This is a genomic window from Paenibacillus sp. GYB004, assembly GCF_036577605.1.
Taxonomy (GTDB): domain Bacteria; phylum Bacillota; class Bacilli; order Paenibacillales; family NBRC-103111; genus Paenibacillus_AB; species Paenibacillus_AB oceani.
This window is the reverse complement of record NZ_JARBDB010000017.1, coordinates 115343-173013: the sequence shown is the minus strand read 5'-3', so window position 1 is coordinate 173013 and position 57671 is coordinate 115343. Positions and strand designations below refer to the sequence as shown.

General features: G+C 55.7%; 47 protein-coding genes (1 of these 47 cut by a window edge). 12 read left to right on the top strand and 35 right to left on the bottom strand.

The features are described from left to right. Positions 1–143: 143 nt before the first annotated feature. The 8 genes from PV433_RS10010 to PV433_RS09975 form a co-directional block, all read right to left on the bottom strand. A complete protein-coding gene (locus PV433_RS10010) occupies positions 144–737 on the bottom strand; it encodes a class I SAM-dependent methyltransferase (RefSeq protein WP_332072005.1) in 594 nt (197 codons plus the stop codon). A 29-nt stretch (positions 738–766) separates the two neighbouring features. Further along, on the bottom strand, positions 767–1261 hold the full coding sequence (locus PV433_RS10005) for a hypothetical protein (protein WP_332072004.1): 495 nt from the start codon (positions 1259–1261) through the stop codon (positions 767–769). A gap of 127 nt (positions 1262–1388) precedes the next feature. After that, positions 1389–5936, bottom strand: coding sequence for an S-layer homology domain-containing protein (locus PV433_RS10000; protein ID WP_332072003.1), 4548 nt, complete (start codon positions 5934–5936; stop codon positions 1389–1391). Between the two features lie 845 nt (positions 5937–6781). Then, positions 6782–8776 (bottom strand): peptidoglycan D,D-transpeptidase FtsI family protein, encoded by a 1995-nt coding sequence (locus PV433_RS09995; protein ID WP_332072054.1) that lies wholly within the window; start codon positions 8774–8776, stop codon positions 6782–6784. 202 nt (positions 8777–8978) lie between these two features. Continuing rightward, positions 8979–10994, bottom strand: a complete 2016-nt coding sequence (locus PV433_RS09990; RefSeq protein ID WP_332072002.1) for a peptidoglycan D,D-transpeptidase FtsI family protein — start codon at positions 10992–10994, stop codon at positions 8979–8981. 16 nt (positions 10995–11010) lie between these two features. Further along, positions 11011–11724, bottom strand: a complete 714-nt coding sequence (locus PV433_RS09985) for an HAD-IA family hydrolase (protein ID WP_332072001.1) — start codon at positions 11722–11724, stop codon at positions 11011–11013. Positions 11725–11906: 182 nt separating this feature from the next. Further along, positions 11907–13061 (bottom strand): transglutaminase domain-containing protein, encoded by a 1155-nt coding sequence (locus PV433_RS09980; RefSeq protein WP_332072000.1) that lies wholly within the window; start codon positions 13059–13061, stop codon positions 11907–11909. 44 nt (positions 13062–13105) lie between these two features. Next, on the bottom strand, positions 13106–13537 hold the full coding sequence (locus PV433_RS09975; protein WP_332071999.1) for a hypothetical protein: 432 nt from the start codon (positions 13535–13537) through the stop codon (positions 13106–13108). Positions 13538–13745: 208 nt separating this feature from the next. On the opposite strand from PV433_RS09975, the gene PV433_RS09970 reads away from it, so the two are divergent. The 3 genes from PV433_RS09970 to PV433_RS09960 all read left to right on the top strand — a co-directional run bounded on the left by PV433_RS09970 (position 13746) and on the right by PV433_RS09960 (position 15762). Beyond that, positions 13746–14936, top strand: coding sequence for an MFS transporter (locus PV433_RS09970; protein ID WP_332071998.1), 1191 nt, complete (start codon positions 13746–13748; stop codon positions 14934–14936). Between the two features lie 141 nt (positions 14937–15077). After that, positions 15078–15182, top strand: a complete 105-nt coding sequence (locus PV433_RS09965) for a YjcZ family sporulation protein (RefSeq protein WP_332071997.1) — start codon at positions 15078–15080, stop codon at positions 15180–15182. Positions 15183–15411: 229 nt separating this feature from the next. Then, entirely contained in the window at positions 15412–15762 is a 351-nt protein-coding gene (locus tag PV433_RS09960; RefSeq protein ID WP_332071996.1) for a toprim domain-containing protein, read from the top strand. A 172-nt stretch (positions 15763–15934) separates the two neighbouring features. Here PV433_RS09960 and PV433_RS09955 read toward each other — a convergent pair whose 3' ends face one another. The 3 genes from PV433_RS09955 to cyoE form a co-directional block, all read right to left on the bottom strand. Beyond that, the gene (locus tag PV433_RS09955; RefSeq protein ID WP_332071995.1) at positions 15935–16858 is read right to left on the bottom strand and encodes an AEC family transporter; all 924 of its coding nucleotides are present in this window, start codon (positions 16856–16858) and stop codon (positions 15935–15937) included. A gap of 22 nt (positions 16859–16880) precedes the next feature. After that, positions 16881–17486, bottom strand: coding sequence for an SCO family protein (locus PV433_RS09950; protein ID WP_332071994.1), 606 nt, complete (start codon positions 17484–17486; stop codon positions 16881–16883). A 290-nt stretch (positions 17487–17776) separates the two neighbouring features. Next, positions 17777–18724 carry a heme o synthase gene (cyoE, locus tag PV433_RS09945; RefSeq protein ID WP_332071993.1) on the bottom strand — a complete coding sequence of 316 codons (948 nt, stop codon included), beginning with the start codon at positions 18722–18724 and terminating at the stop codon, positions 17777–17779. Positions 18725–18982: 258 nt separating this feature from the next. Between cyoE and gerQ the strand changes: the two genes are divergently transcribed. Then, entirely contained in the window at positions 18983–19483 is a 501-nt protein-coding gene (gene gerQ / locus PV433_RS09940; protein ID WP_442951497.1) for a spore coat protein GerQ, read from the top strand. Between the two features lie 222 nt (positions 19484–19705). Here the strand turns inward: gerQ and PV433_RS09935 are convergent, their stop codons facing one another. Continuing rightward, positions 19706–20737 carry a zinc-dependent alcohol dehydrogenase gene (locus PV433_RS09935; RefSeq protein WP_332071992.1) on the bottom strand — a complete coding sequence of 344 codons (1032 nt, stop codon included), beginning with the start codon at positions 20735–20737 and terminating at the stop codon, positions 19706–19708. A gap of 170 nt (positions 20738–20907) precedes the next feature. Here PV433_RS09935 and PV433_RS09930 point away from each other — a divergent pair, with 170 nt between their 5' ends. Then, positions 20908–22284 carry an extracellular solute-binding protein gene (locus PV433_RS09930; protein WP_332071991.1) on the top strand — a complete coding sequence of 459 codons (1377 nt, stop codon included), beginning with the start codon at positions 20908–20910 and terminating at the stop codon, positions 22282–22284. An 876-nt stretch (positions 22285–23160) separates the two neighbouring features. On the opposite strand, the gene PV433_RS09925 is transcribed toward PV433_RS09930, so the two are convergent. Further along, positions 23161–24408 carry a DegT/DnrJ/EryC1/StrS family aminotransferase gene (locus PV433_RS09925; RefSeq protein ID WP_332071990.1) on the bottom strand — a complete coding sequence of 416 codons (1248 nt, stop codon included), beginning with the start codon at positions 24406–24408 and terminating at the stop codon, positions 23161–23163. Between the two features lie 216 nt (positions 24409–24624). On the opposite strand from PV433_RS09925, the gene PV433_RS09920 reads away from it, so the two are divergent. After that, complete coding sequence (locus tag PV433_RS09920) at positions 24625–25506, top strand: AraC family transcriptional regulator (RefSeq protein WP_332071989.1); 882 nt, start codon at positions 24625–24627, stop codon at positions 25504–25506. A gap of 179 nt (positions 25507–25685) precedes the next feature. After that, complete coding sequence (locus PV433_RS09915) at positions 25686–26414, top strand: SGNH/GDSL hydrolase family protein (RefSeq protein WP_332071988.1); 729 nt, start codon at positions 25686–25688, stop codon at positions 26412–26414. A 118-nt stretch (positions 26415–26532) separates the two neighbouring features. On the opposite strand, the gene PV433_RS09910 is transcribed toward PV433_RS09915, so the two are convergent. From PV433_RS09910 to PV433_RS09860, 11 genes are all read right to left on the bottom strand, one after another. After that, positions 26533–27018 (bottom strand): YhcH/YjgK/YiaL family protein, encoded by a 486-nt coding sequence (locus tag PV433_RS09910; RefSeq protein ID WP_332071987.1) that lies wholly within the window; start codon positions 27016–27018, stop codon positions 26533–26535. 44 nt (positions 27019–27062) lie between these two features. After that, positions 27063–28124 (bottom strand): Gfo/Idh/MocA family protein, encoded by a 1062-nt coding sequence (locus tag PV433_RS09905; protein ID WP_332071986.1) that lies wholly within the window; start codon positions 28122–28124, stop codon positions 27063–27065. 20 nt (positions 28125–28144) lie between these two features. Beyond that, positions 28145–28897, bottom strand: coding sequence for a ThuA domain-containing protein (locus PV433_RS09900; RefSeq protein ID WP_332071985.1), 753 nt, complete (start codon positions 28895–28897; stop codon positions 28145–28147). 45 nt (positions 28898–28942) lie between these two features. Next, complete coding sequence (locus PV433_RS09895; protein ID WP_332071984.1) at positions 28943–29971, bottom strand: sialidase family protein; 1029 nt, start codon at positions 29969–29971, stop codon at positions 28943–28945. A gap of 18 nt (positions 29972–29989) precedes the next feature. After that, entirely contained in the window at positions 29990–32398 is a 2409-nt protein-coding gene (locus PV433_RS09890) for an alpha-glucuronidase family glycosyl hydrolase (RefSeq protein WP_332071983.1), read from the bottom strand. Positions 32399–32421: 23 nt separating this feature from the next. Beyond that, a complete protein-coding gene (locus PV433_RS09885; RefSeq protein WP_332071982.1) occupies positions 32422–33240 on the bottom strand; it encodes an HAD family hydrolase in 819 nt (272 codons plus the stop codon). A gap of 36 nt (positions 33241–33276) precedes the next feature. Beyond that, positions 33277–35358 (bottom strand): hypothetical protein, encoded by a 2082-nt coding sequence (locus PV433_RS09880; RefSeq protein WP_332071981.1) that lies wholly within the window; start codon positions 35356–35358, stop codon positions 33277–33279. Positions 35359–35408: 50 nt separating this feature from the next. After that, a complete protein-coding gene (locus PV433_RS09875; protein ID WP_332071980.1) occupies positions 35409–36404 on the bottom strand; it encodes a hypothetical protein in 996 nt (331 codons plus the stop codon). Between the two features lie 272 nt (positions 36405–36676). Next, a complete protein-coding gene (locus PV433_RS09870) occupies positions 36677–37816 on the bottom strand; it encodes an ROK family protein (RefSeq protein WP_332071979.1) in 1140 nt (379 codons plus the stop codon). Positions 37817–38818: 1002 nt separating this feature from the next. Then, positions 38819–39682, bottom strand: a complete 864-nt coding sequence (locus PV433_RS09865; RefSeq protein ID WP_332072052.1) for a sugar phosphate isomerase/epimerase family protein — start codon at positions 39680–39682, stop codon at positions 38819–38821. 294 nt (positions 39683–39976) lie between these two features. Next, on the bottom strand, positions 39977–40189 hold the full coding sequence (locus PV433_RS09860) for a hypothetical protein (protein ID WP_332071978.1): 213 nt from the start codon (positions 40187–40189) through the stop codon (positions 39977–39979). 391 nt (positions 40190–40580) lie between these two features. Here PV433_RS09860 and PV433_RS09855 point away from each other — a divergent pair, with 391 nt between their 5' ends. Next, positions 40581–41378: an AraC family transcriptional regulator gene (locus PV433_RS09855; RefSeq protein ID WP_332071977.1), complete on the top strand. Its 798-nt coding sequence runs from the start codon at positions 40581–40583 to the stop codon at positions 41376–41378. A 341-nt stretch (positions 41379–41719) separates the two neighbouring features. On the opposite strand, the gene PV433_RS09850 is transcribed toward PV433_RS09855, so the two are convergent. From PV433_RS09850 to PV433_RS09835, 4 genes are all read right to left on the bottom strand, one after another. Then, complete coding sequence (locus PV433_RS09850; RefSeq protein ID WP_190925567.1) at positions 41720–42166, bottom strand: NucA/NucB deoxyribonuclease domain-containing protein; 447 nt, start codon at positions 42164–42166, stop codon at positions 41720–41722. A 954-nt stretch (positions 42167–43120) separates the two neighbouring features. Then, a complete protein-coding gene (locus PV433_RS09845) occupies positions 43121–43750 on the bottom strand; it encodes a D-sedoheptulose-7-phosphate isomerase (protein ID WP_190925569.1) in 630 nt (209 codons plus the stop codon). Beyond that, the gene (nadD, locus tag PV433_RS09840; RefSeq protein WP_332071976.1) at positions 43747–44391 is read right to left on the bottom strand and encodes a nicotinate-nucleotide adenylyltransferase; all 645 of its coding nucleotides are present in this window, start codon (positions 44389–44391) and stop codon (positions 43747–43749) included. Before nadD ends, PV433_RS09845 begins: the two co-directional genes overlap by 4 nt. 235 nt (positions 44392–44626) lie before the next feature. Next, positions 44627–45820 carry a glucose 1-dehydrogenase gene (locus PV433_RS09835; protein ID WP_332071975.1) on the bottom strand — a complete coding sequence of 398 codons (1194 nt, stop codon included), beginning with the start codon at positions 45818–45820 and terminating at the stop codon, positions 44627–44629. Positions 45821–46202: 382 nt separating this feature from the next. On the opposite strand from PV433_RS09835, the gene PV433_RS09830 reads away from it, so the two are divergent. The 4 genes from PV433_RS09830 to PV433_RS09815 all read left to right on the top strand — a co-directional run bounded on the left by PV433_RS09830 (position 46203) and on the right by PV433_RS09815 (position 51197). After that, positions 46203–48833 carry a CehA/McbA family metallohydrolase gene (locus PV433_RS09830; RefSeq protein ID WP_332071974.1) on the top strand — a complete coding sequence of 877 codons (2631 nt, stop codon included), beginning with the start codon at positions 46203–46205 and terminating at the stop codon, positions 48831–48833. A 207-nt stretch (positions 48834–49040) separates the two neighbouring features. Further along, on the top strand, positions 49041–49460 hold the full coding sequence (locus PV433_RS09825; RefSeq protein ID WP_332071973.1) for a hypothetical protein: 420 nt from the start codon (positions 49041–49043) through the stop codon (positions 49458–49460). A gap of 61 nt (positions 49461–49521) precedes the next feature. Then, positions 49522–50433: a sigma-70 family RNA polymerase sigma factor gene (locus tag PV433_RS09820; RefSeq protein ID WP_332071972.1), complete on the top strand. Its 912-nt coding sequence runs from the start codon at positions 49522–49524 to the stop codon at positions 50431–50433. A 98-nt stretch (positions 50434–50531) separates the two neighbouring features. Then, the gene (locus PV433_RS09815; protein WP_332071971.1) at positions 50532–51197 is read left to right on the top strand and encodes a VOC family protein; all 666 of its coding nucleotides are present in this window, start codon (positions 50532–50534) and stop codon (positions 51195–51197) included. Between the two features lie 1168 nt (positions 51198–52365). Here PV433_RS09815 and PV433_RS09810 read toward each other — a convergent pair. From PV433_RS09810 to PV433_RS09780, 7 genes are all read right to left on the bottom strand, one after another. Further along, a complete protein-coding gene (locus PV433_RS09810) occupies positions 52366–52986 on the bottom strand; it encodes a histidine phosphatase family protein (RefSeq protein WP_332071970.1) in 621 nt (206 codons plus the stop codon). Between the two features lie 79 nt (positions 52987–53065). Continuing rightward, complete coding sequence (locus PV433_RS09805; RefSeq protein ID WP_332071969.1) at positions 53066–54430, bottom strand: hypothetical protein; 1365 nt, start codon at positions 54428–54430, stop codon at positions 53066–53068. 14 nt (positions 54431–54444) lie between these two features. Continuing rightward, on the bottom strand, positions 54445–54630 hold the full coding sequence (locus PV433_RS09800; protein ID WP_332071968.1) for a hypothetical protein: 186 nt from the start codon (positions 54628–54630) through the stop codon (positions 54445–54447). Between the two features lie 13 nt (positions 54631–54643). Further along, complete coding sequence (locus tag PV433_RS09795; protein ID WP_332071967.1) at positions 54644–55513, bottom strand: sugar phosphate isomerase/epimerase family protein; 870 nt, start codon at positions 55511–55513, stop codon at positions 54644–54646. Continuing rightward, entirely contained in the window at positions 55510–56352 is an 843-nt protein-coding gene (locus PV433_RS09790; RefSeq protein WP_332071966.1) for an endonuclease/exonuclease/phosphatase family protein, read from the bottom strand. Before PV433_RS09790 ends, PV433_RS09795 begins: the two co-directional genes overlap by 4 nt. Before the next feature lie 6 nt (positions 56353–56358). Next, positions 56359–57258, bottom strand: a complete 900-nt coding sequence (locus PV433_RS09785; RefSeq protein WP_332071965.1) for a polysaccharide deacetylase family protein — start codon at positions 57256–57258, stop codon at positions 56359–56361. A gap of 88 nt (positions 57259–57346) precedes the next feature. Further along, positions 57347–57671 carry the 3' end of a metallophosphoesterase family protein gene (locus PV433_RS09780; RefSeq protein ID WP_332071964.1) on the bottom strand. Its footprint extends 707 nt past the window's final position, so only the last 325 of its 1032 coding nucleotides appear in the window; its start codon lies off the right edge, out of view; it ends in the stop codon at positions 57347–57349.

The following is a 57671-nucleotide window of genomic DNA, read 5'->3' as shown; positions in this document are numbered from 1 at the left end:
CGGTTGCACCATCGATGACAAGACAAAATTTAATCGTTCGGCGGGAGGCGTAGGTCCCAGGACAGGCGAGGCTTGGCGAATATGCGTTCTTTATTACGGTATGCGAACTATTGCACCGAACTTTCGGCCCGCAACAGCCGCGGTTATTTCTCGTTCCGGGCTTCGGCAACTAAAAAAAGCTTCTTGTACTTCCACTCCAGGTGCGTGATTTGAAAACCCGCCTGTTGAACAAAAGCGAGCGAGTTGCGATTCAGGTGGCAGCCTCCGCACAGCTTTTTCCACATCGGCGTTAGTCCGCGCTGGGCCGCGCTCCATATCGGATGCTCAAGCAGTACGTGCTCGAACAGCAGCAGGGTACCTCCCGGCTTGCAAACTCTGCGGATTTCTGCGAGCGCCCCCTGCGGATCGGGGATTGTGCACAGCACCAGCGTACATACGACCGAATCGAACCGATTCGATTCAAATGGCAGTTGCTCGGCTCCGGCTTGTACGACCTCGATCGGCACGGCCGCATGCTCGGCGCGTTGCAGCGACCGGGTCAGCATCGCCGAATCCGGCTCGATCGCGACGACTTTGTCGGGGCTCCGGTAGAGGGGGAAGTTGACGCCCGTGCCGGAACCGATCTCCAGCACCGTTCCCCGGGCTTGGGCAAGCAACGCTTCACGTATGGGGCGGAAGCTTTTCGTTTCCAGCGGCTTCATGATGGTGTCGTAGTACCGGTTGAATAGTGGGTTCATGGGATCACGGCTTTCTGGTGGTTTAATGCTTATTGTTTATCTCCAATTGTTTTGGAAAATCCTATCAGCTTCAACCATTGCGCAATATATTCCTGGCGCTCCACTTTTAATGCAGTATGGAATACTCTTGTAAAGGATGGGGCCGATCCAACTAATATATAAATGTAATTTTCCTTTGTGAAGGACACAAACTGCCAACTTTCTTCAAAATCAATATAAAGATTCTCTAAAGTCCCCAAAGGAATATTTTCCTCGTTATATTGCCGAATGTTTTTGTCCGCATGGTCCCACCACGGAAAATCAACTAATATTCCAAATTTTCGGCTGTAATATTTAAGGTGAATTCCCATCTCTTCAAATTCACTATCAACTACTAAAATCTCATTAATTGGTAAAAAATGATCTAAATGCTGGTTAGAAAAATCATACACTTCATCCCCTAAGTATACAAAAGCTTCGTTAGGATTAGTAAACCAATGTAATGCGTATTCTTTTTCCTCTTTAGTACCGTATACTATTTTCATTTTAAACACCCTGAATCCCGAGGGAATTAGCCTTCAACAAAGTTATCTTAATATTAATTGAAGTGCAGGTATGAAAAAAGCTGCCCTCCTATCCAAACGGACGGAAGAGACAGCTCCTTACTTCAACCTACTTATTCATAAATCCGACATACTGCAGCATCCGTTTGACAATGACCGCCACCTGAGCCCGCGATGCAGAATCGGCCGGTGCGAATGTATCTTCGCCTACTCCGTTCATGAGACCCGCACGAAGCACGTCGGTGACAGCCGCTTGTGCCCATATGGATACCGCCTCGCGGTCCGCAAAGGCCGATAACGGATCGGTGTTAGCGCTGACGCCTTCCGGTTGTCCCGTCATCTTCAAGGCACGGGAGATCATGAGGGCCATCTGTTCGCGCGTAACCGGCTCGTTGGGGGCGAATCGGTTATTTTCTACCCCCGTCACCAGTCCTTTATCAACGGCTGCCGTTACGGCTCCCGAGAACCAATCACTCCGCTGAACGTCCTCGAATGTCGTCTCCCCGCGTAACGGTTGTGCGATTCCCAGCGAACGTACGAGCAGAGCTGCGAATTCCGCACGTGTAATCTGCTGATCCGGTATATACTGGTCCGCTGCCGCACCTTTGACGATCAGCTTGGAAGCGAGCAACTCGATATCCGCTTGAGCCCAGTGTCCTTCCAGATCGGCAAACGTCATCTTAGGCGTTTGTACGACGGAGTACAGGCTGTTGCCCTGCCGCATCATCCGCACCTCGGTTTGCCCGTTGGCCACTGTAAATACCGCCGGAACAAAGTGAAGCTCATTCGTCACCGGATCGATCCGAACCGCGGTCGCTTCAGAACCGTTCACCGGCTGCCCTAATGTGAAGGTCCGCGACACGAATGTACTGCCAAAATCGTCGATAGTCTGCTGTTTGCTGCCGTCTTTCGTTGAGATGGCAATGGAGAACTCCACGGGAGGCGTAAGGAGCGTTAGCCCCGCTTGCTTCGCTTTTGTCTCCAGATCTGTAGCCAAAGGTTCACCCACATTCTCGACGGTAATCGTCAAGCGGACGTCTTTCGGGTCGACGCCCAACTGCTTGGCTAGAGCTTGTACGTCAAACAATTGAACCGGCAAATCATAGCTCACATTTTTGTAGGCAATCGATAAAACGGCGTTTTCCGAGCCGTTTGCGGCGTTCGCCAGTGCTTCGACAGGTACAATTACCTTCGCATCGGCAGACTCTTTCAAGTCGATAACCGCCTTGTTCGAATTGCTGCTTTGGGCTTGCTTGAACACCTCCGCAAGCTTCGCTCCGTCCAACTCGGCGACCGTATACGCTTTACCGCCAAAGGTTTCGGTTTTCGTTTGCGGCGTGTAGCTTCCTTTATCTACTTTACTATTGTCAGCAGATGACGGACTGCCCATCGGACCGCCGGGGCCACCGCCTCCAGGACCGCTGCCGCTTTGCTCGGCCGCGTATGCTTTCTCGGTGCGCAGGCTTTCGAGGTGCCCCGCTCTTGTGACCGTAACGAATACGCTGCCGGTACCGGTTCCGAGCTGAGTAATGCTTAACTCGGCGGATGTCCCCACTGCTGACTGGGAAACTAGCGGTTCGGAGATAGTTGCGTCTCGGTACACCTTCACTACATCTCCGTATACAACCTGGGTCACTGTTACTTTGTCATCCGTACCCACCCGGTTGTTGACCACCGAGATTTGATCGGCCGTCAGGGCCGGAGTTCTGATCGGGTTAACCGGCTCGGCGGCGTACGTTTTCTCCAATCGGTCGCTTTCGACATACAACTGGTTACTCACCGTAAAGAAAATAGACCCTTCAGTGACTCCGAGCTGTTTTACAGGAATCGTTACTGCATTCTGGAAAGCTATGACCGAAGCTATCGGATAGGGAACGGTTCTGTCGCGATATACTTTAATCTCGTTGCCTGGAACAAGTCCTGTAATCGTTATCGTATCCTCGGTTCCTTGCGGATTGTTGATTACCGTTATTTGTGAATCGGTCAGCATGGCTGAGTAAGTTCGATCCGTACCCGTTATAGGCATTGTGTATGGCTCGCTTTCATGAGTACCGTCCCATGTATAAACCCCAATATACTTTGCATTTGCGGGAATTCGGGTATTCATCGGTATATGGGCGACCGGCATATAATACTGTCCAAACGACTTTGCGGTCACTATACTCTGTATCTTATTGTAGCTCTCATCTAAAAAGTAAGCATTATGCGAATTATTATTTGTTCCCGGACTAACGTATAGACGTCCTCCGATTTCTCCAAGATCGCCGTCTAAATCAAGAAAGGTAACATATGGTGTAGTTATATTACGGTTGGTGTCGTTGCTCCGTATCGAATCAGCTGAATTATTATCCGAAATAGGAGCCATAAAATTACCGTTCATGTCGATCCATGATTGCTCTTCAAATAAATTTACAGATACTATAGTCATATATCTTGTTGACGGCGGAATGTCCCCATACGGGATTGCCATCTCATAGAAGTACTTATTTTCTTTGCTTTTATAGAACTTCTTAGTGGATTCGATCTTCTCCATATTCATATCGAGAAACAACACTTCATAACCGGCTATGGACGTTTCATCGTAACTCGGGACCCAAGAAAGCTTTGGAGATATAAGCCCCCCTGTCGGATTCGTATCGGTAAACCAGATTCGATCTGCTTTTGCGAAAGGAGAATCCCACAACGGCTTGACTTCCCCGGTCGCGCTTTCCCCTTGATCGTTTTTAGCAAATATCCCCAACTTAATGGCTCCATCAGGCACCGGTGTATCGTAGTTGATGCTGGCTGTGAAGTCAGTAAGTCCTCCCGGATATATTCGATTTACTTCGAGAATCGGTTTGATACGTTCATCATTTCCATTAACAAAGTACACGACATATTTGGAGGCGTTACTATTTACCCAAAGTTCAAACCATTGAAGCCTTCCCCCGATTTCGGACGAATCCAAATCTTCATCCACAAAAGTAATTGGTCCATTGAGGGGGATACGCTCTGGTGTTCCACTTCCTCCAATCTGATCAGACACATTCTCTGATAGGATGTTATCAGCGACAAGAAGGTATCTCGGCTTGCCCCAAGACACATCTTCGTCATATGTGCCGTTCTTCCTCTTATATTTAATTTGAAGAAGCGCGGCACCTTCTGGCAGTTCACCTAATGAATATTTTTGCACTTCCATCGACTTATTGAGCGGTACATCTGCAATTTTGTTGCCAATTACAATTCCGTGTATATCTGCGGGATAAAGCTCCATAACCGAGTGTGCAGGGTTCGGTTCATTCTCATGCCAAGACAATACAAAGTCTGTTTTCCCTCTCATTGGATTTGTGTCAGTGAGTGATATACCCATAATATAAAGTTGACTGGAAAGCGCACTATCGTTAATCGGTACACTCGCCGCAACTGCGCTTTCACCTAATGCATTTTTAGTATATACCGCGATTCTCGTAGCTCCATCGGGAATAACAGTACGATTGATAATATTATACATCGCCGTGTACTTGTCTAGTTCAGCCAGCGCCTTGCCGATTTTTACACCTTGATCATCCGTATAATAAATGACGTAATTAGTTACATAATAAATATCTTCAGGAAATACCCAGCTTACCGACCCCGAGATAAATCCTTCCCGGCTGTCAACATCGTAAAATTTCAAGTTCGGTACTGGATGTTGCGGAACTTGGTCGGCTACTACTTCCTGCAATAGAAGATCAACAGATGTGTATTTTATCAATTTTTGCTCATCCGTGTAATAAATGAATACGCTCCCTTGAATGATGCAAACTTGTCCCGCTCTTGAAGGTAATACCGCTGCTATCTTTCCGCTAAAGGTGTTATAGATTAGGTTGTTAGTAAATACATGTTCCGAATTCGCGTGAATAACGTTACTATCAAAACCGCCATACAGAAGAAGATCGGATTCGGCAAATTTAAGTTGTCCGAAATAAACCAAAAGATCATCAATAATCAGTTTCGAATTTGAACTACCGAGGTTCCAAGTCCCAGTAGCAGTAGTTTCACTTCTTTCTAAGTCCACCTTCGTTATATCACGCGACGTCCCAAGGTAAAGCGTCTTACCGGTCTTATCTAAAGCCAGGTCAACAGCAGGCCCCGTCCATCCACTGATCGCAAATGCCTCGTCATGAGCGGTTACCATGTCGACAACTCGCAGCTCCGGCGTGTCCGGACTCGCATAATAGATTTTGCCGTTCACGGTTTCTAATGCAGCCGGAGAGTGGGACAGATTATATTCGTATACCGCTCCGGTAACCGTTCCGGCGTTCGTATCGACAGCTGCGATTTTGTTCGAGCCCTCCAGAGCCACGTATACTTTTCCATTATCGTAACTTATATCGCTCGGCGCCAAGCCGATATCAAATGAGTACACTACGGATAAAACAGTCGTGTCGATGGAGTAGAACTGGTTATTCGGCTTGGAGATCGCATATATATATTTCCCGTCCTCGCTGGGAAGCCAGCCCGTAATTTCATCCTGAAAATCAAGGCTTGCTCCATTTGACGATCCGCCCGTGGAACCGTCGGCATATACAGCCGTGCTCCACAGTGGGACTGTAAAAACAGACAATAGATAGCAAATAACAAGCAGCACAGAGCATTTTCGCTTAACGGATCGTTCAAAGTACGAATGTGTTCTCATGTTATCCTCCAAACTTTCTCAGGTAATGGCATAAAGTGTATTTAAATTGATAGCACTTACACTATGTCCTCCTATCTTTATTTATGGATATATTTACCTCAATTAGTATAACTCATGCTTTTCGCAAATAATGTCGAATTTAGTAGATTAATATCTGTTCCTAAGAAAAAAGTATCAAATATTGGATAAAAACCGACCAACATCGTTCCCTTGACCTACCTACGGCTTCTACATCCCGCAGTTCCTTCCGTCCCTTCTTTCCATCCGGAAGTCCCACTTCCTCTAATCCAGCCGCACCCGTTCCCAGAGCAAGATACCGGAAGCATTATTTCCGCTATTGCCGGAAAATCCTCCGCCAAAGTCTCATTTTACGTGAATAACGGCAGTAAAACTTCCGGTAACCACCGTTTCATCGCTCCGTTAGACGAATAGCGGAACTGTTTCTTCCGTTAACAACCAGCGCCAAACTCGCCGTCCCTCCCTCACCCGGTCAGACCAGACCGCCGACTCGAACACTCCAGCCCCCCCCAAAGCAAAGGGGCGCTCTCAAAAGTTATCTTGCTACTATTTTTGGGCCCATTGAGGAACCGGTTTTCCGCAATCAACAAAAAGAACCTCAGCCTCCACTCTACGGTGGAATTTGAGGTCCTTCATATAAAAATAGGAAGTTCTCACCCCTGTCATGCGAACACTCTGGCGACTTCCACCGATGGTTATATCTAGCTTAGCTAGCCGCGCAGCGCGCAGCACACCAAAAAAACGCCTGCTATAACAGGCGTTTCCGACTTACAAACTATCCGCGCTCCGCATTGCATACGCCGCGCCAGTACTGCAAAGCAGCTCCCCTACCGTCCCGCCGCCGCTTCGTTCGGCTCGCCTACCGGCACGCCGGTCAAGCCGATGGCGCTGTCGTAGGCGTCGAACATTTTGCGCGCGATCGGGGCGGCGCCGCGTCCGCCGAAGCGGCCTTCGGGGACGACGACAGCGACGGCCAGCTTCGGCTTGTCGGCTGGCGCGTAAGCGATAAAGACCGCATTGTCTACGGTGTCGCCGCCGACCGATTGGGTCGACGTCCCGGTTTTGATCGCCACCCGGTACGGGAAGTCGCTGAAGCCTTCGGCTTTGACGAGTTCCATCCCCCGCTGGATGACATCCCAATGCTCCTTCGCGAACGTTTCCTGGTTCAGTACTTCTTTCTGAAACTCCTGAACGGTCTGATCGTCAAAGGTTGTGATCTTCTCGACAAACTGCGGCTTCAACCGGGTCCCCCGGTTGGCCAGCATTGAGGTGAACTGCGCCAGCTGCAAGGTCGTATATTTCCCGAGCTGCCCCCAGGTGGCGCGGACGAGCGCCGCTTGCGGGCTATACTTTTTGGCGGTGTCCAGGTAGTCCTTCAACCCGACCGACTCGCCCGGCAACCCGCTGCCGGTGGAGACACCCAGCCCGAACTTCTCCATATACGTATCCCACACCTTGACCGCATCGGTATTCGGGCGGAAGTAGAGACGGTTCCCGATCATCGCCATGTACGTATTGGAGGAATGCTGAATCGCCTGGTACGCGGTGATCGGTCCGAACCGCTTGGAGTCGGAGTTGGTCAGCCGTTCTTTATTGTCTTTCCCGAAATAAAACACGCCGGTATCCTCGTAAATTTCATTCGCTGTCACGAGTCCTTCATTCAGCCCCATCAATACGGTAAGCGGCTTAATCGTCGAACCCAGATACACGAGCGAGGTCGGATGCTTGTTCAGCTCTTTCTGGTCCGCGTAAGGCGGGCGCACTTCGCTGATCGTGCCGTTCCGTACAAAAAAATGGTTCGCTTCATAGTAGTCCGGCTTCATGCCCCCATACCACTGGTTCGGATCATAATCCGGGTAACTCGCCATCGCGACGACCTTGCCCGTATCGACCTCCATCGCCACCGCATACCCGGTAATCGCATTGGGCGCATAGGTCCACGAATCCCGCGCGGGACTGCGAATGTATTTCAAATGATCCTGGATCGCTTGCTGCGTAGCGAGCTGGACCTCACTGTCGATCGTCAAAAACAGGTTATGCCCCTTATCCGGCTTCGTCAGCGATACCGGTCCGACGATTTTGCCCATCGCGTCGACCGGATAGCTTTTCACCCCGTTTTTGCCGCGCAGCTCCTCCTGGTACATCAGCTCGATCCCGTCGAACCCGACATACTCGTTATCCAAATACTTTTCCGTCGGATCGGTCGACTTCGCCTTTTCCCGGTAAAAACTCAACCCGTTCGTCGGATTGCGCGCCGCGGAAAACTTCTTCAAATACCCGACCAATTGGACCGCAATCCGCTTATCGTTATATTGCCGGATGCTCTCCTCCTGAATGTCGATGCCCTTGAAGTTGTCCCGGTTCCAGGAGAAGTAGGCGATCTCCTCCTCCGTCAGCCCGTCTTTGATTTTCCGCGGGACGGAGTAATAACTCGGGTCCTTCGTTTTGTTCAGGTTAAGGTCGTATCCGACATCCATCATCGTGATGATTTCTTCGGCGGTCGGCTGCACGACCGTTTTGGAGCCGTACAGCTGGAACGCTTCGGCCAGCTGCCTGGCCAGCGCCACAACTTCTTCGCGGTTTTTATTACCGGGCTCGACCGTATAATACAGCGATTGCGTCGATATCGATATGGCGAGCGGATAATTGTTCCGGTCAAAAATATTGCCGCGGATCGGCGGGATCGCATGAGGCGTATTCGTGTGACGCTCCTTCTCCTCCGCGTATTTCTCGCCCTCCACAACCTGCAGCAGCGCTAAGCGGAAAATTAAGACGGAAAACAATAGAAAGATGCAAAAGAAAAAAAAGTTAGTGCGAAACATAAAGTGGCGGCGTATCGTCAAATGCTTCTTATCCAGATCTTCGCTATTCACGGTAGTTGCAGAGCTCCTTGACAGATTTCTTGTATATGAATTGGACGGATGACAGGCCGCTTCGGTTCGATCGGCGGCCCCAACCAAAAAAAAAGCAATCCCCGCACATCGGCATCGGGAATTGCGATTACGGATTACGGTTATTTTCGGCCTACTGGCCGGCATTCGGGTTAGGCGTTCCCGTCAGTCCGATGGAACGGTCGTAGGCATCGAATATTTTCCTTGCGATCGGCGCCGCTCCATAGGAACCGAAGCCGCCTTCCGGCACGACGACCGCAATCGCCAGCTTGGGCTTCTCGGCTGGAGCATAAGCGATAAACACCGCGTTATCGACGTCCTTGCCGGCGACGCTTTGGGTGGACGTTCCGGTTTTGGTGGCCACCGTGTGCGGAAACCCGTCGAAGCCCTGCTTATTGACCTGCTCCATTCCGCGCTGAATCGTATCCCAGTATTCTTTCGGAAACTGAACCTCATTCAGCACTTCGGGTTCCGTCTTTCGGACCGGCTGCCCGTCAAACGTTTCGAACTTTTCGACAAATTGCGGTTTCATCCGCTTCCCCCGGTTGGCGAGCATCGCTGTGAATTGGGCCAGCTGCAGCGTCGTGTACTTGCCCATCTGTCCCCAAGCGGCACGCGCAAGTGCGGATTGGGAACTCGCCTTCTGGGCTTCGTTTTTGTACTCGGCCACGCCGGCCGTCTCCCCGAGCAGCCCGCTTCCAGTCAAGACGCCGAGACCGAACTGCTTCATATAGCTGTCCCAGACGTCCAATCCGCCAGGGCGAGAGTACAAACGAAGGCCAATCATATCGATCATGTACGTATTCGACGAACGGGCGATGGCGGACACGGCATTCAGCGGCCCCCAGGCTCTTCCGTCCGAGTTGCTAATTGTGGTTTTGTCTTTACCGAACGAGGTTGATCCTCTGTCGTTGTATATCTCGCCCGCGGTGATCAGCTTCTCCTGTAAGCCCAGCAGCACGGTTAAAGGTTTGATCGTGGAGCCCAGATATACGAGCGAGGAAGGATGCTTCGCGCGGTCCTTCGGATTCGGCCAGTCGGCCGGCACGTCGGAGATCGTCCCGTTGCGGTAGTACAGCAAAATGCTGTTCCATTCTTCATCCGTCAACCCGCCGTACCAGACGCTCGGATCGTAATCGGGCATGCTGGCCATCGCGACGACGTTGCCGGTATCGACCTCCATCGCCACCGCGTAACCGGTCGTGGCATAAGGGGCGTAGGTGTAGCGGTCCCTGCCCGGAGTTTTGATATAGTTAATATGGGAGACGATCGCGTCTTGGGCGGTCAACTGAACGTCCTTGTCGATCGTCAAATACAAGGTTTGCCCTTTTTCCGGCCGAGTCAGCTTGACCGGTCCGACGATTTTCCCTTCGGCGTTCACCGGATAAGTCTTCACCCCGTTTTTGCCGCGCAGCTCCTCCTGATACATATATTCGATGCCGTCAAAGCCGACATATTCGTTGTCGAGATATTTCTCGGTCGGATCGGTCGACTTCGCTTTCTCCTGATAAAACTTCAGCCCGTTCGTATTGCGCGCCCCCGAAAACTGCTTCAAATACCCGGTTAACTGGACAGCAATCCGTATTTTATCATTATACTGGCGAATGCTTTCCTCCTGGATGTCAATCCCTTTAAAATCGTCGCGATGCCAAGAGAAAAACGCAACCTCTTCCTGTGACAGATCGCCTTTAATTTTTCTGGGGATGGAGTAAAAGCTTGCATCTTTCGTTTTGTTTTTGTTCAAATCGTAGCCGACATCCATCAGCTTAATTATCTCTTCGGCCTTCAGCGTCGTGTCCCCGTTTAACGCGAACGCCTGCTCCAGCTGCCTGGCGAGCTCGATAACCGCATCTTTATTGCGGTTGCTGGAATCGACCGTGTAATACAGCGATTGCGTCGATACCGATATGGCGATCGGGTAATTGTCCCTTGTAAAAATATTGCCGCGAATCGGCGGAATCGCATGAGACGTTATCGTACGGTTCGTCTCTTCCTCGGAATACCGCTTCCCCTCCACAAATTGAAGCAGCGCCAGCCGAACGATCAAGATCGAGAACAACAAAAACGTACAAAAAAACAATAAATTCAGCCGGAGCGAAAAGTGCCGGCGCTTGATCAGCTCTTTTTTGGCGGGATCTTCCATATCCATGGAGGTCGTTCACTCCTTACACGAGTTCGCGCAGCGAGAGGATTCCGTCTCCGGTCATGTAGCCGTAACGTTTGATCTTGACCGCGCGGATGCCGACTTGATTCGGCGCCCATATATCGTTTTTGTCGTGGTCCCCGACGTACAGTACGTCCTCGGGCAGGAGGCCGGACTGCTCCAGAGCCAGACGGAAAATAGCCGGATTCGGCTTCTCCAGCCCAACCTCGGTGGACACGATAACCGGATCGAAATAGTGCAAAATCCCTTTATGACGCAGGATGGAAGTAAGCGTGGGAGCGAAATTCGAGATAATGCCCAGCCGGAAACCCGAGGCGCGAAGACGTTCCATCGTCTCCGTCACATCGTCGAACAGCTCGTATTGCTCGGGGGAAGTAAACAGATCGTACAGCTCGTGGCTCCAGCCGTGAATGATCTCCTCCTCGCCCGGCTCGCTTGTTGCTCCAAGCCGGTTCAATATATGCGTATAGATGCCGACCCAGAACGCCCGGTCCGATTCCGGGGAGCACACCTCCGTGCCGTCCGATACTTTCCCGTAATAAAATGTCCGGAACGCTTCGTCAAACAGTTCTCCGATCTGTTCCTTCTCCCGGTGAAAGTCTCTCTCGGCCAAATAGCGGTGCATCGTTTCCTGCGCGCCGGGAATCGTGATAAGCGTGTCGCCTACATCAAAAAAAACAGCCTTGAAGCCGTTTAGGGTAAGAGTTGTCGTCATGCTGGTCTCCTTGCCGAATAAGGTGAAATAGTGGCTTGATCTCCTCCATAGTGTACCATAATCCGGAGCTTCAATGCCAAAGAGTTACAGCCTCGAACGGGATAAATTTCTGTCAAATCCTTTCGGATAAAAACCCGAGTCGCCAAACAAAAAACCGGCACCCTCAGGCACCGGCTTCTGCATCAAGCGTCGCGTATATGCGTTTTATCGAACCCCTGCGGATTGAACCAGTTGCCACCGCTCGACACCCACGTCGAATCCAGCGGAACCCATTCATTGTTCTCGGTAAGAAACACTTCGTTCCAGGCATGCGGACCGTAGCCGCCCCGCCCGTCGGAGCCGAGCCCGGTCACCACCTTGACGTCCAGTCCGACCGCCCGGGCCATGACCGCATACAGCCGCGAATAATCGATACATACGCCCAGCTTCGTTGCGAACGTATCCTCCGGCGTCTGCTCCTTCCAGATCCGCTTCTGCTCGTACTGCTCAACCTTGTCGTAGTCGTACTGGACCCGGGTGCCCACCCACTGGTAGAGCGCTCTCGCCTTCGCTTCGTCGGTATCCTTGCCCGCGGTAATCTGCTTGGCCGCTTCGGCGATGTCACTTGGAATCCGGGCGTCGATGACCTCGTATTTGCGCTGCAAAATTTGGCTGAATTCCTGCTCGACCGCCTTGGCGAATACCGGAAGCCGCTGCTCCAGCAACTCCCCGCCCGCCGGCTCGACTACCCGGGCCGCTCCTTCGGCGTATAACGTCGAGGCTTGTACGTAACGGGTAAAGGGCGACTCCGGAAACAGCGCCGTATAGACGAACAGGCACGCGATAACCAGCAGCGCCCGCCCGCAGCCGATTAACGTGCCGATCGCTCCGCCTACTCCGCTGCTCATCCATGACCGGCCGCCCCCGCCCGCGGGAGATTTGCCCATCAGCCCCGCACCGTAGGCGATGAACAGCCAGAGCCGGAGCAGGATCGCTTTGCACGCCGTATAGGCAAGCACGAACACCGTGCCGACCCGCAGCAGCGGGAAATCGCGAATTCCCGTGACGAACGTGTAGTACATCTGGCGGAACAGGCCGAGCTCTTCATTCGGATAAACGATCTGCCTCGACCTGAGCCACTCTTCTACAACCGGCGACAACACGGCTGCAAGCTTCCATGCCACGATCACGCTGACGACCGTAGCCGCTCCTTCGGCCGCGAATTGCATAAACCGCTGAGCGGAACCGGTGGCTCCGCGTGTCGCTCCTTGCAGAACCGATACAAGTACAATAATGATAAGGACAACCGTAACCAGGTTAACGGGAAACGTTGGCTGAAGCCATTCGATACCGCTCATTTGCGATCCCCCCTCCGTTCCAGCATGAACGGAAACGGAACCGTTTAACCGTTCTTCTTCGCTGTTTCAATTACTTTTTTCAACGTTTCGTCGAGCGAAACTTCGGCGGACACTCCGGCTACCGTGATTTTCACTTTGTCCGCTCCCGTCTTGCCTTCAAGCTTGATGCTGCCTGATGTAATCGTATACGTGCCGTCTCCGTTATCCTTGTAAGTGGCGTCCTTGCCGGCCAGCCCCTGGACAGCCTTCTCCTTTAATTCCCCGACCGCCTCTTTGGCGGCCGTCGCGACGTTTTGCCCCAGATCTTTCAGCTCGTCCGTATAGGTGACGCCGTAGTAAAACAGACCGGCTACGATCGCCGCCACGATGACCCATTTGATCAGCGTTTTAACAATTTTAATCACGACGAACAGTACGACCAGGGCAATAACGACAACGAGCCACCGATCCTGCAAAAACGCAATAAGCTGCTCCATCCTAAGTTCATCCTTTCGAAAACGGGATAATCTGATCCGTATATACGATATTTAGATTATCACACAACAAGCTTGAATCAAACTGCAACATAACGCGAAATTCAAGCCCGGACAGGCCGATTTCGCCTAATCTTCCCCCTTTAGTCATAACCGGCGGCCCTAAGACGTACAAGTTATGGATAAGAGACAAGCGAAGAGGAGGATTGAGATGAAAACCGCTTTATGGCTGTACCTGTTCATGTTCGTCGCTTTTTTTGATCTCCATGCCCAGTATCCGATCCTGACACCGTTCGCCATATCGCTCGGAGCCGCTCCGACTTTCATCGGCTGGATGATGGGCATGTATTCACTAACCCACCTCCCCGGCAACCTGCTCGCCGGTTACTGGGTGGACCGGTACGGCAGCAAATGGTTTATCGCCATCAGCCTGGTCTGTGCCGGAATGCTGCTGCTCGTGCAGTCTTATGTCGCCGATCCGTGGCAGTTGCTGGCGATCCGTTCGGTCAGCGGGTTCGTCCTCGCCTTTCTGTCCCCGGCCTGTCTAGCGATGCTCGCCAAGCTGGGGCGCTCCAGAACGCACCAAGGGAAGCTGATGGCGGGCAACGGTCTGGTGCACACGCTGGCCTCGGTCGTCTCGCCCGCCGCCGGCGCCTTTCTTGTCGCAGAGGTCGGCTTTACGACGGCATTTTCCGTGCTCGGCTGGGCGTTAATCGCTGTCGGCGGCGTAGCGGCGTTTTTTATTCGCGAACCGAAGTCGGCTGCCGTGCTCTCGGACGGCTCCGCTGTGCATCATCACCATGGCGCGCTCCCGGCGCCGGAAGCCTCCCTGCCGCCCGTGCCCGATTCGGCCAAACGGATTCCCTGGCTGTTCTACGGAGTGCCGCTCGCGCTGGCTTGCTCCCAAGGCATCCTGTTTTTCGAGCTGCCGCTGCTGCAATCTTCCCAGCAATCGCTGTTAACGTCCGGACTGCTGTTTTCAATGGTCAGCCTGGGCGCTTTATTGACGCTCAGCCTGATGTTCCTTCACCGGTATTCACCCTTCGTCCGGGCGGCGGCGGGCTCGTTCGCGCTGGCTTTAACGTTTTTCGGACTTGCCGTCGAATGGCCGCTGCCGCTGACGGTGTCGCTTTTTATGATCGGCATGGCGAAAGGCGTCATCTTCCCGGCGACGGCCGCGCTGCTGGCCAGTTTGTCGAGCGCCAGCCGTTACGGCCGGGTGTTCTCCCTGTTGTCGATCTCCTCATCGATCGGCGCCTTTATCGGCCCGATCACAGCGGGACAGTTCCGGCACGCCGTATCCCCCTATTTTATCGCCTTTATCGGCCTTATGCTCGCTCTGGTCCTTCTCGCTCCGGGGAAATTCCGCTCTACGCCGGATGCGCCTCCCGTAGCGGATTGAACCGCAAACTTTCGATAACCATCCAAGGCCGATGCCCATTTTATCCGGGCTGGGTGTTTGCACAGGCGATTCGCCCGACGTGGTAATACGATGTATTGTCAAATGACAAATCATTAGTTACCGAGAAGGAGTGAATGATAGATGTCTAATTGCGGCCCTGGTGTTGGCGGCGTGTTTACCTCTACGGGAATCATTCTGGTACTGTATATTTTGCTGGTAATCATCCTTTGTTCCAGCTGGATCTGACCGCTGCGAACCCTGAAGCCGTCGCGATATCGCGGCGGCTTTCATTTATTCAGGCGAACCGCAGCACCGGGCGATAACCTTTAACACCATTAACCAATATCACCTCCTACCGGTATCCCTCGACATTTCCCGGGAAATCCGCTCCTGCTCCGACTTGTTTGTCGGATCACGGATTGGCTATACTGGTGGAAACGACATCTTTTCCTAACGTCGAAACCGGAGGTGACTAATGACCGTCGCGATCATCGTAGAAGGTAAAAACGACAAAAGCCGCTTGCGCAAACTGCTTTCCGACGAAATCCGGATCGTATGCACCAATGGCACGCTAAGCAGCGACAAACTCGAGCGGATCAAAAAAACGATCGGAACGCGCGACGTATACCTGTTTACAGACAACGACTCCTCAGGCAAACGAATACGCGGCTTATTGCGCGACGCCTTCCCCGATGCCGAGCAGATCTATACTCGCAGAGGGTATGCCGGCGTCGAGGGCACGCCTGACGAGTACATTATCCAGCAGCTCGAGAAAGCCGGGTTGGACGAATATATCCGCTATCCGGATCCCCCAGCAGCGCCATAAGAAAAAAACTTTCCGGTAAAACGTCCGGACAGTGCTTTGATTTGCAAAACCGCACTTATCCGGTTCTCCCCTCCCCGCTTTTGAACCATTCTGTACTATTCAAAACAGACCCTCTCCGCCCTGACGGACGAATGGGTCTGTTACAGATCAAATCGGCTTGTGTAGCCTTGGGTCAACCTACAAACTGCAGCAAATAAATGACGAACGTCACGGTGAAAATACTGAAGACGGTTGAAGAAAATACGGCTTGGGACGAAAACTCCGGCTCGTTGTCGAACTCCACCGCAAGCAGTACGCTGCTGAGCGAGGTCGGAACTGCGCACGACAAGATCAGCGCTTTTGCCATATCGCCCTCGAATCCGAACGCCCAGACGATCAGGAAACCGAGCAGCGGCCCGGCGCAGAGCCGCAGGAAATTCGAGATCGCCACATCCTTCAGCTTCAACTGCCACTTCATGCTGCCCAGCTGCACCCCCAGCGTCGTGAGGGCGGTAGCGATAAATCCTTTGGCAATATAATCAATCGAGATATACAGCGGCTGCGGCACCGGAATGTGAAAACCGCGCATAATCAGCGCGATCGGAATCACATAAATAACCGGCATCGACAAAATCGTCTTCAGCGTATCCTTCAGCTTCTGCCTATGGGCGTTGACCGCATACACTCCGTACGTATTCGGAATCAGGCTCTGCATCATCATAATGATGATCTGGATGGACAGCGTGAACGGATCGCCTACGAATACGAGCTGATTAAGCGGGATCGCATAATTCGCGCTGTTATAGAAAATAACGCTGTTGCGCATCGCGCTGCGCATGCCGCCCTTGTAGCCGCGAATCCGCATGACAATCTCCACCAGGCCGAATGACGCGAAGAAAAACACGAAAAAGAACAGCAGCACCTGTGACATCACTTTAAAGGAAAGCTGCGATTCGTACAGCATCTGGAACATGATTGCCGGAGAAAACAAATAAAAGTTAAGCTTGGACAACGTCTTGATGTCGAGCTTAAACGATTTCTGCAAAATAACCCCGAGTGCGATGAGCAAGCTCAGCGGCACTACGTTGTTCAGCAGAATATATACGAAGTATGACACGGCCTTCGGTACCTTCTCTCCGCTATTCTTTGGCCAGCTTCTTCACTTCTTCGGTTACAAGCCGATAGCTCAAATCACCGTTTGTCGCTACGAAATATTTACGGATATTGCCAGCCCGGTCGACCAGGGCGACTGAGTTCGTATGCGCGAACGTTCCGTCCTTGCCGGCCAATACGCTGACTCCGTATTGTTTGGCCAGGTCGGTGATCTTCTTCGTATCTCCCCGCAAAAACTTCCAGCCGTTCGGGTCCGCCTCGAATCGGGCCGAATACGTTTTCAACTGCTCAACCGTATCTTTGTCCGGATCGAAGCTGATCGAATAGATGACCGCATCCGATCCGAGCAGGCTGCTCTTCTGCAGCTCCTGCTGTACCTTCGACAGCTCATAGGTGGTCGGCTGGCAGACGTCCGGACACGAAGACCAGAAAAAGTAAACAAGCCGCACTTTGCCGTCATCGTCCTTTAAACCGGTCATTTGCCCGCTCGTATGTTCCAGTTGAAAGTCGGCCGCCTGCTTAATAACCGGCAGCTTGTCCCCTTTTTGGGAATTGTACGCCCAACCCGCCCCCGCTGCCGCAATCACTGCGATTACGAGCAGCTTAAACCAATGTTTTTGTACAAATGCCATGAATAAGGCCCTCCTTTGTCCTGCCAAACAGGAATCGTTGAAATATGCTTTGCTTTGCCGTTTGCTTGGTAACTGATGCGAAATTACCGCCCTGCTTGGAGTTCACTTGTCAGCGCCGGCAAGCTTATGCCGCCAAAAAGCGGGTACGTGATTCCGCTACAGCCGCTCAGCCGGTTCCAGACCGTTTCATTCCTAAAAAAAGAACAAGCCATGAAGACTTGTTCCGGTTATCCGCCCCGTATGCCGTAATAGCGGATCGTATCTGCAATTCGACCGGGCCGGGCTTGGGCTTAGGCGTGGATCGTATCGATGATCATCACGATGAACAAAATCGGCAAGTAGTTGATCGAGAATACAAACATCTTCTTCGCCCAATTGTCGTCTTCATTCGTCTTGAATCCGGCCAGGCCGATAAACGTCCAGGCAAGACCGAGCACGATCGCCGCGACCAAATAAATCTCACCGACGTATCCGTATGCGTACAAGAGCAAAGATACGGGTACGAGCATAACGAGAAAACGAAGCATATGCATCTTGGTCAGCTCGTTGCCGTGCACGACCGGCAGCAGCGGGAATCCCGCGGCCCGGTATTCTTCCTTGCGGCGAATGCCCAGCGCCCAGAAGTGCGGCGGCTGCCAGAAAAACAAAATGCCGAACAAAATCCATGCACCCATATCCATAACACCCGTAATCGCACAATACCCGATAACGGGAGGCATCGATCCGGAGATCGCGCCGATCGTCGTGCTAAGCGTCGATGTCCGCTTCAGCCACATCGTATAAATAAAGACGTATACGATCAGGCCGACCGCTCCAAGCAGCGCTGTAAGCGGATTGGTGCCGAAATACAGCACCGCCAGTCCGGCTGCTCCGAGAAGTATGCCATACCCTAATACGATATTCGGGGAAATGATGCCCGTCGGCAGCGCACGCTTGCGTGTACGGGTCATCTTCTGATCCAGATCCCGATCCCAGTAGTTATTAAGCACACAGCCGGAAGCCATAACGAGCAGTGCTCCGAGTACCGCATAGAGAAGCAGCGACAGACGGAAAGATTCTCCCGAGCTGCCCAATGCGACCCAATATCCGCCGAATACCGTAATCGTATTCGAGAACAGGATGCCGGGCTTGGTGAGCTCGACGAAAATTTTCCAAGTCGGAATCCGGGCTGCCGACTGCTCTTCTTCAGTATCTGCGGCTACTGCTGTGGCCGAATCTATACGGCTTTGTTTGTCCACAATGTAAGCCTCCTGAACGATTCCTTCAGCGCCCTCGGCGCCGTACTCACCTTATCATAGCAACACGTGCCGGATTTGACAACAAACGCAGTTTGGTTTTCATAATTTTGTCGATTCTGATGTCACCTTTCTGGCATCCGCCCATACACTATAGAGTAGGTTTTAGCCCATACCCGATTCGTTACATTATTCCCCAAATCGCGATTCAAGCATTACAAAAAAATTGAACGAATTCGTTCAAGGAGGAATGTGATCATGATGAACATGAATCCTTACCAAACGGGCGCAGGCGCGCCGAAAATGTCTTTCCCGTCCATGCCGCAATCCGGCTCCGGCATGCCTTCGTACGGAAGCGGAATGATGCCGCAATCCGGCTCCGGCATGCCTTCATACGGAAGCGGAATGATGCCGCAACCCGGCACGGGCTTCCCGTCCTATGGACCGAGTCCGATGCCGCCGGTTACGACAGGAGGCACGATCCCCGGAATGCCAGGTCCGACTCCGATGCTGCCGGCCGAGGAATCGTTCGTTGAGAATATTCTCCGGCTCAATCTGGGCAAAACAGGCACGTTTTACATGACGTATGAGAACAACAGCGAGTGGAACGCCAAAATATTCCGCGGCGTCATCGAAGCGGCCGGACGCGATCATATCATCATTAGCGATCCGAAAACAGGCATGCGTTTCTTGCTGTTGATGGTCAACCTGGACTATGTAACGTTTAACGAAGAGCTCAACTACACATATCCGTTCCGGTAAACACGTCCAGACGGAAGCATGCCTTCGGATGTACAGATCCACTTAGCGGCTTTTTCGCTGTAACCGGAGGGCCCCCCGTTCTATGCGGGCATGGGCCGCTCCACATTTCCTATACCAAAAAGCGATACGCTCCTTGAGGCCTTCCGAACGAATCGGGGGAAACCGGCCTCGGACCGTATCGCTTTTCTTCCTTAATATAGGACGACTGATTGGACCTTGCAGTCAGACGGCCGACGATGCCGGCACTTTATCGTAGCTGAATACGACGCCGAGCTGGCTGCCGGGATCGAGCATCAACTGTTCGTACACGCCGGCCGCATCGTCTACGGACACGCACGACGTAATCAACGAACCGACGGCAACGCGCCCTTCCGACAGCATCCGGATATATTCGCCCATGTTGCGTCCTTCCGTCCACCGTACATAACCGATCGGGTAATCGACTCCGCCCCGCTCGTAGACGGCATCGTAGCGGCCCGGACCGCCCGCCCGGGAGATGACCACCTGGGCTTCCTTGCTGAACAGCTTATTGCGGCTGAACTCAGTTTTGACGTCGCCCACGATGACGATCTTCCCCCGATCCCGCAGCCACTCGAGCGCCTGATCGATCAAGCCCCCCGCCTTGCCGCCCGCACAGATGAACACGGCGTCCGCTCCGGCTCCATCCGAACGGTCGCGGATCGCTTCCGCCAGTTCCGTCCCGTTCACGCATGCGGTGCCGGCTCCGCCGGCTCGCAGCTGCTCGCACCTTTCCTCCATCAGATCGAACCCGATAACGCGGAAGCCGGCCGCGCTCGCGAGCTGGCACAGCAGTTGTCCGAGGATGCCGAGTCCGACGACGACGGCCGTCTCGCCGAACCGCAGATCGGATTGGCGTAAAGCGTGAATCGCAATCGCTCCGTGCGCCACGAACGAAGCGTCCCGCAAGTCAACATGGTCCGGCACCGGTACGACCAGATTTCTCGGAACGACGATTTGCTCGGCATGCCTGACGTAAGGACCGCCGTAGCAAGCAACCCGCTCTCCGGGGCGCACATGCTCTACGCCCGCCCCGACTTCTCTCACGATCCCTGCCGCGCTGTAGCCGAGCACGATCGAATCTTCCACTTCCCTGCTCCGGTTAATCGCGCTAATTTCCGTTCCCGGACTGATCGCCGAGTAGACGGTATCTACAACAACGTGACCGTCCGCGCACAAAGGAGCCTGCGCCGTTTGCGTCCGAATGACGCCCTTATGGGTCGTTATAATTCTCATGATTGCTGTCCTCGATTCCGCTGATCTTTGGTTCATATCTTGTTCTTATTGTATATTATAAAGAGCGTTAACCATTACCGTCAACTTCTCAACACCCACATTTGCCGTTATAATGAGTACAACCGATCAAGCCACGTACGTTTGGCCGGACTATCTTCGGAGGTTTCTGCATGTCCGCAAAACCGAAACGCACTACATTTCGCATCCGCCTGGAAGAAATGCTTGTCTCGCTGCGCAACGATATCGGCATGGGCCGGTACGCGCCGGGCGACTTTTTGCCTTCTGAACATCAATTGATCGAGCAGTTTTCCTTAAGCAAAAACTCCGTCCGCAAAGGACTGGAGCAGCTTGTGGAGCAAGGGCTCGTGGAGAAGGTGCCGCGGATCGGCACACGGGTCGTCCAGAACGCAGCCGCAGCGGCGGTTACGATCAGGCTCGGGTATTTCTCCACATTGCTCGAGCATGTCAACCTGATGACGCTGCTGAACCGGTTTCACCGGACGTATCCGGGCATTGTCGTACAACCGGTACCGCTTCCGTCTACGCGGTTCGCTTCCGAGCTCGCCGATTTTCTTAATGCGGAGCCGATCGATGTCGTCACCGTAAACAACGAGATGTTCGAGACCCTGCTCGAGAACGGTCCCGCTTTGAGTCAACTGGAGCCCCTGGCGCCTTCCGGTTCGCTGTACCCGTTTCTGAACAGGCCGTTTACCGAAGCGGGGGCGCTGTATGTACAGCCGTTCGTTTTTTCCCCGTTTGTGCTGGCCTACAACAAAGTTCATTTCCGCGAAACGGGGCTGACCGCGCCGGACGACAGCTGGACGTGGGACGATGTGGCAGCAGCGTCGAAGCGGCTGTCCTCCAGCCGCGGACATCTCGGTTTTTATATGCATTATTTATCGATCAACCGGTGGCCGCTGTTTCTGCTGCAAAGCGGAATTCGTTTCGGCCGGAGCCCGGAAGGCCGGCTGGCGTTCGACCGGGACTTGCTCCGCACGGCGGCCGCAACCGGCTCCTCCCTGCTCGCTGCGCAAAACGTCGCTTCCGCTTATTTATCCGAGCGGGATGCCGATGCGGAGGCGTTATTCGCCCAGCAGAAAGTATCGATGATCGTCACGAGTTATTTCAGTATAAATTCGCTGCGCGAAACCGACCTCGATTACGATATTGCGCCGCTTCCCCACTCGGGGGAGCCTGCTACGCTGATGCTGGCGATCGGACTGGCCGTCAACAAGCAGAGCGGCAAAAAACAGGCGGCCAAAACGTTCGTCGATTATTGCACGGGGGAAGAAGCCCAGCTGTTCATCCGGAAGACGACGCTGAGTCTGCCTTCCCGCAAGGAAGCCGCCGAATGGAGCGGTCCGGACGGCTTGAACCGTCCCTCCCGCCATGAGGTGTACCGGGATCTTGCGCCGACTTACCGGCTGTATGCCGACATGAACATCCGCTATGCGGAGCTGGTGCGGATCTGTGCCGAGCTGAAGCTCTATTGGGCCGGGCTCGACGATATGGACACCGTCAGCCGGAGAATCGAGGAGACGGTGTAGGCCCGGGGAATTTTCAACAAAGAGGTTGAGCGCTGCAAACTGCCGCTCAACCTTTTTGCATGAAGAGGCTAGGGTACTGTTAAACAAACATGGAGACTGTACGATAGCTCCGAAACCAAGAATAAAGCGCGAAACGACTCCCGTTTGCGGTCGGGGCAACCGCGATCAGGCCCGCAGGGGCACGGGTACTGGCGCCGGCACAGGGCTGGGTTTAAGCACAGGTACGGGCACTGGCACTGGCACTGGTACTGGCACTGGCACTGGTACTGGCACTGGCACTGGTACTGGTACTGGTACTGGTACTGGTACTGGTACTGGTCCTGGTACTGCTACTGCTACTGCTACTGCTACTGCTACTGCTACTGCTACTGCTACTGCTACTGCTACTGCTACTGCTACTGCTACTGCTACTGCTACTGCTACTGCTACTGCTACTGCTACTGCTACTGCTACTGGCACTGACAACTGACACTGTTACGAGCACGGGTACCAGCACGGGTAACGAACCCCACACTCCTTATTCGGCCAAAATGTTGCGATTGAAAGCTGTTGCGAACCCCAGGCACGTTACTTCCTCCACAAGATCGTATCTCCAACTATTCTTCGCCTAATAAGGTCGATGACGTTCGTTAGATCTCAGGAAAACGTACTTTTCGAGTATAAGCGCCGTACAGTTCGTTACACGATTTAAGTTTGCTTTTTACGCGATGTAAGTTTGCTTATTTTCACGATGCAAGTTTGCTTCGCCCGAAGGCCTGACGGAGGCGGAGAAAGAAGACGACGAAAGAAGACGGCGAAAGGCCGCCCTCCAAGTCTGATCAGACTTGGAGAAACGGCCCCGCCTCGTTTTCAATCTATACGCTGTATTCGCTTCGCTTATACCGCCGGAACTTTCGCGAAATGATTCGCGACCTTGCGGATCGCCCGGACCATATCGTCGATGTCCTGCTCGGAGAAAAACTCGTTCACGCTCAGGCGGACCGCCGTCTGCAAAATCCGTTCCGCTTCCGGACAGTCGCCTTCCTTATACGTGATTCCCGTAATATCAAACGGGAAGTGGCTGCCGAGATACGCCTGGCGTTTCTGGAACAACGGCTGCATGTACATAACGGATGCGATATAACCCGCCGTATTCGGGATGCCTTCCGCCGCCAGCGCCTCGCTGAACTCCTTGCGCGTGCAGGTCAGCTTGGACTCGTCGATGCGCAGCATGTAGAACCAGTACGTCCCCTCGTTGCCTTCCTCCACCTTATGCGGCTCGATGCCCGGCAAACCGCTGATTCCGGCTGTAATCCGGTCGCCGAATTTGTGACGGCGCTCGCAAATCCAAGGCAGCTTCTTGAGCTGCGCGATCCCTACCGCGCCTTGAAGCTCGGTCATCCGGTAGTTCGGCGCCACGTAATGAAGATCTTTTTGCACCGTATCGCCGAAACGTTTGAAGTTTTTGTCCGCGAACGCATGCGTCGTCAGGAAATCCTGCTCGTCTCCGGAGTTTACCGTCACGATCCCGCCGTCGCCTGTCGAGATATGCTTGAAGTCATTGGTGCTGAAGCAGCCGTAATCGCCGATCGTGCCGGCCAGACGGCCTTTGTATTTGGTCAAGTAGCTTTGCGCGCAGTCTTCGATGACTTTGACGTTATGCTTGCGGGCGATCGCCATAATCGCGTCCATATCGGCCGGGTTGCCCGCCAGATGGACGACGAGAATCGCTTTCGTACGCGGCGTAATGCACGCTTCGATCGATTTCGGGTCCATGTTGTACGTATTCGGATCAAGATCGGCGAATACCGGAATCGCATTTTGATACAAAATGCCGATAAGCGTCCCCTGGTCGGTGATCGGGCTCGTGATAACTTCGTCGCCCACCGTTACACCGGCCGCACCGAGCGCTACGTGAATCGACGCCGTCCCCGAGGTTGTCGCGACGCTGTACTTCACGCCGTACATCTCGTTAAAATCGCTCAGAAATTGTTTTACCTTTTTGCCGAAATGGTAAAACAGTGTATTTTGCTCAAGCGCCTCCAGAAGCTCCTTCGCTTCGTCCAGGCCGAATCGCTTCCCGGTGCCGAACGGAGTCGTTTTCGTTTTCGGACCGCCGTGGATGGCTAACGTTTCTTGACTCATGGCTCTATCCCCTTATCCCTTGTATTGTCCGGCTCCGCACAGGCGAAGCGGCTGCCTGCTCGCCTGATCGGGCCCCGGACGTAACTGTTGCTCTCAGTTGCTATTATAAAAGTCCGGGCAAACGCTTACGCGCCAATTTGTGTAGGAAAGTAAGCCAATAATTGATACAATAAATCCATATGAACGATATCCCATCGTGACAGGCGAGGAAAACGGATGACGACTTTTCCTATTTTTCAGGACAGCCTCCGTCTCAACACGTTCAAAAAGGGCGAGCTGCCGCTGTTCATCAATCATTACACCGTTAATAACGGGTACCCGAATCACCATCACGAGTTCGTCGAAATATCGCTTGTTACCGGCGGCGAGGGAACGGAGGTCGTCAACGGCGCGGAGCACCGGCTAGGGCCGGGCAGCATCTGCCTGCTGCTTCCTTACCATCTGCATGCGCTGAAGCTGCACGGGGACCGGAAGCTCGTCAAATTTTGCTGCATGTTCGATATTAACCTGCTGTTCCAGCCCGACTTCGCCGAGGTCGGGCGATGGCTGGTCCGGCTATCGGACGAGATGACGCCTTTTTACGATCTCCCTCCTCAGCCGTTCGAAGCGTTGCAATCGGTTCTCTTCGCATTGGAGAACGAATACAGGACCGTGCCGGAGACGCTTGGCAAACAGGGCTTTATGCGGATTAAGCTGCTGGAGGCGATCTATTTGTTTTTCCGCCACCATCCCGGCTTCGCCTCACTCGAGCAGCCGTCCTCCGCCCAGCCCGAGGAATGGGATTTCGTCAAATACGTTAACACGCATTTTCTGGAGGAAAATATTTCTCTTGAGGAAGTGGCGGGCAAGTTCGGGGTGAGCGTATTTGTCGTACGCAACGCCTTCAAGCGGCTGCTCGGCAAAAACTTTCTCGAATATTTGCACCAGCTGCGGATTCGCCGGGCATCGGGGCTGCTCAGCGCAACGGACATGTCGGTTTCGGAGATCGCCTACGACGTCGGCTTCTCTTCCCTGCGCTCGTTTACCCGCGTCTTTAAGGAAGCGACCGGCATGAGTGCAACCGATTACAGAAAAAAACATTCGCGGGTGGACCCGTAAAGCCGGCTCCGATCGTTTTTGCGAAGGGGCAACTTCCCTTCTATCCGCTTCCCGTGTACGCTCCGCCCGCCTTTTACGATTAAAGGTTCGTAACGCACAAAAATCAATTTTGTACAAAGACGGCGTTCCCGCCGATTTGCTATGATGGGTTCATCACTTGCTCAGGAGGTTTACGGTTCATGGACGACTTTACAAGACTGCAAGCCAGACTGCAGGAGAAGGCAACAAATCCTGCGGCGAGGCCTGCTATATATGTCGCGATAGGCGACAGCGTAACGCAAGGGTGCATGGAGGAAGGCGTGGTCGAGCATGAGCGCGTCTATCATCAATTGCTTCGCAAACGGGTAGCCAAGCGTTATCCGATCAGCATCCTGAACGTAATCAACTCCGGCGTATCGGGAGACACGGCTCACCGGTCCAGGGAACGCTGGCAGCATGACGTGCTCGTCTACAAGCCGGATCTGGTTACGATCTGCTTCGGACTGAATGACGCCCATGCCGGAGACGCCGGTCTGGACAACTATATCGGAGCGATTCGCGATCTCATCCGTCAAGTGAAGGAACAGACGGAAGCGGAAGTGTTGCTGTTCACCCCTCCGATGATGATGAAGCACGACAACCCGCGAATCGCCGACGTTCACCGCCATCATGTGGCAAACTTTACACGCGTGTACGAGAACGGGAACCTCTACAGGTACGTGCAAGCTCTTCGTGCGATGGCGCAAGAGGAAGACGTAGCGCTCCTGGATATCTATGCGATATGGGAAGAGATGGAGAAGCAAGGCCTCGATATTCACGAGAAGCTGTCGAACGGCATCAATCATCCGGACGGCGACTTCCACGAGCGGATGGCGGAAGCGCTCGAGCAGAGGCTGTTTGCGGACGCCCCGGTGCCGGCGCAATCCTAGATACCGATATCGCTGCCTCGCCCGGAACCGGAGCAGGCAAATGAACTTATGCCCGATCCTAACGAAACCCCCGACGACCCGGGAAGCTTAACCGCTCTTTCGGACCATCGGGGGTGTTTTATTTCTCTTCGCCAACCAGCAGCCGTCTATCGATCTTGATCACCATCCGGCGTACCGGCCCTTCCCGGTCCACGCTGCAGCAAGGGCGGTGAACATCTGCCGGGAAAAAGACGGCGTACATCCCCGGCTTCTGGTGCAGCCAGAGCTCCTGCTCCACCTTGTCGTAGAAAGCGACGTCCCTCGTGTCCAGATCATCCCTGGCGATTTGCAGCGAAGAGCTCCACGGTACGACTCCGATTTTCTCCTCGCCGCTGATTACGTATTGAATATCGATATAAGTACGGTGCGATTCCGCCTTTTGATCCGCCGCGGCTCTAGTCGTTGTCGTCTTGATTGAAGTGTGCATCCGTCTGCCGTTCAGCTCGTATTTTCCGTCCGGTACTTGATCGAAGTCCAGCGAGCGGATGTGCTCCATCGCTTGTTGCAGAGCAGCCGGCCACATGGCTTTCTCGGCTTCCCAATTGTCGATATGCCCCCAGATCAATTAGATCCAACCTCCCGCCGGCCAAGCCTGAATTGGAACTGTCCTCAGTCGAGCCGGATTTCGCGGCCAAGCCGCGCCGATTCGTAGATCGCACTTAAAATCTTGATCATATCGACGCCCTGTTCCGGCGTGAAAATCGGCTTCTCCCGGCCTTGCACCACCTCTACAAAATGGTGGATGTTGGAGCCATGCCCATGCCCGTTTTTGACGATTTGCGGCTCCACGTTGCACAGGGTCCCTTCGATCTCCGTAAACAGCTTCAAATCGTCGTTTCGCAGGCTGAAGCCCGCCTTCGTCCCGCGCAGCTCGACGAACCGGGTTTCCTGCTCGATATTGGACGCCCAGCTGAATTCGATTTGCAGCGTCGCCCCGTTCTCGAACCGGATGAAGCCGGAGACCAGATCCTCAACGTCGAATACGCCGCCGCTTTTCTTCTCCCCGAACGCGCTGTGCTCCGAATCGGCGAGATCCGTCTCGGCAAACTTCGTATATGCCGAGCCGCTAACCGCAACCGGCTTCGGATTGCCCATAATCCAGACAGCCAGGTCGATCATATGGACGCCCAGATCGATGAGCGGACCACCTCCCGACAACTCTTTGGTCGTAAACCAGCCGCCTTTGCCGGGTATGCCTCTTCGCCTGATCCATCCGCACCGGCCCGTGTAGCAGTCGCCCATATGCCCTTTGACCGCATACGTTTTCAGAAACTGCGCCACGGAACGGAACCGGTTGTTGCGCATGACCATCAGCACCTTGCCGCTCTCCTTCGCCGCTTCCGCCATCTTGACCGCTTCCTCGGGGCTGACGGCGTCCGGCTTTTCGCAGAACACATGCTTGCCCGCCTTCAGCGCGGCGATCGACACTTCGGAATGATACAGGTTCGGCGTGCAGACGTTAATAATATCGATATCGTCTCTCGCGATCAGCTCGCGGTAATCCTCGTACACGTCCTCGATGCCGTGCTCGTCGGCGATTTTCTGAGCCGCCTCCTTATTCGCATCGCACAAGGCGACGAGCTCGGTGTCCGGATTGGCCAGCCAGGCGGCCAGATGCGCGCCTTTGAACATCCCGCCCGTTCCTACTGCCCCTACTTTTAAAGTTGCCATTCGATCTTCTCTCCTCGCTTTTAGTTGGATGATTTGACCGGCTTCTCGCTGGGCACCGGCTCGAGCGCGGGATGCGGACTAGGCGGCACGCTGCGCGGAGCCTGCTCCGGCTCGGGTGCCGCCCAGCGGACTCCGTTCGAGATAACCTTCAGCACCGATTCGTTATGGAACGTCGGATACGTCTCGTGGCCCGGGCGGAAATAAAAGATTTTCCCTCTGCCCCGCCGGAACGTGCAGCCGCTGCGGAACACTTCCCCGCCCTGGAACCAGCTCAGAAACACAAGCTCATCCGGCTCGGGAATGTCGAAAAACTCGCCGTACATTTCCTCCTGCTCCAGCTCGAAATAACGGTCGATGCCCTGCGTAATCGGATGACCGGGATTGACGACCCACAGCCGTTCCTTCTCGTCCGCCACTCTCCAGATGAGCGAGCAGGTCGTGCCCATCAGCTTGCGGAATACTTTCGAGTAATGCGACGAATGAAGCGCGATAAACCCCATCCCGTTCAAGACGCGGGCATGCACTTTGTCCACAACCGCGTCGTCTACTTCCTCATGGGCGCGGTGTCCCCACCAGATCAGCACATCGGTAGTTTGCAGCACATCGTCCGTCAGTCCGTGCTCCGGCTCAGCCAGCGTCGCGGTGCGGATCGTAAAATCGCTTGATGCGATCCCTTCGGCGATCGCCCCGTGGATGCCTCTCGGGTAAATCGCCGCCACCTTTTCCTTACGCAGCTCGTGAGAATACTCGTTCCAGATCGTAACGCGAATCATCGTCCGCCATCCTCCTTCTCCCTATCGCACAAATGTACCGTATCCTTACCCGTTTCCGGATACCGTCAGCTTCCAATACGCGATCCGTTCCCGGTTCCAGGTGTACGTAATATGAAGCGTTTCGCCGCCCGCCACGATAGCGGGATACGAATATTCGCCTGGCTCTTTCTCGAGCACGAACTCGCCGCCCCAGCTCATTCCGTTGTCGGAGGAGAAGCGGACGACCAGAGGCGTTCTCGGCCCCCATCTCCCGCTTACCGGGTTATAAACAAGCGCGAGCGTTCCGTCGTTCATCTGCGCCAGATCGATGCCGCTGTTGTTATTCGGCAAGCCGATCGAATAGGCCTGGCACCACGAACGTCCCCCGTCTGCGGAATCGCTGCGGAAGATCGTGTCTTCGGTCGTGCGCAGCAGCATGTGCACACGGCCCGGCTCCGATTCCCACAGCGTAGGCTGGATAACGCCTTTGTTCATCACCCCGTCGGCCTCCTCGGCGGGCCGGATGTCCGTCGCCGCTTCTCCTTCCTGTTTCGGGACGCGCCGGAGCGGAACGAACCCGGTCCTGTTCCAGGAAGCGCCGCCGTCCGCCGACAAGTCGACGAAAGCGTCCCAGCGCTCCTTCGTCTCTAGCGATGCGGGGGCGGCCATCGTGCCGTCGCGCAGCCGGATCAGCTTGTTTTTGACCGGACCGCGTCCCCCTTCGTCGCCCTCGATCAGCTCGCGGGGAGCCGACCAGGTCGTGCCGTCGTCGGAGGAGGTCGTCACCATCGTCCGCCACGAAGGGATTTTAACGCCGGATTTGTAATATAACGTGAGGATGCCCCTCTCGTCCCGGTCGAGCACCGGGTTCCACAGAGGAACGTCGGCTCCTGCCAAACGCGCCGGCTCGCTCCAGCCGTCCTCCGTTCGAAGCGCACCCCAGATGTCGACATCGTGCGCCCCTTCCTTCGTCCCGCCGAACCAGGCGGTCAGCAGCCGTCCGCGATCCAGCGCTATGATCGTAGAAGCATGACAGGACTGAAAAGGCCGTTCGTCCTCGAAAATATACTCCTTACTGGCGGATTCCACCCGCATTCCCCATCATCCCCCGCTTCAAATTTCGGAACGGTTCCGTTCCGGCAGCAGCCATACCTCCGCGACATTTAACCGTTTGAAACCGCGCGTACGCCGGAACGTCAGGCTCAGCCGGCCGTCCTGCACCGCCTCCGGCGGAACCGCGCATTCCCGGATTGTCACGCCTCCTGCCGCGATATGCACCTCTTCGTCCAGCACGAAGCTGTCGCCTGCGGTCAGACTCGCCCAGCAGTCCCTTGGCGTCCGGCCGCTCGTCTCGCCTACGAACACCGCCTTCACCTTATACTTCGTCTGCGGATCGAGTGAATCGTACCGGACGACGATCGGCGTATCCAGCATCGCGTTCGCATGGGCGACCCAGGAAAGCGGTATGCCTCCGAGCTCCTTTTGGCGCTCTGGCGACATCGACAGCATATGCATCGCATAAGCGATTCTCGGGGTCGCCAAATACCCGGGGTCCGCCTGCCAGCCTGCGCCCGGATCGACGCGGCGGAAGCCCCGGCAAGACCCCAAGTTGTCGTAAAAACCTCCCGGCCCCGGGTCCGTCCGGTTCAGAGCCCGTTCGATCAGCGCAAGCCGCTCGCCTTCGTCCTCCGCCTCGCGAATCAGCTCGCACTGCGTGCGCAGCCAGCGGATGTCGTTCAGCGGAGCGTCGATCGCGTCCATGAAGGCGCCTCTGCCTTGCGATCTGGCGAAATGGCGCGTTACCGTCAGCTGGTAGCCGATGTTCGCGAACAGCTCGTCGGCGAGCTGCTCGCAGCGCTCCTTGTAAGGAGCCGCTACCGGCTCCGTCCTCGCCTGCCCGAGAATATGCCCGGCCCGCTCCAGCGCAGCCAGACTTCCGCTGACAGGCGCCATTTGCAGCGCTTCCCTGGCCTTATACTCCAGCTCCGTCTCGTAAGCGAGCCGCCGCTTCGTGTACGCATCGAAATAGGCGCGCAGCAGATGCATCTGGAACCGGTAGCTGCCGCGCATCCGGGGCGGCGCATCCGCCTCCATCCGTTTCCACTGCTGCAGCGTCACTTCGACTCCGTCGTTCACGGCCAGCGGCCCTTCCCAGTTGCGCTCCAGAGCGAGCAGTCCCTGAGCGACCGCTTCCGCACGCTTGTCGTCGATAAACAATCCGGCGTACTCTCTCAGCGTCTGCACGACCGGCGTCGCCGGGTCCCACTCCTGATCGGACCAGACGAATTTGTTCACATCGTCGTTGATCCCTTCCGAGTAGGCAATCGTGCCGTCTGCGTAAGGCGCAAGCACGTTATGAATATGCTTCTGGGCGACGGGACGCGGATTGCAGCTTTCCCGGCCGAGCGTAAGCGCATAAGCCATATCCCAATCCGCGACCGGGTACTGGCAATGATAGTTGTGCGTAATATCCTCGTAGCGCCGAATCGGGTACCGGGCCGGAATCCGCCGCCTCAGTTCGGGCAGCGGAACGTCGACATGCGGACCAAAGACGATGCCGCCGAGCCAATCCGGTTCCCGGTCGACCTGCCGGTAAAACGCTTCCATCCAAGCCGCCGAATCATGCCTCATAATTTGCGGAGACAGCCAGATCGTCGCCTCCGGATGGTATTGCTTGAGCAGCCGGGCTACCCGCTCCGTCCATACGAACAGCGGATCGGGCTCCATCTTGCCCGGATCGCTGCCCGGGACGAACAACGCCCGTATGCGCGGAAGCTTGCGGAAAATGTCTTCGCGCTCGGCCAGCTCGGCCGCGATCGTAACCGGATCGTCATAATCGTCGCCCATATTCGGATACCAGATCCACGTATCGAGCCCGTAGCTGTCAATCGATTCCGCAATTCGCACCATCATCTCCAGCGGCTCGACCTTCATCAGCGGGCCGGTCGGGTGATCGTCAGTGCGCGGCGGCAAAATCTCGACGCTGTTCGCCCCGAACAGCGCAAGCTCGCGGATGTACCGGTCGAACTGCTCCGGACTCCAGGCGTCCAGCGCATTGTTTTTCGGCCGGTAGCCGAGCTGGTGGCCGCGTATCGGCGAATGCGGGGCGGTTATCGTATGAAGCGGTTGCTCCAGCCGGCACGAGCCCGCTCCCCAGCGCAGCAATCGCAGCAGCTTGCCGGCGCCGTATAGGACGCCTCTCGCGTCCGCTCCGACGATCCATACGACCGGCGCTGCGCCTTCACATTCCTCCGTTCGCAGCATATACCCTTCCGGCTTCAGCTCCGCGAGTCCCCCGGTCACCGCCTCCGGCCATTCCAGCCCGGAGATGCGGCGCAGCGACTCAGCCGTTCCGGCAACGATAACAGGTACCGGCCGCCGGGCATAGACCTGCGTCCTTTCCAGGACGACGCCGGTCCGATCGGCTATCTCCTCGATGAGTACGTCGACGGCTTTCGTCTCGGGTCCGCAAACCTCAGGCGCGCTTAGTACCAGCGCCCCTGTGAAGTCGATCCCTTTCATGATTGGTCCCGCCTCCCGTTCGTTTATTTGGAATCCAGTCCGAGCCATTCCAGCCACTCCGCCGTATTCGTAAAATCTCCGGCGATCCGGTTCGCTCCCGCCGTCTTCAGCCGCTCCAGCTTGACCGGATTGATGCCTTCCCGCTCGTTCTCATCGCTCGCCAGTCCCAGCGCCAGCGCTCCGTTCTCGCGGGCGATCCGGATTTCGACCTTGCCGTCGCCGATAATCGCCAGCTCGTCGCTGCGAAATCCTTTTTGCTCCAGCAGATCGCGCATCACTTTTTCTTTCGAACAGTCGGCACGGCCTACCGGCGCTCCCGCAATTTCCTTAAAATACGCATAGACGCCAAGCACCTTCGCTTCATTCACGACGTCCGGATGATCGGTGCCGCTCGCGACGAACATCTCGATCCCTCTGGCGTGCAGCAGCTCGAGAAACGCCTCGGACCCTTTCATTAAATAATCGGACGCCCGGAGCTTCCCTTCCTCCAGATCAGCGATCCGTCTCTGCACCGTCTCGAGCAGCCGGCGGTTGTATTCCGCCTTGTACTCCCACTCCCCGAGCACCTGCTCATTCCATCCTTTTTTCGCCACTTGATCGGCCAGCCATCTCATCTGAAAAATCGTCTGGATTCCGGTCGACTGATCGATATAATCCGAGATTTCCCGGTCCAGCGCCTCGGCTTCCTCCTGTGTCAGCTGCCGGCTTCCCGCGATCGCTTCTTTCATCATCGGGGCCATCGTCTCTTCCCAGCCCGCCCGAAGCGTCGACAGCGTGCCGTCGAAATCGAATAAAACCGCCTTGACCGGCTTCTTCAGTGTAGTTCCGCTGCTAGATTCCATGTGCTTTATGCCTCCCCCATATCGTACATCCGTTCTTTACGTTGCTTGCCCCGCTTCGACCAGAGCTTCCCAGATCGCGGGAATCGTTTCCTCATGGAGCCCTTCAAAATGAAACCCTTTGCCGCCGAGGCTGGTCGGGCGGTGAACGATATTTTTTCGCGGCCGGTAGTAGTAGTCCCAATCTTCGTAGCCGACCTTCTTGTGGTAGTCGCCCAGCCGGACGATGTCGAAGTTCGCGGTAGTGATATGATGAACGGGATAGTGCAGGTTGCGCGCGATCGACAGCGCCTTCAGGAACACTTCGGGACCGGTGACAGTAGAGCCGAAATTAAGGAACAGGCCGCCCTCCAGATGAGCTACGGTATGGCAGTACATTTGAAAATCGATGCCGCTCGCCTTTCCCTGGGCCGCGAAGTCAGACATCGGGTGCAGTTGGATATCGTCCGTGCCGATCGTAATATGGCACGTATAGGGGATGCCGTACCGGGCGCAAGCTCCGAGCAGGCTGTCCTCGATATGCGGGAAAAGAGCGGGATGATTGCGGGCGTACCGGATGATGCTCTCCCCGTAACCGCGTCCAGTTTCGGTTTCGGTTTCGGTCTCGTTTGCGTTGCCTTCGAGAAGGGCCCCGTGCACGATATCCCCGGTTTCCTTCCACATCGCCAGCTTCCCTTCCTTCAGCGTCCCCTCCTCCACCGCTTCCGTATGGCCGAAGGCGGCCAACTCGATATCCTGGAAGCAGGCGGCTCCGGTCAGCGCCAGATGCGTCACATAGCCTCGGCGGATCAGATCGATCAAGTAAGGCTGGACTCCGCTGCCGGCCACGTTGCTGCCCAGCGAGACGAGGACGCGGCAGCCGCGTTCCTTCGCTTCCTGCAGCCGGGCGATCAGATCGCCTAACTGCGGATCGGTCCACGTTCCCGGCCTCGGCTCGGATGCGCCGTCGCCGGCGGGACCTCCGGCGTGTGCCGCTTCTATCCGGTGGTGCGGCGCGCCTGCCGGACCAGCCGCAGCGTCAACGCCCGGCGGCGTGTCCTGGTCGAGACGAAATTTGCTGCGCCTGGCGCCGACCGGGTACAGCTTCAAGCTTTGCGCCGCTTCGGCGCCCGCATCCTTAGGCGGTGCGAATGGGGCGTCCAGCTTCTCCTTGCGGCGCATCAGACCGTGGAACAGCGCGGGGATCGTCTGCTGGTGCAGCCCGTGGAACAAGTAACCTTCCCCGCCGATCTCGCCGAGTCTGTCGATCAGTACCCGGCGGGGCCGGTAATGGTAGTCGGGGTCCGTTTCCGGAGGCCGCGAATCGGCGGTCACGGGAACGATATCGAAATTCGCGGCGACAATACCTTGCATCGGCAGCCCCCGATTGCGCGCAAGCGATAAGCCGCGCAAGAAAATTTCCGGCCCGGAGATCGCAGAGCCGAAGTTGAGGAAGACCCCTCCATCCTTCATGGCCGCTACGGACCGGCACATCTGCCGGAAATCTTCCCCGGACGTTTGGCCCAGCGCTTCATAATCGACAATCGGATGCTGATGAATAATATCGGTACCGATCGAGATGTGGCACGTATACGGAACGCCGAAACGCTGGCACTGAACGAAGACGCAGTCATCATAATGCGGGAACTTCTTGGGGTGAGCCGACAAATACTGATACAGGCTCGCCCCGTAGCCCAAGCCTTGCGCCGCTCCCTCTCGGACCGCCTCGTTCATGTACCGGCCGGTTTCCTCCCACATCCCGAACGAACCGTCCTCGATCGAACGGGCCACATCCTCCGACGTTTCCCCGAGAAAGGCGAGCTCGAAGTCGTGGATGCTCGTCGCGCCGTTTCCCGATACATGCGTAAGAAAGCCGTTACGCACCATCTCGATCACGTAGCGGGACTGCCCGTTTTTGATTACATGCGCTCCCATCGACCAGACGACCGGTTTCCCCTCAAGCCTTCTCGCTATAATCGTATCGAGCAGACGGCTGAACTCCGGCGTCTCCGCTCCCCTCCAAGGCTCCGCCTCATCGTCGTAAGGGCGGGCCATATTGCGGATCGTGACGAGATTGGTCCGGTCGTACACCGAATTGGTGCGTATCGCTGCAAATGACAATCGTTTCCCGGCAGCAGTCATAGATTAGCTCCTCCCTCTGTCAAGCGTTGGATTAAATGAAGTCTACTCCGTTATTCCCCTCCGGGAATCGCTTCGAATTCCAGCCATGACGACAGGCGCCCCGACGGCGGCACGGCCAGCGCCAGCTTGCGCTCGACCGCTTCGCCCAGCGTCAGCTTCGGCGGCACGTTGAACATTTCCAGACCGATGTTGTAGTCGCATCCGAAGAACGGCGCGGCGAAATCGGATTGGAAGTTTTGCCAATACCACAAATACGGCCATACGCTGCCGTCCCAGCGCACCTCGAGCGATACGCCCCGGCGCGGGCTGTGCAGCCGGTACTTGCTGTCCGGCGCAGAGATGTAGAGCAGATCGCGTTTTGTCCCCGGTGCCGGCATGATCGACAGATCGGTATCGCTTCCGCCGCCGCTCATCAAAGGCCATGCCCAGCTTTCCCCGGTTACCGGGTGATGAACGGTCGCCCCTTCGTCAAGCGTAATAAACGAATCCGGACCCAGAAAAGGCCGGCCGTACGCCAGATGATGACCCCAGTTCGCTTCGAGCGGGGTCGCCGGAGACAGATTGATGATCGTCTCCTCGATCCGGACCGTCTCGCTTCCCGCCGTCAACACGATCTGCTTCTCCGTCCGCAGCGGCAGCGAGCGGATCTGGTTGATCAGCAGCACCCGGATTTCATCCGGATCGTCACGGATAATCCGGTAATCCCACGGCGTTACGGCCGACTCGCCGCGATGCACCGTTGCGCCGCGGTAGGTCGATGTATAGCTAACCTCCGGGAACATCTCCTGCCATCCGCCGATATAGCTAATTTCATATTCGGAATATAACGGATGGCTCGGGCCCAGCCCTTTGCCGGCTATCCAGATAAAGTCCGTGTCAGTCGGCTTGTGCAGCCAGCGGATCGGCTCGCCGCCTTTATCGAGCAGCAGATGAATGAGCACCTTTTCGTTTTCCAGCAGAAGCGACCGGTACCCTTTGAACGTAAGGCCATCGGTTATTCTGCAGCCGGCGTTGCGCAGCGGACGATACCATTCTCCCTCTCCCATATGGTTCTTCCTCCCGATTTTAATTTACTTAATCTTTAAGTTTATGTGACAAAAAAAAGATGTAGTGCTATGTAGTGCGAGTGCGCGATGCTTGGCCTGCGGCTCTGCCAGAAACCGTCCGTCCGGGCCGGCGGGATCATCCCGTCTAACCCGGAGGCGGACGATTCGTGCAGAATGCCGTGAAGGCGGCTGAAGCTCTGCAAAGTGAAACGCGATTGCAGTCAAACACGGGGCAGCCCGATTCAGGCAAGCTTAACGGACTACACGGGCTCTTATCCGCCTTCGGCCAGCGCCAGCAGCCGCACCGGCTCGGACAGCAAAAATCCGAACAACAGCGCCGCAGCACCTACGGCGCTCTGAGAAGTACCGAAGGTGGAAGGTTCAATCCGCAGCCGGTCCTTGGCAAAGGCGTACAGCCTCGAACGCAGATGGTTCCGGACCGGAAGCAGGTAATCCGCCAAATAAGGATATAATCTCCCTCCCAGCACGACTAATTCCGGATCGTACAAGTTGTACACATTGATAAGCGCCGTTTCGAGATAACCGAGCGTATCTTCCAGGCAGCGCAGCGCCTCCGCGTCTCCTTGCCGGATCGCTTCGCGCAGCTGCTCCATCGAGCCGCCGCCGGACCACCGTCCCAGTATGCCCGGGATCGAGCCTACCGTTTCCCAGCAGCCGCGGTTGCCGCAGTCGCATATTTTGCCGTCGATGACGATCGTCATATGGCCCACTTGCCCGCACAGCCCGTTCGTCCCCCGGACGATCTTGCCTCCGGATACGACGCCGCCGCCGATGCCGATGCCCATCGTAATGAAGACGAGATCCTGCACGTTGCGGCCCAGGCCGTACCAGCGCTCCGCCATCGCGGACGTACGCGCGTCATCCTCGATCAGGGTGACCATGCCGAACCGTTCCTCCAGCGTCCGCTGCAGCGGAAACCCGCTCCAGCCCGGGAAGTTCGGCGGATTCAGCAGTTCTCCCGTGCTGTAGTCCATCGGTCCCGGTACGCTTGTTCCCAGGCCGAGCACCGTGTATCCGGCGTCCTCGATCTCCCGTTTCGTCTCGGTAAGCAGCGGTCCGATTACGTCAAAATACTCGTCGGGACCTCTCCGCTCGCTCATGTCGCGTTCGATCGATTTGATGATTTTACCGTTCAGGTCGACGACTACAACCTCCAGCGTGGCCCGGCCGATATCCAGCCCGATAATCCGGTACAGGCTCGAGTCGAGGCCGAGCATCACCCTCCTGCGGCCGACGTTCCCCGATACGGCTTCGAATTCGCGAATGATCTTCAACCCGATCAGCTCGTGCGTCAAATTCGTAATCGTTCCCGAGGTCAACCCCGTATGCTCAACAAGTTCCACCCGCGAAATCTGCTGGAATTGCCAGATCCGCTCGAGAACTTCGGACATGTTACTTTGCTTCACCTGTTTCAAATAGGCGATTTTATTTTGCTGTATTGCAGGTCTCCTCCTATTTTCTTAATTATTTAATTAATTCATATTATAATCAACGGCATCTGCAGTTGTAAATGACATTCTTTGATTAGGACCTCCTTGGGACGGGAAAAATGGACGGAATTCGGGTGTGGGGGTAGGAGCGAGAGTCGGAGTGGGTGCTGGTAATGGGTGCTGGGAGTGAGTGCGGGTTCGGAAATGGTGCTGGGTTAGTGTCGGGTGAGTGCGTGAATGGAGCGAGAATCGGAGTGGCTGAACGGGAGCCGGAGGCGGAAGTCGGAGCGGGAGTGGTTACCGGAGCCCACGCATGGCTACCGGAGCCCACGCATGCCTACGCGCCGCGTATCTACCCATACGCATACCATACGCCTACCCATGCGACTCACGCACCTGCAACATCCCAACAACTTGCCGCTGTTTCGAAGGTGGGCGGTAATTAGTAGTTTTCGTCGCTCGCAAGTTCATGTGGCGGTCCGATCGGCGCGGTGGCTCATTTGGCTGAGTAATATTAAGGTTCAACTGCGAACTTTACCTGGGCCCCGCCTGCGAATTGCATTGGAGTCAAATAGCACACCACCGCGTATTGCAATCAATCAAGCGAATAGAAGTCTTTACCAGCTCTTATTTTTGGTCATTTAAGGATGAATATGGAAATAATAGCTTTTAGCACTCCTTATTTTTATCAAAATCAAAGATTGCAGCTTAACGCACCATAATAAGAGGCCCTGTTATCACTTATTTTGGAGGCAGAGCCTGTTTCCGTCGATATAGCAGCTTCTAAAGACTCTTATTGGGCAAGTAGCCAACCATCCAAAGCCGCACACCCGCACATCAACATTCAAAACAAGCCCCATCCCAGAGAAACTTACTGGAACGGAGCTTGCGCAACTATGCTTTTAGCCCTATCAGCTCTTCCAGCCTTTCCAGCCCTTCCAGCACCTTTAGCTCTACGATTCCCTACACTTCATCCCAAAGGCGCCGCACATTCTCCATGCCGACCTTCGAACCGTACGTGCAGGATTCTTTGCCTTCGAACTCGATCGAGAGATAACCGTCGTAACCGGAATCTTTGATCGCCTTCAGTACGGTCCGGATATCGATGTCGCCCTGACCGACTATAGCGCCTCTCAAGTAATTGCCGCCCGCCGTGCGGAACCAGCCTTCGCCCGGGTTCTGGTGAAACGGCCGCAAATAAAAATCTTTTATATGAACCATCGAGGCGATCGGCAAATTTTTCCTCGTGGCAACGACCGAATCCTCATCCGCGCACATAAAGTTTCCGATATCCAGCGTCGTGCGGTAATTGTCGCGGCCGACCGCATGAACGAGCGCTTGTACGCGGTCGCTGTGCTGAATATAGTAGCCGTGATTTTCTACGCTTGTCGTGATCCCGTACTGGGCTGCGTAATCGGCGATCCGTCTGCACGCCTCGGCCAGCTTGGGCAGGTCCGCGATAAAATTGACAAGCGTCGCGTCCGGGATCGGGCGGGACGCCACATCATGACGCATCAGTTTCACTCCCAGTGCATGAGCGACGTCCACATGCTTCATCACCCTGGCGATTTCCGCCTCGTACGACGCTTCGTCCGGCTGCACGAATTGGGCGCCGATCGCATAGTCGGACACATCGATTCCGCTAACATCCGCTTGCTTGCGGATCGCTTCCACGAGCGCAGGCTCCTCGGTCAAATTGATTTTGCCCGAAGAAATTTCCACGTGCTCCCCGCCGTTGTCTGCAATCCATTTTACCGTATCCAGGAAAGTCATTTCCCCGTCCGCTACCGCCCGGGACAAACTGTACGTGCTCAGTCCTACTTTCATCATCGATCGCCTCCGATTGCTTAAACTTAATCCCATCAGCCCTCATCTTACAATACATTGCACCCGGGTATGCGACAAAATCGAAAAAACAGGTGTCAAAAAATAACCGGAGCAAGCGGCAGAGTTGCATGTCTAGCCGACGATTCATGAGCACAATTGCCGGCACAGTGTTTCGACACGGTGTTTCCGCACGGTGTTAGCGCGACTTCCAACGGCCCAGACGGCTACGATTTGGCGGCCATTTTACGGAACTCAGCCCTCCCGCACAACCCCGCGCCTATTTTGCTGAGACAGCTACTGATTCGCTTTCTCCTCGATCGTCCGGATCACCGTGTTCGCGTCATGACCTTCGGTGATCAGCCGTCTTCCCACCTCCGCTTCAGCGCTTACCAGATAGTCGTATTTGGTAATCGTGTGCGGAGTTCCCGGCGTCGTCTTGAACAGCGCCTGTACGTTCTTCCCCTTTATATTGGTCCAGCTTGGAGCCGTATACCTTGCGGATCTCATCGCTCTTCAGTATGCTCGGGGTGCCGTATTCGCCCATCAGCTTCTGCACTTCGTCGGAGGTAATCACCTTCAGCACCTCCATCGCCGCATCTTTGTTTTAATCGAGGGGGATTTCCTTTTTCCTGCACCGCAGGGGAAGGCTTAGACCGATCCCCTTGGATGATTCTACTTTCCGAGAGGCATACGATTTCAGGGAAACCGCCCCTTTTCTACCCGCAACAAGCAACCTCTTCGCACATGGACATTCGTTGTGGTATAGCTTCGCTCGCAAGCTTTTCTTTAACATGGACTCCAGACTCTGCACCTTCTATGTATACTTATTTATTTCAGGTTGTACTATAATGATTTCATCTTCATAATCCTACATGCATTCCGGATAGGGGGCGAAGTTTTGCTCGCATTGCATTCGATTTATTTCGACGATGTCGATACGACCTGGCGCAAACCGTTATCGTCTACCGAATACTGCATGCTCATTCTGGTCGTCCGGGGCAGGCTCCTCTACCGGCTGAACGGCGAAGACATCCCGCTGCAAAAAGGCGACCTGCTCTACATCGCTGCACATACGATGAGGGAAGGACTGCCGATAAACGGTGAGACGCATCAGAAATATTCCGTACATTTTACGCCCGACGAGGAAACACTGCGCTTGTTCCCTCCGCTCCGCACGGACAGCTGGTTCAAGGCCGAGTCCCAGACGCTCGAATACGGAAAGCAGCGGTTTCATATTCTGGCGCAGCAGTGGCTCGGCAAGCTGGCCTATTACGAGCCGGTATGCTGCGGGATCGCCCAGGAATTAATCGCCTTGGCGTGCCGGGATTATGAAGCGACGCGCTATCCGCACAAAAAACACGCTCAGGTGCAGACGATGCTGCAGTACATACTGGAGCATTACCGCGAACCGATCCGGATCGAACAGCTCGCCGCTATCGTCGACCGCACGCCGAACTACGTAACCGGCATTTTCAAGGAGATCACCGGTCAGCCGCCGATCGACTACCTCCACCAGGTGCGGATCAACGCAGCGAAAGACCTGCTGCTGAACAGTACGATGACCATCGCCGAGATTGCCGATTTTCTGGGCTACTGCGACCCGTCCTACTTTAACCGGATGTACAAAAGGTGGACCGGCTCCGTCCCCTCTTCCTTCCTCAAACTGCGCCTAGCCGGGACCCGCATGAAGACGTAAACGGAAAACGGCCGGCCGACAGCGGCGGCGGGAAGCCCCGCATCGAAAAAAGGACGGACGGTTGCCGTCAAGGCATCCATCCGTCCTTCCGCGCAGCCGCCCGCCACACTTGACGCTGCGAGTCTGACATTTACTTTGTTGGATATAAGCGAGAGTAGGGCGAGGCCGAGTATAGAGGGGCAGCAAACGGATGGAAGCTTGGCTTTGCCGGGAGGACCCGGGTCGCCCGTTCCCGTCGGCGGATTCGCTTATTAGGGGGAGATGGCGCGCTTCGTCCCGGAGTTCTTTCAAAAACATACAGCATCCCTTTACCTGACAACGATGCAGACCTTCGACTCTCTTTACTTCACAACGATGCGGACCTTCGTCCCGTCTGCATACTTCTCCAGCTGATTGCTGACCCAAGATCCGGCGCCGCGGTTGTCCGAGGGGCTTATGTGCATAATATCCGCGCCCGCCCCGCCTTCGGCACACATCGCCATAGGCCACTCATCACGATCCAGGTTCGGCTTGGTCGGTACGCCTTTTAACGACTCCTTCCGGTTCTCGTCGGCGCCTTTACGGTCAATCGTGCAGATGGAAGACTTGCCGCGTTCCACCGCGATCCGGATATGCTCCGCCGTTTCGGGGAACCGGTCGGAAGGAAAATAGATCGTGTACGCCGCTTCTTCATCATGGCTTGGAGCGGTTTCGGATGTTAGAAAAGACAGCAGCTCCGGCTTGTAGAAAAACAACAGAGCCAGTAATCCGAACAGTACGACAGTAAGTGTTTTCGGTTTCTTTTTCATGATGCCTGCCTTTACAAATATTTGGGCCCTGATGGTCCAATAAAGTTCTTGCTATCCTTATCCGCACGCTCGACAGATCGAAGGAAAAATCCGGATGAAGCTTCCGTCATTTGCTACCGGCTTCACAATTCCATACCTGCTCAACCATCATAGCAAAAATAACCGGCGAGCCAAGGAGCTTAGTTCCCATTTTACAGTCCTTTCCTGGCAAAAGCACCCTCCATCTGAGTTTTTATTGGCGTTTCGTTCGTAGCCTTCCAGCGCTTGAACCAAGGCGGATAAAGGTGGTTTGAGAGGCTGTCGATTCAATGTGTAGAAGTGATAGCAGGCCGTTCCAAGTGAAAAGTTACCTTCTTCTGCTCAAACAGGTTGTCCGGAATCCCTTGATTGAATAAGGATTGTAAGGTAGGGGATTCCAGACAAAACTCGCCAGAAGGTAATCTTTTCCCTTTCCACTTGGTTGTCCTCAATGAATCGACAGCCTCGTTTGAGACTCTTATTTACCGTATACCGTATAGGAATAGGCAAATAGGAGACGTTTGCGCCTCTTATTCGGGGGCTACTCCCTGTTCAACGGTGATTTTCCTCAAAATAGCAGCTGCACAAACATCCCTTATTTATCCAAAACACCGTGCGTATGGAAAAATAAGAGCTCCAAAAGACTCCTAACCCCACGCCAAAAAGGGCCAGCCCTAAGCTGTCCCTCCTCTTCGGATGCGGTCAATCGTCCGCCGTCACACCGTATAACGCCGCAGACGGCAGCAGCCCTTAACCTGCCCTGCCCCGCCCCCCCGCCTTGCCTTCCATCGCCTAACCTAACCTAACCTAACCTAACCTAACCTAACCTAACCTAGCCTTGCCTTGCCTGGCTTACCTCGCCTCGCATGGCCTCACCATTGCCTAACCTACACTAACTTTATCCCATCCCTCCGCCGCTTCAACACCTGCCTTCGTTCAAAAAAACTCTTCCTCCAGCATGATGCAGAGGGTATGATAAATCGGCAGGTGCCGTTCCTGAATGTCAGGCGTCACATCGGAAGGGACGCGGATAATGACGTCGCACAACTCCTTCATCCGTCCGCCGCTCCGGCCGGTCAGCCCAATCGTGCGCATGTCAAGCGCACGCGCCACCTGAAGGGCGCGCACGACGTTGGCCGAATTGCCCGACGTGCTGAGGCCGATCAGCACATCGCCCGGCCGGCCGTAGCCGTACACCTGTTGGGCGAACACCATGTCGGCCGCCACGTCGTTCGCATACGCGGTCGCCAGCGCCGTATGGCTGACGAGCGAGATCGCCGGCAGCGCGCCCTGCAGCCGGTCGGCGATATAGCCGCCGTCCTCGTCCCCGAACCGACGCAGCCGGTCTCGCATCGTCTGCGGAACCGGACGCTTCGACATAAATCCTTTCATCAGCTCGCCGACGATATGCTCGCAGTCAGACGCGCTGCCCCCGTTGCCGGCAAGCAGCACTTTGCCGCCCCCGCGATAGCTGTCCCGGATCGTCTCGAACGCACTTACGATATCGCCGGAGCATTCCGACAGCTCCGGATATTTCGCTACACATTGATTCAATACATCCCTCATGAATCGGTGCCTCCTGTAATAGAAATAGAAACATTTCGGACTTCTGCATGTTCGTCCGGCCGGTACAGTCCGCTGCTTTCGATGATGCGAAGGACTTGCTCCGGCACCAGATAACGAATAGAGAGTCCCGCAGCCCGCCTCGCGCGAACGTCAGCCGACGATAGGCCGACCGGTGTCATTCCCGCGCTTCGTATTCTGTCTGCGATAAACTCGGGGAGCGCCCGCCCCGTGTCCGGACATCCTTGACGCTTCAGTTCAATAAATCCGACGCATGCGGCAATCTCTCCGATTCCCCGCCAGCCGGGCAAGGATGCCAGCGCATCGGAGCCGATCATATAATAAAAATCATGCTGCGGATACGTCCGGCACAGCTCCCGCACCGAATCTACCGTGTAGGTAATGCCGCCCCGTCTCAGCTCGGCTTCCTCGACACGAAACCGCGGCTGATCCCGGATCGCCTCTTTCAACATTGCAAGTCTCAATCCGGGCGGCGTGACGGTGCGCTTCCGTTTGTGCGGCGGGAGATAGGCCGGCAAAAACCAGACTTCGTCCAGCGAGTGAGCCTCAAGCGCCTGTTCCGCAGCGAGCAGGTGTCCAAGGTGTACCGGATCGAAGGTTCCTCCCATTATGCCTATTTTCACTGCAATCCCCCCTGCACCTCGCATTGTTCGGGACATCCAGCGAACCGGCCCGCTTCTGATCCGTGCCTAACATCCCCTCTCGGCCCGAACCGGCTATAACGGCATCGGCATATCCCCTTGCCCCGCGCAGCCCGGCTCGCGCACCAAAAAACGCCTCATCTTGGACCACCGGCCTCCGGCCACTGAGAAGTACAGACGACCATCTCCACGGCCTGCTAGCGCCGGACGTTCCGTCTCATTGTCCGTCCCGAACGCCTCCGCCGATCAGACGAGCGGCTTCCTCTCTCGTTACCAGATCGACCACCGCTTTGACCGTTACTTGTTCAAAATCGAGATCCGGCACCTGTCCCAGCGACAATCGCTCCGTCATCAGCCGGACGAGCTGCCCCGGGTACATCGCTTCGATGCGCTGCAAGCGACGGATCGAAGATTCAAAGTCGGCACGCGAGGCGTTGACCGAGCCGATAATCGCTTTATTTTTCAGGACCATTTCCTGGTTCAACATATCGCTTGAAATCTCGATTCTCCGGTCGCCGGAGGCTACTCCGAGCAGTGCCAGCACTCCGTTCGGGTTGAGCGCCTTCATGGCCTCGAAGGCATGCGGGCTGTACCCGCTGCATTCCCAGATCAGATCGGGTGATATCCGCTCCCTGACGGCGAATTCGGCCAGTCCGGAGACGCCGCTTGGACCGCCGCCACCCGATAACAAACCGGAGTCAGCGCCCGGCTCCTCCTGCAGATTTACCTCGTGATAGCGGCCTCCACAGCTGCGAACGATGTCCGCATTCACGCTGTCCGCACCCGATCTGGACCATACATGCACACCCAGCCCCATACTTCGGCACGTCAGCGCGGCCAATAAACCGAGCGGACCCGAACCGACGATCAGCACCGTTTCAGGTGACCAAGCGAGACGCCGCTGCAGGCTGCCGATCTGGTTCCACACCTTCTCCACGATGCTCTGCGGCTCTACGAGCACACCGTATTCCGCACACTCCCGGGGAACCGGCACCACATAGTCCGACCGCTCCACCACATATTCGCACAGAAAGCCGTCCGCCCCGCGGATGCCCCGCTCCGTGTAGAAGCCCGTCGAGCAATAATCCTGCTGTCCGCTGCGGCAGCAGGTGCACCGGGCGTCCCCGCACGGCCTCCTCACCAGCACCGTTGCCAGCTCGCCGGGCTTCATCATCGAAGCGGGCCCCGCCTCGACGACGACTCCGAGCAGCTCGTGCCCGATGACAAGCTGGGACGCGCCTTCCGGCAGCACGCCGTACCGGTCGCGGATAATTTCCCGGTCCGTACCGTCCAGTCCGACGCTAAGCGCGCGAATCCGCACATCTCCGGGACCGGCCAGCCGGGGAGCCGGGAGATCGGTTACCGTCACGTATTGACCGCGCTCCCCTTCTTTAAGCACAACCGCTTGCATAAGAAGCCGCCACTTCCTTTCGCTTCGGCCGACCACAAGCAGAACGGAACAGACACGCCTTCACCCGCATGACGCTCTGGTTCTGCATGACTTCGGCCTAATCTCCATCGATAAGTATGCGAGACCGCGCCGATCAAGACGTTTGTCTGACAAACTGCGCGGTACGCCGATTTCCAATTGACTTATTCTTTAAATTAATTGGTTGGACAGCTGTTCCGCATTGCATCTTTTTCATTTTCATCCGATTATCCGCCGCCCCGCAGCCTCCCGCTTTCCATGACCGCAGAGGGATGTTCCTGCTGCTTTCCCCAATTTACTTAATCATTAATTAAATGTATTATATAAGGTAAACCGGACTTTTGTAAACACTGGGAGGATGAGCATGCACCCGAACACGTACGATCGCGACGGCCGGTTTACCCCGGTCGACTTATCAGCCGCCTACAATCGGATCATCGCCGAGCTGCAGCCGGAAGACTGCTCCAACGCGGTACTCCGCAACAAGCACCATCTCCTGACCGGAGCGCAGGAGTTATGGGGAGTGCCGTTCTCACTCGGTCCGCAAACGCAGGACGGAGCGAGCAATGTCGTGCTGCTCAAGGACGAAGCCGTCGAGCTGGCATTTCCGCAGCCGCTGCATGACCGCCAGCTGCTTTTTCTGCATGCCGCCGATTTTAAGGAAAGCCCGGCCGCCCACGGCGGGATTGTCAGCCCGATGATGGGCACCCCTCGTCTCGGCGAGACGGTCTGCGTGTACACCTTGCGGTACTCGGACGGTACCGAGGCGGAATTCCCGATTCGGAGACGGTATCAGATCAGCGAGTTTCAGGTGAAATGGGGCGAGAACAGCTTCGAATCGGTCAAACACGTCAAGCCGCGCACGATGGCGGCGAATACGGATCTGCTGCATATTGAAGCTCCGGTCATTCCGTGGGGGCAAAGCCAGCTGCGCACTACGTTTCCCGGCTTCGGCAGCCCGATGCACCACTGGCTGTATGCGCTCGAGAACCCTCACCCGGACAAGGAACTGATCGCGTTATCGATGCGCCCCGCAGACGGCACCGCCTTCCTGTTCGGCATCACCCGGACCGATCTGGCGTCCAATCCGTTCCGCTGGGAAACCAAACGGAAGATGCGTTATACCGCACCGGCCGGCTTCATCCCCCAGCCTTATGGTGATAACGCCAACATTCGCATCGATCTTGGCGAGGTGATCCACGCCGCGCCGGCTCTCGAATACAATCACGACGAATGGCTGGGCAACGCCAACCCTCGCCTGCCTACGCCGCGCCCGGATGAATGGATCATCGAGTACTCCGCACACCCCGATGCGCTGCTGTTCATCGAACACGGCGAAAGCGTCGGAGCGATCCCCGTCCGGGAGCTGCAGCAGTCGTCCTTATGGACGCCTGTGGAGAATCCGGTGCAAAAAGTCGCGATCCGGATCGTCGAACGGACGAGCGGCCGCAAAGTCGCAGCCAAAATTCACGTGCACGGCGCCTTCGGCGACTACATCGCCCCGGTAGCCGGACACCGGATGCCGAACGCCCACTGGTTCGAAGACTACGGAGCGGAATATGTCCAGGAGTTCCATTACAGCGCTTACATCGACGGGGAAGCCGAATTCAAGCTGCCGCGCGGCGACGTGTACATCGAGGTAACGAAAGGCTTCGAGATTCGTCCGGTTCGCCGCAAGGTAACGGTTGACGAGCAGACAAGCACGATAACCGTCGAACTGGACCATGTCCTTCCATGGAGGCAAAAAGGCTGGGTGACGGCCGATACTCACGTCCATTTCCTGTCGCCGCAGACGGCTCTGCTCGAAGGGGAAGCCGAAGGCGTCAATGTGGTCAACCTGCTTACGAGCCAATGGGGCGAAATGTTCAGCAATCTCGGCGACTTCGACGGCAAAACGACGATCGGCAGCAAAGAAAACGGCGGCTCCGGCGAGTATCTGGTCAGGGTCGGGACGGAAAACCGCCAGCATGTGCTCGGCCATATCTCGCTGCTCGGTTATGAAGGACGAATGATATTGCCGCTGTGTACCGGGGGGCCGGACGAATCCGGGCTCGGCGATCCGCTGGAGGCGACCGTAACGGAATGGGCGAAGCAGTGCCGCGAGCAGGGCGGCATCGTCGTCATGCCCCATCTGCCCAACCCGCGAGCGGAAGGTGCGGCTGCTCTCGTGCTCGGCGAGGTGGACGCGGTCGAGATGTGCTCGTTCGAAAATGTCGGGATCAACCCGTATTCGTTATCCGACTGGTACCGGTATTTGAACTGCGGTTACTTGACCCCGGCGGTCGGAGGGACCGATAAAATGTCCCAATCTACAGCGGTCGGAACGATCCGCACGTATGCGCTGATTCCTCAAGACGAACTCTTCTCCTACGAGTCGTGGATGAACGCGATCCGCCGCGGGAACACGTTCGCCACACTCGGCCCGCTGATCGATTTCCGGGTGGGAGAGCACGAGATGGGGACGCGGCTGGAACTATCGTCTTCCGGCGGAACGCTCGATGTCGTCTGGCAAGTATCGTCGGTCACCGTTCCCGTGACGAAGATCGAGCTGGTCGTTAACGGCGAGCTCCGCGAGCTGCAGACGACCGATCCGGAAGCCGGTCATTATGCCGGACACTGGTCGGTACCGGTTAAGGAAAGCTGCTGGATCGCGCTTCGCGTGCGCGGCAAATACCATGACCAGTCGGAGATGATCGCCGCTCATACAAGCGCGGTTATGGTCGTCGTCGAAGGGAAGCCGCTCTTCAGCCCAGCCGATGCGGTCACCATTCTCGAACAGATCGAAGGATCGACCGCATATATCAAAACGATGGCGACGAAGGCGGACGAGCAAACGTACAAGCGCCTTCTGATGACGTTGACGAGCGCCCACCGCATGCTGCACAACCGGATGCACCAGAGCGGAGTCATGCACCACCACAGCGCCGTTGACGATCACAAGCATCATCATCACGACAATCATGGGCCTCACGGCCATTCGGGCCATCATCATTAATTCATCCGGATCGTCCGATTCCGCTTCAAGCCTTCCGCCGCTTCGGCAGGAGGGCTTTTTGCCTTGACCGGCTTGCATCCGAAATGAAACTTTACGATTCCGCACTCGTCTAATCTGTAGGGCCGAGGAACGTGCTACGTGTCACCCTCTTCATCGTTCGTTCGCTTCGGACCAACCACCTCATCTCTGCTAAAGGCGGTGCTGCCGTTGAATCTGTTCCGGCATTATTCGATCCTGTGGGTTTGCTTTATCGTGCTCTTCAGTGCGGCGACGTTCGGTATGGAGCTGTTGGAAGGCTACAAAATAACAACTACAGAATATATGGGCATCCGCAATGTCGGGCCTATCTTAACTACGCTATTTTGCATCATCGCCGCTGTAGGATATCCTCTCACGCTGATGCTCGTATCGATGCTGATTCGCAAAACGGTAAAAGTCCCTATCGTACACGCGTTCGTTTACACCTTGATCGGCGCCGTGGGGGGAAACTGGATTTTCGATGCCTTCTACCCCGCCGAATTCGTCCAGCGTTACGACCTGAACCGGAGCATCGCGATTCTGTTCTTCGGAACGGCCGGTCTGTTGTATGCCTGGATCGATAATGTGCTGGCTAAGAAGCTGAGATGAAGGGATATACGCCGATTTATCGAATACGTCTATACAAACAACTGCTATTGGATGAGGACCTATGAACGAACCGTTAAAGTGGATCGAGGCTGTCCGGGCTGGAGATGCTGAGGCATATCGTCATATTGTTGCCAAGTACAAACATGCCGTTTACTATGCGGCCTACGCCGTATTGTACGATCATTATCTGGCTGAAGATGCCGCGCAGGAAACGTTTCTTCAAGCTTTTTTGCGGCTGTCCGATCTGCGGGAACCTGACAAAATAGGCAGCTGGTTATATGCGATCTCTCGTCGACAGAGCATTCGTCTGAAGAAGAAACAGAACCGTCTCGTGCTTCGGGAGAATATGGACCGCGTCGAGCTTACCGCGGAATCGGCGGAAGCCTCCGTTATGCGGCGACAGACTTACGAACAGATCTGGCAGTCGATCGGCGAGCTGGACGAGAAAAACCGGGCAGCTACCGCTTTGTATTACATGAGCGATATGTCGATGAAAGAAATCGCCGGATTTCTTGGCGTATCGGTACGGGCTGTCGAAAGCCGGCTGCAAAGGGCGAAAAAACAGCTGCGCGTATCGCTCGCTGCGCTTGAGGCTAGGGCAACGGCGAGCTATCCGGTGCTTGGCTCCGCTTTCGAAGAGCGCATTATGCGGGAAATTCCGAACCTGCTCCGGATTCCCCGCATCTTTGTCGATGTCCGGGATGCTGACTATGCGGAGGCCTGGTACGAGGCGATGCTCGGTTTCGATTTCCATTCCCGGGAACCGGCCCTCGGGGTTCATATCTCGTTTCGAGAGGTTCCCCTTCCGAACCTTTCGCGCGATCCGATTCTAACATTCGGCACTCCGGATCTCGAGGAGGCTTTGTCAGCTTTGCAGGCTAAGAAGGTTGAGAACTGTACGCTCTCATCCGACAGGCGCTCCTTCACGTTCGAAGATCCGTTCGGCAATGTACTTGCGTTTGTGGCGGATTAAAATTTTTACATAATCGCGACGGGTTTTGCATGATAAGCGACTCTATCTGTCAGGGAACGAGTAAGATCCCGAATAGGAATGTGAGGAGAGTTTATAAGATGAACGATCAATCCTTATTAATCTGGAACGGCCGGATGGAACTGAAACGCCAGCCCCAAGTCCCCAACATCAGCCGCATTATCGTCGCAACGATTCCGGTCCGGGACGTCGAGCAAGCCAAGGCGTGGTACTCCCTGCATCTCGGCATCGATTTCGACGCGCGCAAGCTGCATGCGGGCAATCTGAACATCGGGTTCTCCAAGGTTGAGAACCATTCTCCTTCCGCGCATTCGATCTTCATTTGGCAAACGTCGGATCTGGAGCATGCTTACCGGAGCATGAAAGCTAACGGCGTTACGCTTCACGGGGAGGTCAATTGGGTTTGCCGGTATTTCGTATTCGCCGATTGCGACGGAAACCGGATGACCATGTGGCAGCAGGATGAAGAGGCGATTTTTAGATTGTCAGCGGTACAAACGGCGGAAGAGCTTCAGGATGTGATCAAGAGAGCTCTCTTCTGTAGAAACAGCTATGGACGCACGTGGTCGTCGTTCGAAGAGGAGCTGCTGCTGTGCGAGACGATCCGTGGCCGCAAGATTGTACTTGACGGATGGAGCCGCCTGTTGTCCGTACTTCCGGAGGAAGCCCATTTGCTCAAGGAATGCGTGAAACGCCACAATGCCAAATATCCATCCCACGAATGGTTGCTGGAAGCAAGAAACTGACGCATCTTTTTGATCCTGGCGTCGGAGAAACTTTATAGGCTTGCTCGAAAACATCCCAATGTTTTGGGGTGTTTTCTTTGTCTCTACAAGGCGAGTGGCTTCTTCTCTGGCCACCAAAGATTTGCGGCCATCACAGATGCTTCCCGTACCAACAAACAATAAGAAAGAACCATCCGTAATGACTTTAGTGTGGATTCTTAACACTGTCTACTTAAAGGGGATAATATCAAAGCACCCGTACGGTTCTTTGACGCGCAAACCCATACGCCAGCGTGTGGAAGGGAATGGGTACCTTCGCTCCAGCCGCTCACCTCGGTCATGTTGTCTTTTTGCGATGGTATGGCTAACGAACCCAGCATTCGTTATCAGAGCCGAATTCGGACGTTTGAATTTGTAACGAACTCTTGTATCGTTATTCCCGTCAAATCGGATCGTTTTTTTCCGCTTTCGGTTCGATAACGATTTCCGGATTCGTTACGTCTGGAATAATGTCGTTTTTCAGCCATAAGTACGATCCGGAGACTGTCGATTCATTATGAACAACCGAGTGGAAAGTGAAAAGATTGCCTTCTGGCGAGTTTTGTCTGGAACCCCAAACCTTAGAATCCTTTAAAATCAAGGGATTCCGGACAACCTGTCTGAGCAGAAGAAGGCAACTTTTTACTTGGAACGGCCAGTTAACAATTCTACACATTTAATCGACAGTCTCGATCCGATTCGTTAGTCATCGAACCTCAGTAATATACGTTCTCTAATCTAACGCCAAGGAAGGAAACCTCTCCCCTTCACCTTAGCACGGTAAAGAACTCAAACTTTCAGGCAGAGAGCAAAAACTGTAACGGACACAGCGGTCGTTATTAAGGTGAATTTCGATCGATTTGATATCTAACGGACATGGATGCAACTATTTGGTGAGAAATGTTACTTTTAGAGGTAGTTTGGAGTAAATAAGCGCTGTGGTGACCGTTACATTTTCAAAAACTGTTTTTTAGCGAAATAGCCTCCACCATGTCCGTTAGAGTATCGTTTAGCTTGAATTCCGGACTCATCTTCGCTTTAATACGGTGAAGAACATTAACATTCTGATTTCTTAAATAAACCCCCGGCCCGCAAACAGCGGAACCGAGGGCCAACACAAGCAAATCACACGATCACACGATCCTCATACTCATACAACGTCGAACAGCTGCGGGATCGCCGGACCGATGTAGCGGATCGATGTCTTGGCGCCTTCAAAGCCGAGCCACCAGATGCTGCAGTTGTCGCCGTAAGGACGAAGGCTGCTCAAATAGTCGAGGCCGAGCGTCGCCAGCATCATGCGCCGGTTCAAGGCGCCGTGAGCGAACAGCGCGACGCGTTCGTCTCCCGTGAACCGGGTGCGCAGTCTGTCCAGCAGAAGCTGCGCCCGGCCGTATCCCGTCTCCGACGTTTCGCCTCCCGGACAATGCCAGCCTAGCGGATCGCACTCCGTTCCTTCGGCGAACCTTACTTCCGGATACATCGCGGCAAGCCGTTCCGTCGTCGGCCCCCGATACCCGTCCCCAGTCCATACCTCGTGAGCGTCCAGCCATACTTCAACCGGCAGATTAGCTGCCCGGGCCAGCGGCTGGGCCGTCTCGATCGCCCGCATGAGCGGACTGGAGAAAATATGCGAAAGACCGGCGCCGGCCATACATGCCGCCACTTTTTCCGCCTGAGCCCGCCCTTTGTCGGTTAAGCCTCCGTCCGCCAGCAAGGTAGGCGACGTATTCGTTACCGATTCGCCGTGGCGGATAATAAACAATTCCATCGTGTTCGTTCCTCCTGTCCTTTCGCTTTTCGCCCCGCGTCAAGCCCGAAATTCGGCGTTCCGGGCGAGCCGAAAGCCGTTATCCGAATATGGCGGGCTTCATCGTCCATGTCTGCAGCTTCGACATCCGGACGACGTTCGGCACCCGCAAATCTTCGGGGAAGATCGACCAGCGGGTTCCCCACAGTTCATTGTCCCCCGCGTTTTCCTTCGTCTTCAGCTTCCCGCGGACAATCTCTACCTCATCGTCCCCGCTTAGCCCCCGCTCGAGAATCCGGGCCATCGTACAAGTCAGATCGAGCGGACTGATCTTCCCGCCATTCAGCTCAAACGAGTCCGGAAGCATCTTGAACCCGAGAACTTCAGGATGCTCGGCGCCGAGCGCCCGTATCACGTCGGATACCCGCACCGTGCCGGACGTTTCGCTCTCAACCTCGTTCTCCGGGCCGTACAGGAACTCCGGCGTTAGTTCCTTCCCCAGAAGCAGGCCGCGAAACAGCGAATACAGATCAGCCGGAGAAAGCGAATGGGTGCCGGATACGCGGAACCCCAGCTCATCGCCTATGGAAGCCGCCAGAGCGCGAAGCTCGCTTTCCCCCACAGGCGCACGGGACGAGCATTCCAGGGCGAGCGCCTGCTCCGAGCCGATATATTCGACGTTCTCCCTCGATAACGTGTAGTCGATAAACTGCCCGAGCTGCTCCAAGTAAAACTCCATCTCTCCTGCAGGTTTAAGGGGAGCCGGCTTCCACAGCTCGCGCGGCGTCTGCCGGCCCCGCCCGAAATTTTCTTTATCCCAGAACGCGCTGCACACGAAATCGCATTCGTGGTAATAGATGCTTACGAATCCGGCCGGTTCGGCGGACAATTCGTCGTACAATCGGTCAAATTGCCGCTTCGCCTCCTCCAGCCCGCCTTCGCGAAGCTTCATCCGCATCGTGCCTTTCAGATGGGTAAAATTAAGCAGTCCCCCGTACCAGAACGGCTTCTCCTGCCAGGAAACATGGTCGTGATCGTCCAAATAGACCGGAATTCCCCACTTGTTCAGAGCGGCGAACGTTTGCGGCGCCCAAGAGTAACCGGCCTGTCCGTAACAGAGCGCCGGCTTGCCGGTAATGCGGCGCACGTCCTCAAGCCCTTGACGCTCCCGGGCTTCGTACTCTTCGGCTCCGCTGCGGAAGCCGAGAAACTCCAAATACTCCGTCGTGACCGGATGCTGGCTGTGCAGATCGGTATGATAGCCCACCTCATGCCGCTGCAGCTCGCTCACAATGTCGGCGCGTCCGTCCTCTTCGACCCGCCTCGCCTTTTCCCCGACGAACTTGAAGATCCCCTTGACGTTGCGCTTGTTCAGCATTTGCAGAAGAGCAAGCAGCGAATCCTGCGACTGAGGGGTAATATAATCTTCCACGTCAATCCAGAGCAGTACCTTCACACCCGCCATACGACCGTCGCCTCCTACCCGATTTGCTTATTTTCGTAACCGGACAGCTCCTCCTTGCAGCCCAAGCAGCCGAGCAGCCGGCCGGCCATCGCGACGAAGCGCAGCACCGTGCATGCGGAACCTCCTACGGCGCGCCTCTCCTCGTTCATCCCTCTTCGCTCCTGCCGCTCCTGCCGCTCCAACCGCTCCTGCCGCTCCAACCACTCCTGCCACTCAAGACTCGTACCAGATCCGCCGCACGTTCTGGAAGGCGATCCGCGCTCCGACGACAGCAGGCTCCATTCCTTCGAATTCGATCGACAAATACCCGTTGTAACCGGACGACTTGATCGTAGACAGCAGATGCGGCATATCCAGATACCCGCAGCCGGCGATCGCTCCCCGCAAATAATTCCCGTTTAAAGTCTCGAACCAGCCCTCTCCGGGATTTTTGCAGCGCTGCCGGTAGTAAAAGTCTTTGATGTGCACCATCGAAGCGTGACCGATCACTTTCGCCACCGCGACATGCGGGTCCTCGTCCGCGCACAGGAAATTGCCGACATCCACCGTCGTTTTAAAGTTGGGACGGTTCACCGCATGTAAGATCCGCAGCACCCGGTCCGCCGTCTGCACATAGTAGCCGTGGTTTTCCAGACTGGTCGTGATCCCGTACCCTGCCGCGTAATCGGCAATTTCCCGGCAGGCGTCCGCCACCGCGGGCAGATCCCGCTCGAACCAGTCGGCCGAGCATTGCGCCATCGGTCTGCGGGCCGTATCGTGACGCATCCGCTTGACGCCGAGGGCGTGGGCGATGTCGACCTGCTCCTTAATCCTGGCGATCTCCCCGGCAAGCGCCGCATCGTCCTTGCCCGCGAAATTGCCGCCAACCGCATAGTTGGACAGCTCCAGTCCGGCCTCCTCGGCCGCTCTGCGAATCTCCGCCACGTACTTCCCGTCCTTCATCCGCTCCTTCATGGCGGACAACGGCACGATCTCCACATGTTCCGCGCCCTGCTCCGCGATCCAGCGAATCGCGCTTCCGATATCCATCTCGCCGGACTCTATGCAGGAATTCAAGCTGTAGCTGCTGATTCCGATTTTCAAGCGCGCTCCCCGCCTTCCCGCTTCGCCGCCTGCACCGGAGAGCCGGCCAGCGTAGCCTTGGCGGCCACCGGGTAATGATCGGACGGGTATATGCCGTCATACTGGTCCCGGATAATGCATACATCGTCAAACCGGACCTCGGACGTTCCGAAAATATAATCGATCGGCTCGCCTTCCGCCCCTCCCTCAAAACTGTGGAACGACGTCCCCGGAGGCTCCGTCAATATCGAATACGCATCGGTCAGCGAACGGTTCTCCGATCCCGGATCGGTCTGTCCGCGCAAATAGGCGATGGCCGGATTGTCCGGCTCGGCGTTCATGTCCCCTGTAAGCAGCACCGGCAAGCCGGTCCGCGCCCGATGCTCCGACAGCCGCTGCCATAGCAAACGGACGCCTTTCTCGCGGGCCTCCTGACTGCTATGATCGAGATGGGTGTTGTAATGCAGGAACTGCCGGTCCGGATCTTGGCGCGAGCGGAAATGCGCCCATGTGCATATCCGGTGATGCGAGGCGCCCCAGCATTTGGCTACAGGCCCTTCCGGATGCTCGGACAGCCAAAATTGCCCCCAATCGGCCACTTCCAGTTCCTCGGTTAAATACAGGATCGCATTGTGTTCGTCGGCGCTTCCCTCGTTCCGGCCTTCGCCGATCCACGCATACCCCGGGAGCTGCTGCTCCAGATCGGTCAGCATCTCGCGAAAGCCTTCCTGCGTTCCCGCCACCGTCGGGCGGTACCGTTTGACGATATCGGCCGCATACGTCTTCCGGAACGTCCAGGCATTGCCCCCGTCCTTCGTCGTCTGCCGCCGCAAATTAAAAGTCATCACCGATAGTTGCATCGCATCTTATCCCCCTCGCTGGGCATCCCGCAGCATTCTCCAATTGGTCATGCGGATGTTCTCCTCGTCAATCACACGCCGAACATCGGCGTCGCGGAACAATTCGTATTCCATCTGCCGTTTCGCCCACTGTCCGGTGATCGCCTTCAACTCTTCGGTAGCGAAGAACGGATGAATAATGATTTCCGAGATGCCGGGCTGCAGGCTGCGGAGCGTATCGATCATCTTCGCTTTAAACGAATCGTACGTTTCGTGTTCCTCCAGCGAATACGGCAGTCCGAGCAGATGATCGATCAGCGCGATGCCGCAGGCATCCGCGTAGCGGACCCGCTCCTCGTAGATCCGACGCATCTCGGGCGACATTTTCCGGCCGTTGTCGCCCAACTGACGCGGCAGCCGGAAAGGCAGCCGGAATTCGGCGCACAGCTCGATCGCCTCCCGCAGAAAATCGCGTCCGCAAGCGATCCCGTATACGCTGCCCATATGATTGTCCAGGTGCGTCGGGTCCACCCCGAGCCTCATCGCCAGCAGCACCTGGTTCCGAAGCTCTGTCTTCACCTGTGCGGAGTCGGCCCGTTCTTCGACCTCCCGGCATTTGGCCGGAAAATAACCTTCGGGCGTAATTAAGCTGCTCACATCGGCGTTACGGGTAACCGGACCCCACTTGTACATCTTCCACTCGCTGGTGAGCGTCAGATGAACGCCGACATCAAAGTGCGGATTGTCCGCAGCCGCTTTTGCCGCCTCCAGCGCCCATGGACACGGCGTCATCAGCGTCGCCGACGAGATCAACCCCTCCCGCAGCAAGCCGATAATCGCTTCGTTGCCCGAGTGGCACATGCCGAAATCGTCCGCATTCACGATCAGCAGCCGATCCGTTTCCGGAGAGCCCCTTTTTTGCAGCATACAAAGTCCTCCCGTCCCCATCGTTTAGCTTCCGGATATGGTGCGCTTAAATCCGCAGCTCGTATCCGCCGCCCCGGCTTTGCTCGCCTCAGGACTGCGCCGATTGCACCGGCTGTTCGGATTGTACCGGTTCCACCGGCTCGGCCGGCTCCGCCTTCTCCCGGGGTACGGGCGGCACCCGGCCGATCGCGGTGTGCTCGGGCTGTTCGTCTACGACGGAACCGTCCGCCATCCGAATCCATGTCTCGAAGCCGCGCTCGCCTTCGCGCAGCCGGATCACCCTCGATCCTCTGGAGAACTCCTCTTCCCCCACCGTGTTGTAGCCGCTAGCCCGGCCGTAACATAGCCGGATTCCGTATAGATCTCCCCAATAATCGTTCGTATGATCGTGCCCGACAAACGTGCCCATCACG

What these genes read in the sequence shown, in the direction of transcription:
- PV433_RS10000 (WP_332072003.1), bottom strand. Translation starts at nt 5,936, where the DNA reads ATGAGAACACATTCGTACTTTGAACGATCCGTTAAGCGAAAATGCTCT.
- PV433_RS09860 (WP_332071978.1), bottom strand. Translation starts at nt 40,189, where the DNA reads ATGAGATCCGCAAGGTATACGGCTCCAAGCTGGACCAATATAAAGGGG.
- PV433_RS09835 (WP_332071975.1), bottom strand. Translation starts at nt 45,820, where the DNA reads ATGCAAGCGGTTGTGCTTAAAGAAGGGGAGCGCGGTCAATACGTGACG.
- PV433_RS09995 (WP_332072054.1), bottom strand. Translation starts at nt 8,776, where the DNA reads ATGTTTCGCACTAACTTTTTTTTCTTTTGCATCTTTCTATTGTTTTCC.
- PV433_RS10010 (WP_332072005.1), bottom strand. Translation starts at nt 737, where the DNA reads ATGAACCCACTATTCAACCGGTACTACGACACCATCATGAAGCCGCTG.
- PV433_RS09885 (WP_332071982.1), bottom strand. Translation starts at nt 33,240, where the DNA reads ATGGAATCTAGCAGCGGAACTACACTGAAGAAGCCGGTCAAGGCGGTT.
- PV433_RS09930 (WP_332071991.1), top strand. Translation starts at nt 20,908, where the DNA reads ATGTCCGCAAAACCGAAACGCACTACATTTCGCATCCGCCTGGAAGAA.
- PV433_RS09950 (WP_332071994.1), bottom strand. Translation starts at nt 17,486, where the DNA reads ATGGCATTTGTACAAAAACATTGGTTTAAGCTGCTCGTAATCGCAGTG.
- PV433_RS09875 (WP_332071980.1), bottom strand. Translation starts at nt 36,404, where the DNA reads ATGGGAGAGGGAGAATGGTATCGTCCGCTGCGCAACGCCGGCTGCAGA.
- PV433_RS09965 (WP_332071997.1), top strand. Translation starts at nt 15,078, where the DNA reads ATGTCTAATTGCGGCCCTGGTGTTGGCGGCGTGTTTACCTCTACGGGA.
- PV433_RS09925 (WP_332071990.1), bottom strand. Translation starts at nt 24,408, where the DNA reads ATGAGTCAAGAAACGTTAGCCATCCACGGCGGTCCGAAAACGAAAACG.
- PV433_RS09970 (WP_332071998.1), top strand. Translation starts at nt 13,746, where the DNA reads ATGAAAACCGCTTTATGGCTGTACCTGTTCATGTTCGTCGCTTTTTTT.
- PV433_RS09785 (WP_332071965.1), bottom strand. Translation starts at nt 57,258, where the DNA reads ATGCTGCAAAAAAGGGGCTCTCCGGAAACGGATCGGCTGCTGATCGTG.
- PV433_RS09890 (WP_332071983.1), bottom strand. Translation starts at nt 32,398, where the DNA reads ATGAAAGGGATCGACTTCACAGGGGCGCTGGTACTAAGCGCGCCTGAG.
- PV433_RS10005 (WP_332072004.1), bottom strand. Translation starts at nt 1,261, where the DNA reads ATGAAAATAGTATACGGTACTAAAGAGGAAAAAGAATACGCATTACAT.
- PV433_RS09830 (WP_332071974.1), top strand. Translation starts at nt 46,203, where the DNA reads ATGCACCCGAACACGTACGATCGCGACGGCCGGTTTACCCCGGTCGAC.
- PV433_RS09810 (WP_332071970.1), bottom strand. Translation starts at nt 52,986, where the DNA reads ATGGAATTGTTTATTATCCGCCACGGCGAATCGGTAACGAATACGTCG.
- PV433_RS09915 (WP_332071988.1), top strand. Translation starts at nt 25,686, where the DNA reads ATGGACGACTTTACAAGACTGCAAGCCAGACTGCAGGAGAAGGCAACA.
- PV433_RS09880 (WP_332071981.1), bottom strand. Translation starts at nt 35,358, where the DNA reads ATGACTGCTGCCGGGAAACGATTGTCATTTGCAGCGATACGCACCAAT.
- PV433_RS09985 (WP_332072001.1), bottom strand. Translation starts at nt 11,724, where the DNA reads ATGACGACAACTCTTACCCTAAACGGCTTCAAGGCTGTTTTTTTTGAT.
- PV433_RS09805 (WP_332071969.1), bottom strand. Translation starts at nt 54,430, where the DNA reads ATGGCGGGTGTGAAGGTACTGCTCTGGATTGACGTGGAAGATTATATT.
- PV433_RS09980 (WP_332072000.1), bottom strand. Translation starts at nt 13,061, where the DNA reads ATGAGCGGTATCGAATGGCTTCAGCCAACGTTTCCCGTTAACCTGGTT.
- PV433_RS09900 (WP_332071985.1), bottom strand. Translation starts at nt 28,897, where the DNA reads ATGATTCGCGTTACGATCTGGAACGAGTATTCTCACGAGCTGCGTAAG.
- PV433_RS09850 (WP_190925567.1), bottom strand. Translation starts at nt 42,166, where the DNA reads ATGAAAAAGAAACCGAAAACACTTACTGTCGTACTGTTCGGATTACTG.
- PV433_RS09895 (WP_332071984.1), bottom strand. Translation starts at nt 29,971, where the DNA reads ATGCGGGTGGAATCCGCCAGTAAGGAGTATATTTTCGAGGACGAACGG.
- PV433_RS09975 (WP_332071999.1), bottom strand. Translation starts at nt 13,537, where the DNA reads ATGGAGCAGCTTATTGCGTTTTTGCAGGATCGGTGGCTCGTTGTCGTT.
- PV433_RS09845 (WP_190925569.1), bottom strand. Translation starts at nt 43,750, where the DNA reads ATGAGGGATGTATTGAATCAATGTGTAGCGAAATATCCGGAGCTGTCG.
- PV433_RS09935 (WP_332071992.1), bottom strand. Translation starts at nt 20,737, where the DNA reads ATGAGAATTATAACGACCCATAAGGGCGTCATTCGGACGCAAACGGCG.
- PV433_RS09815 (WP_332071971.1), top strand. Translation starts at nt 50,532, where the DNA reads ATGAACGATCAATCCTTATTAATCTGGAACGGCCGGATGGAACTGAAA.
- PV433_RS09870 (WP_332071979.1), bottom strand. Translation starts at nt 37,816, where the DNA reads ATGTCCGAAGTTCTCGAGCGGATCTGGCAATTCCAGCAGATTTCGCGG.
- PV433_RS09820 (WP_332071972.1), top strand. Translation starts at nt 49,522, where the DNA reads ATGAACGAACCGTTAAAGTGGATCGAGGCTGTCCGGGCTGGAGATGCT.
- PV433_RS09990 (WP_332072002.1), bottom strand. Translation starts at nt 10,994, where the DNA reads ATGGATATGGAAGATCCCGCCAAAAAAGAGCTGATCAAGCGCCGGCAC.
- PV433_RS09960 (WP_332071996.1), top strand. Translation starts at nt 15,412, where the DNA reads ATGACCGTCGCGATCATCGTAGAAGGTAAAAACGACAAAAGCCGCTTG.
- PV433_RS09920 (WP_332071989.1), top strand. Translation starts at nt 24,625, where the DNA reads ATGACGACTTTTCCTATTTTTCAGGACAGCCTCCGTCTCAACACGTTC.
- gerQ (WP_442951497.1), top strand. Translation starts at nt 18,983, where the DNA reads ATGAACATGAATCCTTACCAAACGGGCGCAGGCGCGCCGAAAATGTCT.
- PV433_RS09790 (WP_332071966.1), bottom strand. Translation starts at nt 56,352, where the DNA reads ATGCAACTATCGGTGATGACTTTTAATTTGCGGCGGCAGACGACGAAG.
- PV433_RS09865 (WP_332072052.1), bottom strand. Translation starts at nt 39,682, where the DNA reads ATGAAAGTAGGACTGAGCACGTACAGTTTGTCCCGGGCGGTAGCGGAC.
- PV433_RS09905 (WP_332071986.1), bottom strand. Translation starts at nt 28,124, where the DNA reads ATGGCAACTTTAAAAGTAGGGGCAGTAGGAACGGGCGGGATGTTCAAA.